Raw genomic sequence first — 57,344 nt, 5'->3', positions numbered from 1 at the left:
CAGCCCGCGAGGTGCCCCTCGGCCAGGGAGAGCGCGGCGCCGCCGATGCCGGTGGTCTCGCCCGCGGCCCAGACGCCGGGCACGTCGGTGCGCTGCTCCTCGTCCACGTCGACCTTCGATCCGTCGATACGGCAGCCGAGCGCTTCCGCGAGATCGGTGTGCGGGATCATCCCGTGCCCGACGGCGAGCGTGTCGCAGGGGATGCGGCGCTCGGTTCCGGGCCGCACCCGACCGTCGGGGTCGAGCGCCGCGACGGTGACCGCTTCGAGCCGCTCCTCACCATGCGCTTCGACGACAGTGTGCAGATGGATGAACGGCACGCGGTGGCGCAGGAGTTGGGCCGCGTACCGGGCTCCCTCGGCCACCTTGCCGGGCTGAGCCGCCAGCGTCCCCGCCCCGCGGAGCAGCCTTCTCGGATCGACGGACTCGACGAGTGCGGCGACCTCGACCCCGGCGGCCGCCAGTCCGGTCGCCACGGGCAGCAGCAGCGGTCCCGTACCCACGACGACGGCTGTGCGGCCCGGCACGACGAGACCGCCCTTGAGCATGGCCTGGGCCCCGCCCGCGGTCACGACTCCGGGCAGCGTCCAGCCGGGGAAGGGCAGCACCTTCTCGTATCCACCGGTGGCGAGGAGCACGGCGTCGGCGCGCACGGCGACGGAGCGCTCCTGAAGGGGCCCCAGGAGGGCGTGGACGGTGAATCCGGGGTCTCCTACGGGGACGGCGGGGACGGTGTGCGTGGCGGAGGCTCCATGACGGGTGGCTCCGTGACGGGTGGCTCCGGGCTCAGCCTCAGCCTCCTCACCGTCACCGTCACCGTCACCGTCACCGTCACCGTCACCGTCACCGTCACCGTCACCGTCACCAGCGTCGGCGCTGGCACCAGCGCCGACGCCGGCACCGGCGATCGTCGGTTCGGTCCGTTCGACCAGCCAGACATGATGGTCCGTCAAGTGTCTGATGGTGCCCGCTTCCAGGTGTTCGGCGAGCCCCCGCTCCAGCCGTTCCCATGTGCGCCACTGGTGGTGCAGTGCCCGGGGCCGCCGGGCGCCGAGACCGCTCGCGGGCCGGCGGTAGAACTGCCCGCCCGCCGCCGCGGCCGAGTCGATCAGCGTCACGTGAATGCCGCGCGCCGCCGCCGCGAGGGACGCGGCGAGACCGGCCGGGCCCGCGCCGATGACCGCGAGGTGGTGGCGTCCGTCAGTCATCGTGGCCGGTGCCTTCCTGTGTGCGGATCGTGTCGCCCGGCGCCAGAGGGACCAGACAGGCCCGCTGGTTGGGGCGGTCGTTGACGGTGACGAGACAGTCGAAGCACACGCCGATGCCGCAGAAGACCCCGCGGGGCCGGCCCGCGTCACGGGTGGTGCGCCAGGAGGTGACACCCTCGGCCCACAGTGCGGCGGCGACGGTCCGGCCGGGCAGTACTTCGATGTCCCGGCCGTCGAGGGTGACGGTGAAGGCGGGGCCGGGCTCGGCCCGTACGAGGTCCAGAGGGTTCACGCGGCCTCCTCGGAGAAGCGGTCGGGCCGGAACGGCGCGAGGTCGAGGTCGGGTGTCCGGCCCGCCAGGACCTGCGCAATGAGCTGTCCGGTGCCGGTGGACAGGCCGATGCCCGCACCCTCGTGCCCGCAGGCGTGGAAGAGACCGGGCGCCCGGGGGTCGGGGCCGATGGCGGGCAGATGGTCGGGCAGGTAGGGCCGGAACCCGAGATAGGTCCGCAGAGCGCGCACCTGCGACAGGAAGGGAAAGAGCCGCGTGGCGCCTTCGGCCAGTTCCCGTACGACGGGCAGCGAGAACGACCGGTCGAAACCCACCCGTTCCCGGCTCGCGCCGATCAGGATCGGGCCGGCCGCGGTCCCCTCCACCACCGGCGATGTCTGGAGAGCGGCCGAATCACTGGCCACGTCGGCCACATAGTCCGCGGCGTACACCTTGTGGCGCACCCGGCGCGGCAGGGGCTCGGTGACGAGGACGAATCCCCGGCGGGGCAGGACGGGAAGGGTGACACCCGCGAGGGAGGCCACCTCGGCGCCCCAGGTCCCGGCCGCGTTGACGACGGCGGGTGCGTACAGATCGCCCCGGTCGGTGCGCACACCGCGGACCGAGCCGTCCCTCGCTCGCAGCACTTCGGTCACGGTGCGTCCGGTCAGCAGCCGCGCCCCCGAGGCCCGTAGAAGATGCGCGGCGGCAAGGGCGGGCATCACCTGGGTATCTTGCGGATAGTGGACGGCCCCCGCGAGCCCCGGGGCCAAGTACGGTTCCAGATCGTGCAGTTGATCGGTGGCGACCGGTTCGGTCAGGACACCGGCCGTCCGCTGGCCCGCCGCGAAGGCCTCCAGCGCGGCCAGGCTCTCGGGCGTGGGGGCCACGACGACGCCACCCTTGGCCTCGTACTCGATCGCCTCCGCGCGCTCCTCGGCAAGGTCGGCCCACAGGCGCCCGGAGAGCAGGGCGAGGTCGAGTTCGGGTCCGGGTTCCTTGTCGGAGACGAGCAGATTTCCCTCACCCGCGCCGGTCGTGCCGCCGGCCACCGGGCCGCGGTCCACCACGGCGACGGCGAGGCCCGCGCGAGCCGCGTACAGGGCGCAGGCGGCGCCCACCATTCCGGCTCCGACGATCACGACATCGCAGACAAAGGGCTGACTCACGTCAGTACTATGTCACACATCACCTTCAGGGACTCGAAGACGCCGAAGACCGCCACGAGTGGCGGTCTTCGGCCCCGCGGTGGGCCACGAAGCGGGCACCGAGCATCCCCTTGCGACACACAGGGCAGCACGTGGCACCGGATGGCACCCTTTGGCGCCATCCGGTGCCACCCTGCGCCATTTCGTGCCCCCAGATTACGTACGGGCACCCATGGCACCACCGTGACTCAGGTTGAAGCACCTGCATTTCAGCAGGTCAGAGCCGCAATTCTCGAAACCGCCCCACATAAAGCACCATCCGGGCTTGCGAGTGGCGCCACATTGGTGCCACCATGTGGCCATGGACCTCACTCCGTATGTCGACACCCTGCGCCGCGAACTCGCAGTGGCCGCCGAAGCCGGCGGGGAAGAAGCCCGTGAGCTGGCCGAGCGGCTCACCGCCCCTCTGGAGTCGGCGACGCGTCTGACCATGCTCAACGTGCTCTCCGCCGCGATGGACGAGATCACCCGCGAACTCGCCCCCGGCTCGGTCGACGTACGGCTGCGCGGGCTGGATCCCGACTTCGTCGTGACACTGCCGCCCTCTTACGGCGGCCCCGCGGAAGCGACCGAGGCGCCCGTCGAACACTTCAGGGCGCAGGCGCCCGCGGACGGCGACGCGGGCGGCACCGCCCGTGTCAATCTGCGCCTGCCGGCCCACCTCAAGGCGCGCGCCGAGGAGGCCGCGAACCATGAAGGCCTGTCGGTCAACGCGTGGCTGGTGCGAGCCGTGTCGGCCGCGGTCGAGGGCGGCACGCGGCCGCGCGCGACGGAGAAGTCCCGCACGATCGGACAGAGCTTCACGGGCTGGGTGCGCTAGCCGCACCCGCACCGCACCCGCACCACTTCACCCACACCGAGCCCCACCTGCAGGGACGGCTCAAGGACTCACGAGGACGGTACAGCCATGCCTTCTTTCGACACTCCCGAACCGATCTCGGTCAGCGCCAACGTGACCGCCGGTTCCATCCGGTTCACCGCGGGCGACCGCCCCGACACGGTCGTCGAGGTGCAGCCCCTCGACCCGAAGAAGGACAGGGACGTACGGGCTGCCGAGCAGACCGAGGTCGTGTACGCGAGCGGCGTCCTGACGATCAGGACGAAGCAACGCCACCTGGTCGGCTCCAGCGGCGCCGTCGATGTGACGGTCGGCCTGCCCACGGGCTCACAGGTCGACATGTCCTGCTCCTGGACCCAGGTGCTCGCCGAGGGCCGGCTCGGCGAGGTCCGCCTGAAGACCTCGGCCGGCGACGTCCGCCTCGACACCACCGGCCCGCTGAAGCTGACCTCGTCGCACGGCTTGATCACCGTGGGCCGGATCGAGGGCATGGCCGAGATCACCAGCAGCACCGGCAACGTGCGCGTCGGCACGGTCGACGGGCCCGCCGTCCTGAAGAACTCGCACGGCGCCACGACCGTCGGCACCGTGACCGGCGAGCTGCGGATGAGCGGCGCCAACGGTGGCATCGACATCACGCGCGCCGAGGCATCGGTCACCGGCACCACGACCAACGGGCACCTTCGTGTCGCCGAAGTCATCGGCGGCGAGATCCAGTTGGAGACCTCCAACGGCTCCATCGAGGTCGGTATCCGCGAGGGCGTCGCCGCCTGGCTCGACGTCAGTTCCAACCGCGGGCAGGTACGCAACATGCTCGCCGCGTCCGAGGCCCCGGAGCGGACCGAGGGAACCGTCACGGTCCGCGCACGGAGCAACTGGGGGAACATCGACGTCCTCCGCGCCAAGCCCTGAGCCCTCCCGTCCCCGCGCCGTCACCGTTCCCGCCCCGCTCCCGCCTTCTCTTCCGGCCCCCTCCCCTTTCACTTCCGGCCCCTCATTCACTCAGCCTCCGAACGGGAGAGCTCCATGCCTTTTCCTGTCATGCTCATGTCTAGTCAAGGTGGGGATCCGATGCCGCCCGCCGCCGTCTCCACCATCGGTCTGCGCAAGTCGTACGGCGACAAGACCGTGCTCGACGGCATCGATCTGCGTATCCCGGCCGGTTCCGTGTTCGCGCTGCTCGGACCCAACGGCGCCGGCAAGACCACCACCGTGCAGATCCTGTCCACGCTCATCGCCGCCGACGGCGGGCAGGCCCAGGTCGCGGGCCACGACGTCGCCACCTCCCCGGACGGGGTACGCGCCGCGATCGGCGTCACCGGGCAGTTCTCCGCGCTCGACGACCTGCTCACCGCCGAGGAGAACCTGCTCCTCATGGCCGACCTGCTGCGCCTGGGCAAACGCGAAGGGCGGTCCCGTACCGAGGAGTTGCTTCACCGGTTCGACATCGCGGATGTCGCGGACAAGCGGGCCTCGACCTTCTCGGGCGGTATGCGGCGCCGGCTCGACCTCGCCATGACACTGGTCGGCGACCCCCAGGTGATCTTCCTCGACGAGCCGACGACCGGGCTCGACCCGCGCAGTCGCCGCACCATGTGGGAGACCGTGCGCTCGCTGGTCGCAGGCGGCACCACCGTCTTCCTCACCACGCAGTACCTCGACGAGGCCGACCAGTTGGCCGACCGGATCGCCGTGCTCGACGGCGGCCGGATCGTCGCCGAGGGGACCGCCGACGAGCTCAAGGCGCAGATTCCCGGCAGCCACGTGCGGCTGCGGTTCACCGAGCCCGCCGAGTACGAGAGCGCGGCCGACGCCTTCCCGGGCGCGGCCCGCGACGACGAGGACCTCGCGCTGCGCGTGGCGGGCGACGGCGGCCTCGACGCGCTGCGCGCCCTGATCGACCGGCTCGACGCCGCCGGCATCCGGGCCGCCGACTTCTCCGTGCACACCCCCGACCTCGACGACGTGTTCCTCGCCCTGACCGGCGACGGCGCCACCAGGACCGGCACCAGCACCCCGCTTCACGTCAAGGAGACCCTGCGATGAGCACCCTCACCTACGCCGTGCACGACTCGATGACGATGCTGCGGCGCAACCTCAAGCACGCGCTCCGCTATCCGAGCGTGTCACTCGGCGCCGCCATGATGCCGATCCTGATGCTGCTGCTGTTCGTGTACGCCTTCGGGGACTCGATCGGCGCCGGAATGGGCGGCGGCCGGGACGCCTACCTGGAGTATCTGACGCCCGGCATCATCATCATGGGGGTGGCGGCCGGGGCGATGTCGACCTCGATCGCGGTCTGCTCCGACATGACCGAGGGCATCATCAACCGCTTCCGCACCATGAACATCACCCGCTCGTCGTTCATGACGGGCCATGTGGTCGGCAGCGTCATCCAGACGATGGTGAGCATCGTCCTGGTCGTGGGGTTCGCACTCGCCGTCGGTTTCCGCTCGGACGCGAGCCCGCTCGAGTGGCTTGCCGCCGCGGGCCTGCTCACGGCCATCGCGTTCGCGGTGACCTGGCTGTCGGCGGCGCTCGGCCTGATCTCCAAGACCGTGGAGTCCGCGAGCAACAAGCCGCTGCTGGTCCAGTTCCTGCCGTTCCTCGGCTCCGCGTTCGTACCGGCCGACTCGATGTCTCCGGGCCTGCGCTGGTTCGCGGAGAACCAGCCCTTCACGCCGATGACCGAGACGCTGCGCGGCCTGCTCTCCGGCTCGGCGATCGGCGACAACGGCTGGATCTCGCTCGCCTGGTGCGCCGGTATCAGCCTGGTCGGCTACGTCTGGTCGCGCTCGCTGTTCAACAGCACCACCAAACGCTGAGAGCGCGCCGTTCAACCCGCCCGCGAGGGGCGGCCGGAGTCCGCGCGCGGCGGGTCCGGTCGCCCCTCACCGGCGTCAACCAGGAGCCCGGCGAGGGCAGTTCATCGGCGCGGTCAGATCCGGCTCTCGGTGGCCGTGTCCGCGGACAGCCGCTGCGCCGCGTAGATCGGGATCACCGAGAACAGGACGAGCACGGCGGCCACCACGTTCACGACCGGTGCCTGCTGGGGTCTGGTCATGTTGTTGAAGATCCAGATCGGCAGGGTCTCGATGCCGGGCCCGGCCGTGAACGTCGTCACGACGATCTCGTCGAAGGACAGCGCGAAGGCGAGCAGTCCGCCGGCCAGCAGCGCCGAGCGCACCAGTGGGAAGGTGACGTCGACGAAGGCCCGGAAGGTGTCCGCGCCCAGATCCATCGCGGCTTCCTCGTACGTGCCGGACGTACGGCGCAGTCGCGCGACCACGTTGTTGAAGACGACGACGATGCAGAAGGTCGCGTGGCCGACGATCACGGTGAACATGCCGAGTCCGACTCCGAGGGGTTCGAGCACCGTGCTGAACGCCGAGTTGAGCGCGATGCCCGTGACGATTCCGGGCAGCGCGATCGGCAGGACGACCACGAAGGAGATGGCGTCCCGGCCGAAGAACCGGTGGCGGGCGACCGCGAAGGCGATCAGCGTGCCCAGCACCAGTGCGATGGCCGTGGCGCCGAGGCCGGCCTTGACGGAGACCCACAGCGCCGCGCGGGCACCCTCGTTCTCCCAGGCGACCGACCACCAGTGGAAGGTGAGCCCGGACGGCGGCCAACTGGCGCTGCGGTCCCGGTTGAAGGAGTTGACCAGGACGAGCGCGAGCGGCACGTAGATGAACGCGAAGCCGAGCCCGGCGGCGGCGCGCAGCGCGATACGCGCGGAACGGGAGAGTTGCACAGCGGGGCTCCTCAGAGACTGCTCAGGGCGCCCGTGCGGCGCATCGCGAGGAGGTACACCACGATGACCACGACGGGGACCGTGCCGAGCGCGGCGGCCATGGGCAGGTTCAGTTCGATGTTGGAGTAGACGACGTTGCCGATGAGCTGGGTCTTGCCGCCGACGATCTGCACGGTGATGTAGTCGCCGAGGCTGAGCGAGAAGGTGAAGACCGAGCCGGCGGCCACGGACGGCAGGACCATCGGCAGCACGACCGATCGGAAGGTGCGGGCCGCCCCGGCGCCCAAGTCCGCCGACGCGTCGAGCAGGTTGGCGGGCAGCTGCTCCAGCGCCGCGTGGATCGGCAGGATCATGTACGGCAGCCAGAGATAGGTCAGCGCGATGATCGCCGCGACCAGCCCGTACCCGGGTCCGCTCAGCCCGAGGGGCTTCAACACCCAGTCGGCGAGGCCGCCTTGGGAGAGGATCAGCCGCCAGGCGTACACCTTGACGAGGTAACTCGCCCACAGCGGCGTGAGGATGGCGACAACGAGCAGCGGGCGCCGCTCGGGCCGGGCGATCCGGGCCGTGTAGAAGGCGATCGGGAAGGCGATCGCCGCGCACAGGACGGTCACCGCGAGGGCGACACCGATGCTGCGCAGGATCACCTGCCGGTACACGGGCAGGGTGAACAGCTGGTGGAAGTTGTCGGTCGACCAGACCTTCACGACCTCGGAGGTGAAGGAGTCCGTCGTCCAGAACGCCGAGACGAACAGCACGGCCAGCGAGCCGAGATAGAGCACCGCCAGCCAGAGCAGGGGTGCGGTAAGCAGCAGGGACAGCCGCAGCCGGGGACGCCGGTGCAGGGTCCCGGCGAGCCGCCGGACGGGGGAGCGTCCGGCGGCCTGCGCGGTGGTGGTCATCGTTCGATCAGCCCTTGATCTCGGTCCAGGCCTGGACCCACTTCGCGTACGGGACGCACTTGACGTCGGTGCGGCCGTCGAGGCACTGCTCGATAGGGGTGTTCCAGAACGCGATGTTCTTCCAGTAGCTCTCGTCCGCGGCGTGGAAGGTGTCGCAGAAGGACTTGTCGCTGGTGTACTGGCACGCCTGGGCGTTGGCGGGTGCCTCACCGAAGTACTCGGCCACCTGGGCGTTCACCTTCGGCGAGATGATCCAGTCCATCCACTTGTAGGCGCAGTTGGGGTGCTTGGCCTTGGCGGAGATCATCCAGGTGTCGGACCAGCCCGTGGAACCCTCCTCGGGTACGAACGCCTTCACCTTGGCGCCCTCGTCGGCCGTGAGGTTCGCGATGACCTGCCAGGTGGTGCCGACCACGGAGTCACCGCTCTTGAAGGCGGAGATCTCCTTGAGGTAGTCGCTCCAGTACTCCCCCACGTTCGCGTTCTGCTTCTTCAGCAGCGCGACGGCCGCGTCGAACTGCTTCTGGTCGAGCGCGTAGGGGTCCTTGATCTTCAGCTCGGGCCTGGCCGCCTTCAGATAGAGCGCCGCGTCGGCGATGTAGATCGGCGAGTCGTACGCGGTGACGTGGCCCTTGTTCGCCGAGGCGTCGTCGAAGACCGCGGACCAGGACGTGGGGGCGGGGGTGACCTTCTGGGTGTTGTACATCAGGAGGTTGGCGCCCCGGCCGTGCGGGATGCCGTACATCTGGCCGTCGACGGAGTTCCAGGCGCCCTTCTTCAGACCGCTGAAGACGTCCTTGTAGTTCGGTACGAGGCCGGTGTTGACCGGCGCCGCGTCGCCCGAGGCGATGAGGCGCAGGGAGGCGTCCCCGGAGGCGGAGACCGCGTCGTACTGGCCGGTCTTCATCAGCTTGACCATCTCGTCGGAGCTGGCGGCCACCTTGGAGTTGACCTGGCAGCCGGTCTGCTTCTCGAAGTCGCCGACCCAGTCGACCTTGGGGTCGTTGGAACCGTCCTCGACATAGCCGGCCCAGGCGATCAGGTTGACCTGTCCCTCGGTCTTGCCGAGCTTCGACTGCGCCTTGAGATCGGGCGGGTTGAAGCCGGTGGACGCGGAGGATCCGCTGCCGGACGAACCGCAGGCGGTGGCCGCGAGGAGCACCGCGACGGCAGCGGCGGCCTTGAGGGTTGGGGTGAGACGCACGGCGTACTCCAGACGTGACGGGGGGAGTGGGCGGGAGAGTCAGCGGGGGTCGGGGACCTGGAAGGTGTGGCGGCGGTGCCACTGGAGCCGGACCCGGGTGCCGCGGAGGGCGGCGACGTCCTCGGAGGAGGTCTCCAGGTTCTGCTGGAGCGCGGTGAGGCGACCGCCGACGTCGAGGTCCACCAGGAAGCGGGTGGCGTCGCCCAGATAGACGACCTCGGCGACGGTGCCGGTGACGGTGGAGTGCTCCGGCTCGGTGACTTCGGCAGAATCGGCGCACTCGGCGGACTCGGCGGACTCCTTGAGGACCCGGATCTTCTCGGGCCGGATGCTGTACGTACCCGGGGCGCCGACGACCTGCTGCGCCGACTGCCCGTCGAGCAGGTTGGAGGTGCCGACGAAGCCCGCGACGAACGGGGTGGCGGGGCGTTCGTAGATCTCGGCCGGGGTGCCGACCTGTTCGATGCGGCCCTGGTGGAAGACGGCGATGCGGTCGCTCATCGTCAGGGCCTCCTCCTGGTCGTGGGTGACGAACACGAAGGTGATGCCGACCTCGCGCTGGATCGCCTTGAGTTCGACCTGCATCTGCTCGCGCAGCTTGAGGTCGAGGGCGCCGAGAGGCTCGTCGAGCAGCAGGACGCGGGGGCGGCCGACCAGGGCCCTGGCGAGGGCCACTCGCTGGCGCTGACCTCCGGAGAGCTGACCGGGGCGGCGCCTGCCGAACCCTTCCAGGCGTACGTCGGCGAGCGCCTTGCGGGCCCGGACCAGCCGCTCGGCCTTCTTCACCTTGCGGACCTTGAGGCCGTAGGCGACGTTCTCCTCGACGGTCATGTGCGGGAACAGGGCGTAGTCCTGGAAGACGGTGTGGACGTCCCGTTCGAAGGGGGCGAGGCCGGTGACGTCCTGGCCGGCCAGTTCGATCCGGCCCGCGGTCGGGCTCTCGAATCCGGCGATCATCCGCAGCACGGTCGTCTTGCCCGAGCCGGACGGGCCGAGCATCGAGAAGAACTCGCCGTCGGCTATCTCCAGATCGACTCCGGACACGGCGGTCGTGTCACCGAACGACTTTCGCAGGCCCTGGAGCCGGATCGCCTTTGCCTCCATGGGCGGGGAACCTTTCTGGTGCAGAGGTACGTTTGCAACACTGACCGGAAAGATATGAAGTCATAGTTCAAACTTCAAGACCCCTTTAGAGTAAAGGTTGAGTCAACGCACAAGGTGGTGACCGTGAAGCAACACAGGGGCGACGGCGTCCGCAGAGCCGTCTTCACTCCCGTGGACAACCGCGCGCGCGTCGAGACGGTCGTACACCGGATCGGCGACGCCATCGAGCTGGGGCTGCTCGCCGACGGTGAGCAGCTGCCGGGAGAGATGGAGCTGGCCGGACAGCTCGGCGTGTCCACGGTCACCCTGCGCGAGGCCCTGATGGCCCTGCGGCAGCAGGGGCTGGTCACCACGCGGCGGGGGCGGGGCGGCGGCAGCTTCGTGTCGCTGCCCGAAGTGCCGGGCGAGGAACGGCTGTTGGCCCGGCTCTCCAGCTGGAGCACCGAAGAACTGCGCGACCTGGGCGACCATTGGGCGGCCCTGTCCGGAGCGGCCGCGCGACTCGCGGCCCAGCGCACGGAACCGGACGACCTCAAGGCGCTGCGGCGCACGCTGGACGACCTGGCGTCCGCCGAGGACGCCGCCGCCCGCAGCCGCGTCTACGGCCGCTTCCACGTCGAGCTCGCCGCGGCGGCGCAGTCCGCCCGGCTGACCCGTGAGCAGGTCGTGCTCCAGACGGAGGTGGGCGCCCTGATGTGCCTGGTGCTCGGGGACAACGAATATCGTGAAGAAGTCGCCGACCGTCACCGCTCCGTAATCTCGGCCGTGCAAGATGGTGCCCACGATTCGGCCAGAGCGCTGGCCGAGCGGTGCGTACAGGACTCGACGGCGCGGCTCATCACCCTCCGCCTCTCGATGCCACGCACCGTGTCAGGTCCGCGTCCACTGGAGGGCACCCATGGGCAGGAGCCCCGCTCCGGTCGGCGCGACGGCGACGCTTGACGCGACCCCGGGTGCGACCATCGCCGAGGCGGCCGTCGCGGCGCAGGTCCGCTGCGCGCTGGAGGCCGTCTTCGCCGCGGTCGCCGACACCCGGGCCGATACGACCGCGCTGCTCACCCGCGTCGCCGGGCAGGGCCGCCGCCCCGCGACGGTGGATCTGGCGGCACTGCGCCCGGGGCTCCACCTGCGGCTCACCCGCCAGGAGTTGGTGTCAGGCGCCGGCTTCGTGGCGGCACCGGGCCTGCTCGGTGACGTACCGGCGTGGCTGGAGTGGTGGCAGCAGGGCTCCGACGGGGGCGTACGACCGCTGCTGCTCGACCTCGATCCGGCGCAGTCCGCGTACTCGGACTACACGCACTGGGACTGGTTCGCCCTCCCCCGCGACACCGGGCAGCGCGCGGTCGCCGGGCCCTATGTCGACTACCTCTGCTCCGACGAGTACAGCCTGACCCTGTCCGCGCCGGTCCATGTGGAGGGCCGTTTCGTGGGGGTCGCCGCGGCCGACGTGTATCTGCGGCACTTCGAGGGCGCGGTCGTCCCGCTCCTCCAACGGCTGCCCGGAGCCTCCTACTTGGTGAACGCGCGGGGGCGGGTGGCCGCGTCCGCCGACCCGGCTCACCTGGCCGGCTCACTCACCAGGGGGCCGGACTTCGCAGCCGTGCTGGCGGCGGCCCGGAGCACGCGCCACGAGGACCTGCGGCTCGTCCCGTGCGACGGCGTGCCCCTCGTCCTCGTGACGCCGGCCGACTGAGTTCCACAGCCGCGCACGCGCCCGGCGTGAAGCGCGGCACCGCGGCCACCCGCGCGCGAGCCCGAAGCGCGCCGCCAAGGCCCGCACCACAGCGCCGACCTGCACCGGCCGGGCCGGACGGGTCACACCGCTCGCAGCTCCGCCGCGCCGTTGCGTGTCTTGCGGGCCTTGCGCGGTCCGCCCGTGACCGGCCTGACCGCCTCGCGCAGCACCAGGGTCATCCGCGTATAGCCCATGTCCTGAAGGGTCCTGGGAGTGTCGGCGACGATCCTGCAGTCCGTGCTGCCCCAGCGCGGATCGGGGTGCACCAGCGGGCGCACGGCGCCGTCGTGCTCGACCGCGCGCGGGCCGACCGCCTGGATCCAGTGCGGAAGGCCGTGCCGATAGGCGGCGTCCATGATCGGGTCCTGGGCGATGTCCCGGCGGATCGACTGGAGTCCGCGGTCCTGGCCGTTCCGCTCCACCGCCGCCGCGAAGTGCGCGAGCATCGGCAGACACCAACTCGACTCGTGCTCACCGAGGATCGACCCCGCGTCCGGATGGAACAGGACGAAGCGCAGGAAGTTGTCGCCCGGCATGGCGGTCGGGTGGGCGGCGACGCCGTCAAAAAGTGTCTCGAACGCGGCGTTGGACAGAACGACGTCCCAGCGGTGGTCGAAGACGACGGAGGGGAAGGGGACGGCCTCGAGCAGCGTGGCGTAGTCCTGGAGGTACGCCTGCGCTTCGAGACTCTCGGGGACAGGTCGCGGCTGGGACCGCTGCCTTCCTGCCTGGTACGCCATCGGGAGGTCACCCCTCTTGCCTCTGCGGCCTTCACGCGGCGCCCCGATCCTGCTGCTCCGGGACGGGCGTGTCAACTATCGTGGCATTTGGCGCCTGTTGACGGCTGAATCTCGCCACAGTTGTGGCGAGACCTGGATGTGAGTTCGAGCGAGGGGCTACGCTCCGGTTGGCTCCCCGGTCTTGCGGCCGGGATGGTTTCTGACCTTCGTGTCCACATGGTTCCCGAACTTCGTGAGAGCCACCTGAGAGAGACGTAGGAGATCTGTCGGTGACGGATGGCTTCGAGGTTCCGTGCGCCACGGCGACGGTTCTGCTGCAGGCCGTCGTGGCCAGGGTCACCGCACTCGCCGACCGGCTCGGCGTGCTGCACGCCGAAGTCTTCGACGTCCGGCGGCTGTCGGCCGAGTCCGGCGTCCCCGAACCCGTGGCGAGGGCCCTGCTCAACGGCCGCCCCGCAGGGGAACCCGACCTGCAGGCACGGTTCCTGCAGCGTCTGGACCTGCTGCGCCGCACCCGGCTCAAGCCCAACGGCCGCCGCTACACCCAGCAGGAGATCGCGGACGGCGCCGGCATGTCGCGCCAGCAGGCGGGCGCCCTCATCAACGGTGACCGGCGCCCCACCATGGAGCACTGCGACGCCATCCAGCGCTTCTTCCGGGTGCACGCCGGATTCCTCACGGCCGAGGACTCCGAAGCGCTCATAGGTGCCCTCCAGCGCTCGGAACAGGAACTCCTGCAACGGCTCGCCGACCGCGAACGCGCGGCGGCCTCCGTCGCCCACGATCCGCTGGAGCGGCTGCTCCTGGACCACGGCGTCCGCGGAATCGCCTGGCGGGCCGCACAGTTGCCCACCGACCAGCACCGGGACAAGGTCGCGGAATGGCTGGACATGCTCCTGGAGAGCGTCAAACGGCCAGAGTCGTGAGCCGGGGGAGATCAGTGGGCATCGGAAGGGAAATGCGCCGCCTGTGCGGCGAGCTGGTCTCGGAGCTCTCACTCCCCGCGCCGGCGGCACCCACCGACCTCTACGCGGCGCTGTGCTGCGCGATGAGCAGACGCCGCGGCCGTCCCGTCCAGTTCCGTACGGCCGCCTTCCCGCCCGGCACCGCCAGCGGCCTGTGGCTCGACATGGCCGAGCAGGACCTCGTCGTCATCGAGGAACGCACCGCGCCCGACCACCAGTTGGTCATCCTCGGCCACGAGCTGTGGCACATGAAGGCCGGGCACTGCAGCCATCACGTCGACGGCGCGGCCGTCGCGGCACGCTTACTCAGCGACCGCGCGGACCTTCAGGCCACCGTCCTGAAAGTGGCCGCGCGGACCCGCTTCGACCTCGCCGACGAGCAGGAGGCCGAGAGCTTCGGTCTCCTGCTCGCCAGCAAGTGCCGTACCTGGCTGGCCGGTTCCTCGCTGCGTGGCCCGGTGCAGCGGCACGGTCTGGCCGGCCGCATCGAAGCGTCCCTGGGCTGTCGCGGGCCGCGGGGCTGAAGGCCCTGGCGCCATGGACGGATCCAGTTACTACACCCCGGCCGTCGCCATGGGCGCCGCGATCGCCTTCAAAGGGCCCGCGCTGCTGCGCGGCTGGCGCGACCCGCTGCTGCGCTCCGTGGGCGTACTGCTCGCCCTCGCGGGCCTGGTGTTCCTCTTCGCGGCCCCGCCGACCATCGCCGCGGTCAACGACATCACCCGGATACCCAATGTCTCGGCCCCCCTGGTCTACTGCCTGTTGAGTGCCTACAGCGCTTCCTGTCTGGTCCTGATCATCAACTGGCGCGGCGGACCGCCCGAGGCGACCCGACGGCTGTCACGCCGCTGGATCCTCGGGTACACCGTGGTCGGGGTGGCGCTGATCGCCCTGTTCGCCCTCGGGGACGCCCCCGTCGAACGGCTGCGGGACCTCGACACCTACTACGCCAACACCCCCTTCATCCGCGAGATGATCGTGCTCTACCTCGCGTCGCTCACCGTCGCCGGTGTCGCGATGAACGTCATGTGCTGGCGCTGGGCGATCCAGGTGCGCGGCCGGCTGCGGGCCGGACTGGTCGTCATCGCCTTCGGCTCCCTGTGCAACATCCCCTACTCCGCCGCCAAGTTCACCGCCGTGGTGGCCCGTTGGAACGGCACGAACCTCGACGGTCTGAGCACCGATGTGGCACCCATGCTCGCCTCGGCCGGGGCTCAGATCACCGCCGTCGGTTTCTGTCTTCCGCTGGCCTGGAGGCGCATCGGGGACAGCTGGAACACCTGGTCGACCTACCGCAGACTCGGGCCGTTGTGGCGCGAACTGAAGCCGGTCTCCGTACCGGAGGACCGAGCGGTACGGATCTCGTGGTGGTCGCCCGCGGAACTCCAGGTCACCCAGCGGGAGTCCGACATCCACGACGGCATGCTGAGCCTCTACCCCTACTTCGACTCCGAGGTCCGCTTGCGGGCGTACGGCGCCGCGGTCGCGGCGGGCTCCTCCGCCACCGAGGCACATGCCGAGGCGGACGCCGCGATGGTGACGGTCGCGGTGCGGGCCAGGGCCGCCGACCCGGAGGGCCGCGTCATCAGCTCGGCGGAGGCGGCGTCCGCGCCGCCCGCGACCGGATCCCCGTTCGCGCACGCCGACGGCCCGCGCGACCTCGTGCGCATGTCCATCGCCCTGCGCCGGTCAGCCGTCGTCGCGGCCGCCCGAGGGCGGGTGACGACCAGATCGCAGAGCGAGGCCCGCGAGCCGGCGGGTTAGCCATGACGGGCGCCGCGTGCCCCTCAGGTCGCGCTGCGTTCGCTCGCCTCCCGCAGGTCCCTCTCCACCGCACGGTTCCGGGCGGTGTCCGGTTGCCCCACCGCCGTACCGGGGCGCCCGGCGCGCAGCAGCTCCCGCCAGGTCTCACGGCTCCAGTCGGCCGGACTGGTGGTGGTCGTGAACTCCTCGACCAGGGCGAGGAAGCGCGCCGGATCGCTGTGGAAGGGGAAGTGACCGGCCCCCTCGAAGATCTCCAGACGGCTGCCCGGCATGGCCTCGTGCGCCCCATGGGCGTGCCGCACCGGCACCACGCTGTCCCGGTCTCCCCAGAGCAGCATGGTGGGCATGCCCTCGGTGAGATAGCAGCGGTCGAGCATCGTGACCGCCTGGCCACGCCAGTCGACCACCGCCCGCAGAGTCCGGATGAACGCACTGCGGGAGGTCGCGTCGGGCAGCGCGTCCACCAGGTTCACCAACTCCGGCGCGTCCTGGGCCAGATCGGTGTCGAGCAGGCGCATCAGGCGTAAGAAGAGACCCACTTGAAAGCGCATGCCGGGCAGTCGCAGCGTGGAGAGCATCAGATGGGCGCCCGGCAGCGACACGGCGCGCAGGAAGGGGTTGACCTCACCCCCGACCCCGCCCGCGCTGACCAGGATCAACCGCTCGGTGCGCTCGGGGAACTGGTAGGCGAACTGCATCGCCACTCCCCCGCCCAGCGAGTGCCCGACCAGCGTCGCGGACTCGATGTCGAGCGTGGCCAGCAGATCGCGCACGCCGTTGGCGTAGGCGGCCACCGAGTAATCGGCACGCGGTTTGTCGGACGCGCCGTGGCCGAGCAGGTCGGGCGCGATCACGGTGTGGGTACGGGCGAGGTCGGGGATCAACTCCGCCCATGTCGCGGAGGAGTCGCCTATGCCATGGATCAGTACGAGCGCCGGGCCCTCGCCGGCCATCCGGTAGGCGCGTCGATAGCCGTGCACGACGCGGTGGTGCAGGCGCAGTTCTCCGTCACCGACCGAACGCAGCCGCGGTGTGCGCCGCGGCTGCCGAGGCTGTACGTCGACCACGGGCTGACCTCCCGTTCCCAGGCCGCCGCGAAGGCGGCTCGCGAGCCGCCGGAATGGCGGCTTCGGGGCCGTCCGGCAGGCGGCCCCGGCTCTCGTCTCCAGCGTAGGGCCCCTGTTCCACAAGGGATTTCCGTGAGGTTTCGCCTCCGCTAAGCGGGCGAACCTCCGCGGACCGAAACCGGATTGTCAGTGGCGGACGGCAAGCTGGGGTCAGGACCAGTGTCACGACAAGCCGACCCGGGAGAGCCGTCCGATGCCGACCGCCGTACTGACCGAACACGAGCGCGCCGCCGTGCAGGCCTACCTCCGCCTCCTGCAGACGGTGCGAGCAGCTTTCGACGGCCCGCCGGACGGAGGCCGACCACCCATGGTCCCGCCCGCCGTACTCGCCGAGGCGGAGCGGGCCCTGAAGGCGGCGGGCCTCGCGGGCAACGAGGAGGCGTTCTTCGACCTCCTGCACTTCTGGTACCCGGAACCGGACTGGACGTGAGACCGGAGGCCGGTGGACCGAGTCGCGTCTACGACCCGTTCGCCGGAGCGGGTGACGCGCGAGACACGGCGACGTCACCGAGGCTGCCGCCGGCCCCGGATGCCGGGGCCGTCCGGGCCGGTGTCCCGGGCATCCGGGCCCGTCCCGGCCGTCGGACGCGGGCTCCGGGGCGCGTGACGCCACTCAGGGGCGGCGGGACCCAGGTCATGGCGTCGCAGACTCGCTCATTCCCTGTACCAGACCCCGTGGCGGCGATCCCAGAGGCTGCCCAGCCGGCAGAAGAGGGCCCAGCCGGCGCCGAGGCAGGTCCAGATCAGGAAGTAGGCCTGTGGTCTCCGCCGAATGGAGCGGACCCCGTCAGGCGCCGCCCGGCGTCCAGACGTACGGCGTCGCGGTGGTCGCGGCCCGGAAGCCCAGGCGTTCGAGGGTCGGGGCGCTGTCCTCGGACGCGTCGACGTGCAGGTACTCGACTCCCCGCGCCACGGCGAGTCGGGCTCGGGCCGCGATCAGTGCCCGGTAGATTCCGCGGCCTCGCCAGGCCGGCACGGTCGTACCGCCCCGGAGCCCGGCGAAGACCGTTCCGGGGCTGAGGACCAGCCACGCGGCGGAGACGACCTCGCCGTCGGCCTCGGCGACCAGGACGGCGATGTCGTCAGGTGCCGCCGCGACCTGCCCTCCCAGGAAGCCGTGGAGCCGGCGCCAGTCCATGCCCCACACGGTGGCCTCCATCATCGCGATCCGGCGGATGTCGGCATCCTCCGCCACACGACGCAGCACGACGCCGGCCGGTACCACCGGCTCCGTCGCCGTGTCGGCCGCACGTCCGATCAGCACGGTCTCCGGGTCTCCGGGAACGAAGCCGGCGGCTCGGAGGCGGTCGGTGAGGTCCGTCGGCATGTCATGGCTGCGGGTCTTCCACACGACCGCCTCACCCCGTCCGGCGAAGTAGTCGCGCTGCCGGACGATCAGCCGGTCCAGGTCGGCGCCGCTCGGTCCGAGGTCGCGCGGGGCGATGATGAACCCGCAGAAGTGTCCGACGACACGCAGGAGCGGTCCGTCCTGTTCGCCTCTGACCCCGGCCGGGAGTGCCGGGAGCACTCCACGCATCTGTGCGTCGTACGCGGCCAGCACCATGTCGATGTCGTTCGTCCTGCTGTTCGTGATGTCTGCCGCGATGTCGTCCGTCACGGTGCCGAGCGTACGCAACCGACGGAATGGACCGTCAACGACCCGCAACCGTAGGACAGTTCAGCCGCCCGACCCGGACGCCGGACCGGAGTGTGCGCGCGGGACCGTGACCGCCGTCGCGACCAGACCGCCCTGGACGGTCCACCGGCCGTCGAAGGCCTGGACGGAAGCGCCGTCCACCACGGGCCCCGGGACCAGGAGCTGGGCGCGGAGGCTGCCCGAGAGGCTGCCGGTGGCGGACGCCTCGTCGAGGGAGATGTCGATGTCCGCCCCGGAGAAGTCCAGCCATTTGCCGGTGAGCGGGAACCACGCCTTGTAGACCGACTCCTTCGCACTGAACAACAGCCGGTCCCAGTGGACCGCGGGCGCTCGGGCGCCGAGGCGGTCCAGGCGGCCCGACTCGCCGGGCAGGGCGACGGCGTCCAGAACGTCCTCGGGGAGCGCCAGGTGAGGTTCGGCGTCGATGCCGAGCGAGGCCAGATCGGTGGCGCGGGCGAGTGCGGCGGCACCGTAGCCCTCGCAGTGCGTCATGCTGCCGATGACCCCTTCCGGCCACTGCGGGGCTCCGCGCTCGCCCGGCAGCACGGGACCCGGGGCCACGCCCAGCTTCTCCATGGCACGCCGGGCGCAGACACGCACGGTGGTGAACTCGCGGCGCCGCTTCCCCACGGCGCGCGTCAGAACCGCCAGCTCCTCGGGGTACAGGGTCGCACCCTCGGCCTCGTCGTCACCGTGGCTCTCCACGACCACGACCGACTCCGGAAGCAGTTCCTCCATCACCGGCGTTGACCTCCATCGGCAGAATGCGGCGCAGCGTGCCCGGCGGACCCGGGCGCGTACGCCATTCTCGCGGATAGCCCACCGACACCTCTTCGAAGCGGACACCGTCGTGCCAGGTGGTCCGCGGGATGTGCAGATGCCCGTAGACCATGGTCTCGACGCGGAACCTGCGGTGCCAGTCGGCGGTCGCCAGCGTGCCGCACCACATGGCGAACTCGGGGTGCCACAGGACGTCCATCGGATGACGGTCCAGCGGGTAGTGGTTCACCGGGATGACCAGCAGGTCGTCGGGGAGTTCGGCGAGTCTGCGCTCGGTCTCGGCGACCCGGGCCCGGCACCAGGCCTCGCGGCTCGGGTAGGGGTCGGGGTGGAGCAGGTACTCGTCGGTGCAGACGATGCCGGTCTCGTGGGCGTACGCCAGCCCCTCGGCCTTGGTGGCGCAGCCCTGCGGCAGGAGCGAGTAGTCGTAGAGCAGGAAGAGCGGCGCGACGACAGCGGGGCCGCCCGGGCCGTTCCAGACGGGGTAGGGGTCCTCGGGGGTCGTGACGCCCAACTCTCGGCACAGGGCCACCAGATGCTCGTAGCGGGCCACACCGCGCAGCTGGACGGGATCCTTGGGGTGGGTCCACAGCTCGTGGTTGCCGGGTACCCAGACGACCTTGCGGAAGCGGTTGCCGAGCGTCTCCAGGGTCCACCGGATGTCGTCGACGATCTCGCCGATGTCACCGGCCACCAGAAGCCAGTCCTCGTCGGACCCGGGGCGCATGTTCTCGACCAGGGCGCGGTTCTCGGCGTAGCCGATGTGCAGGTCGCTGATGGCCAGCAGGTTCCCGCCACCGCTGTCTGTCGGCCGCACGCGCCACCCCCTGGAAAGCGAATGCCAACACAAGAACACACGCGCCCGTCGCCGTACAAGGAGGCCCGGGCGGGCAGGCCGGTGAATCCGTAACATCCCCGTAGCAGCACCAGGGTCCCGCGCCCCTTATGATCGCCCCAACACCACCGCTCGAATCTGCCTTGGCGTGCGACGGCTCGGTGTACCTCCCCTACCCCTGGCCGGGCCCGGCCTGCTTCGCCGTGCCCGCGAACCGTGAAAGGTGGCTTGCATGGGCTCTCGCGTACGCGTCTGGCTCAACCGCACGTACGCGGAGAACGTGTTCTTCATGGATCAGCTGCGAAGCAATCCGCAGCACCGCGCGGTCGAGATCCATGCCACCCACGGCGACGCCGACTCTCCCGTACTGGCCGCCGCCGACACCGCCGAGCCGGAGCCCGAGGGCCTGTCGCCGCGCGCCTATGTCGAGTACGCCCTCGACATGTGCGCACGCCGTTCCATCGACGTGTTCGTGCCGGTCCTGCACCAGGACGCGATCGTGGCGCAGCGCGCCGAGTTCGCGGCGCTCGGTACGGCGCTGCTGGCGCCGCCGGCGGAGGCGGTCGCGGTCTTCCACGACAAGGCCACCGCGTACCAGGCCGTCGAGGCCGTGGGGATTCCGGTGCCGCCGTGGTGGCGGGTGCGCACGGAGGACGAGCTGGTCGAGGCTGTCGAGACACTGGAGGCCGCGGGTCAGCGGGCCTGCTTCAAGCCCGCTGCCGGAGCCGGCGGGGTGGGCTTCCGGGTGATCACCCGCACCCCCTTCTCGCTGATGCACCTCAACGGGTTCCCGAGCGCGTACGTGCCGATGGACCTGGTCGTGGAGGCGCTGCGCGCGGCGGACGAGCCCGTCGACTGGTTGGTGATGCCGCACCTCGGACAGCCGGAGGTGTCGGTGGACTGCCTAACCGGGCCGGACGGCCGGGTCCGCATGGCGATCGGGCGCACCAAGAACGGGCGGCGCCGCGGGTTCACCCTCGACGACGCGTGGATCGAGCCCGCCCGGCTGCTCGCCGAGGCGTTCGGGCTGCACTACCTGTCCAACATCCAGTTCCGCATGTACGGCGACGAGCCGGTCCTGATGGACGTGAACACCCGCCCGGCGGGCGGGCTGCACCAGCTCTCCCAGTGCGGGGTGAACGCCCCTTGGGCGGCTGTGCAGTTGGCGCTGGGCGAGGAGACGGGCGAGGTGGTCCCGCCGTTCCTCGGACAGGACTACACGGTGGTCTCGGGGCTGCGTCCGGTGCGTCCGGTGTCGCTGTCGCCGCAGCGGACCGACGCGCCCGTGCCGACACTGTCGGCGGTACCGGCGCCGATCACGGAGTCCGCGTCCGTGTTGTCGTCCGCCCCGGTCGAGGCGACCGCCTCCGCCGTATCCGCCCAGGCCACCACGGCCGCGACGGCGGCCGTCGCACCCGCCTAGGCCACCCCCACGCATTTACCGGTCTGGACCAATTCCCGCTCAGCGTCTTGACAGCGGGATTGGTCCATACCAACTTGGTTGCGCACCTCTCTGCACTCCCGAACACCCCCATATCTCCAGGGAGATCGCGTGCGCATCACCATGCTCAGACGTTCCAGACACCGCTTCCTCGCCCTGCTGGGCACGGCCGCGCTGGCACTCGCCGGGGCGGTCGCCCTGCCGGGTACGGCCCAGGCGGCCAACATCCTGTCCAACCCCGGCTTCGAGACGGGCAGCCTCTCCCCCTGGTCCTGCTCCGGCAACCTGGGTTCGATCGTCTCAAGCCCCGTGCACGGTGGCTCCAAAGCCCTTGCGGGGGCGGCGAGTTCGAGCGACAACGCACAGTGCACCCAGACCGTCTCCGTCCAGCCGAACACGACGTACAGCCTCTCGGGCTGGGTCCGCGGCAGTTACGTCTACCTCGGTGTGGACGGCGGTGCCTCGAACTGGACGACGTCCCCGTCGGCGTACAGCCAGCTCACCGTGTCCTTCACCACCGGTGCCTCGCAGACCAGCGCCAAGATCTACGTCCACGGCTGGTACGCGCAGGGCACCTACTACGCCGACGACATCAGCCTGGACGGTCCCGGCGGCGGTGGTGGCGGGTCCGACACCCAGGCGCCGACCGCGCCCACCGGCCTGACCTCCACCGGCAAGACCTCCTCCAGCGTGTCACTCTCGTGGGGCGCGTCGAGCGACAACGTCGGCGTGAGCGCGTACGACATCTACAGCGGTTCCAACCAGCTGCTCAGTGTGTCGGGCACGAGTGCCACGGTCAGCGGGCTGTCCTCGAGCACGGCCTACTCGTTCACCGTCAAGGCGCGGGACGCGGCCGGGAACACCTCCGCGGCATCCAACTCCGTGAGCGTCACCACGGACGCGGGCGGCGGGGGCGGCGGCACCGGCTTCAAGCAGGCCGCTCCCTATCTGTACGAGGGCTGGGGCGATCCCCCGAACCCGACCACGGTGATGAGCGCCACCGGCATCAAGTGGTTCACGATGGCGTTCGTGCTCGACTCCGGCGGCTGCACTCCGGCCTGGGACGGCAGCCGTGCGCTGACCGGTGGCGTCGACCAGACCGCCATCAACCAGATCCGTTCCGCGGGCGGTGACATCGTCCCGTCGTTCGGTGGCTGGCAGGGCAGCAAGCTCGGCGCCAACTGCTCCTCGGCGAGCGCGCTCGCCGGTGCTCTGCAGAAGGTGATCAGCGCCTACGGCCTCAAGGCGATCGACATGGACATCGAGAACACCGACGAGTTCGAGAACGAGGCGGTCCAGGCGAAGATCCTGACGGCGCTGAAGACCGTCAAGGCCAACAACCCCGGCCTGAGGACGATCGTCACGTTCGGCACCTCGACGACCGGTCCGACCTACTACGGCAACCGGCTCATCGAGCAGGCGCAGTCCCTGCACGCGGGCATCGACGTCTTCACCATCATGCCGTTCGACTTCGGCGGCGGCTCCGACATGTACGGCAACACGGTCAACGCCGCCGAGGGGCTGAAGACCAAGCTGAAGTCGACCTTCGGCTGGGACGACGCCACGGCCTACTCCCACATCGGTATCTCCGGCATGAACGGTCTGTCCGACCAGCAGGAGAACACCACCCCGGCGATCTGGACCTCGATCCGTGACTGGTCGAACAGTCACCACATCGCCCGGCTCGCCTACTGGGCGGTCAACCGCGACCGGTCCTGCCCCGGTGGCGGTGTGGTGAGCAACTGCTCCGGCATCAGCCAGAGCACCTGGCAGTTCACGTCGATCACGGCCGGCTTCACGGGCTGAGGACGACAGCGGGACAACGCGGTGGAACAACACGGTGGGCCGCCCGGGCGATCCGGGCGGCCCATCGCGTCACGCTCCTACGTCAGTCTCGGTCGCCCGTAGTCACAGGCCGGCCGTCGGCTGTCACCGACGTCCGTCATCCCTCAGCCGTCACCCGTCGGACTCCGACGACGGGAGGTAGGCGCCCGGCACGTCCTGTGGCGCGAAGATCTGGTGCTCACCGGGGTACGGCTTGGTCCACCCGTGCGTCTGGTACCACGTGAAATGGTTCATCTGCGCGGGGTTCGCGAAGTCGGGGATGGCGTTGGGTCCGGTCAGCCGCTGGTGCGACTTCCAGGTGTCCCACTTCGCCGCGAGTGCCTGCTTGTCCGCCGGCACCTTCGCCGACGGCACCGGCGCCGCGCTGGGGTCCTGCGGCGCGGGGGTGTCCAGGCCGCAGGAGGGCGGGGTCTTGAGACCGTCGGTCAGCGAGGTCCGGTTGGGCAGCGCGGTGAACGGCGTGAAGTCCGCGTGCTGGGTGAACACCGCACGCATCGGGCTGGCGGCGCTGTCCTTCTGGTTCATCGGGTGGATCCCGAGGATCTGCTCGATGGTCCGGATCAGCGTGATCTGCGAGTAGTAGTGGCTGTCGACGATGCCGCGCCGGGCCCAGGGGCTGATGATCTGGATCGGGGCACGGTGGCCGTCCACGTGGTCGAGGCCGGCCTGGGAGTCGTCCTCCACGACGAAGATCGCCGAGTCCTTCCAGTACGTGCTGTGCGAGATCTCGTCGACGATCCGGCCGGTCGCGAGGTCGTTGTCCGCGACCTGGGCGGCCGCGTTCGCCGGACCGCCGGTGTGGTCGCTGGAGAGCCAGAACATGTTCAGGTTCGCCGGCCCGTTCTTCTCGAAGTCACGCTTCCAGATCTCCTCCCGGTAGACGTCCGGGACGCTGGTGTCGAACTTCGCGAAGCCGTGCACGGACACGTCGTTGAGCGACGGAATCGGCGAGGACGAGTTCAGCGCGTACGCGGTGTCCTGCCCGGTCGACGCCATGTTCTTGGAGTCGCAGTACAGGTTCTGCCAGCTCGCGTCCGCCGGCTTGGTCAGGAACTGCTGGAACTCACCGAAGTCCCGTGCCGAGTTCCCCTTCGCCTGCGCGCCGGTCCAGAGGAAGCCGGTCCGCTGGTGGCCGAGGGCGTCGTCCTCGGTGTCGTAACTGCGCGCGTACTCACCGGCGGAGGACTCGGTGTACTCCGGATCGTCCGCCTGCATCAGCCAGTTGTGACCCTCGGCGGAGTTCGTGCCGATGTCGTACGTGTTGTCGTACAGCCCGAACTGCTCGGCCATCGCGTGCTGGTTCGGCGTCACGTTCTCGCCGAACTGCGCCAGCGACGGGTCGCCGTTGCCTTCCGGGACATCCCCGAAGATCTGGTCGTAGGTGCGGTTCTCCTTGACGAGCAGGAAGACGTGCTTGATCGTCGAGGGCTCGCCGAGCCGCAGCGGGACGGGCACCGGCTTCGCGTGGCCCCTGCCCTTGGACTGGGTGACCGAGCCGTGGGTCCAGCCGTTCTGCCGGAAGACCTTGGCCGTCTGCGCCCTGATGACGCTGTCGTCCGGCAGTGTGAACCGCTGCACGCTCGACGTCGTGTCGTGGGTGCCGTGCCCGGTGCCGCTGATGGTCCGACGGGCGTCGATACCGCGGGTGTTGGAGACCACTACCTCCTTGCCGACGGCGGCGATCTCCGCGGGGAAGTAGTCCGTCGGGAGCAGGCCGATGTAACGGACCGGATCCTGCGGGGCCCGGTACCGGTAGACGGCCACCGCGTTGGCGCGGCCGAGCGTCACCAGCAGACGACCGTCGTCGGTGAGCGTCACCCCGTCGGGCTCGTACCCCACCGACGCCTCCGGCCACGGCTGGGTCGCGATGGTCTGTACGACCTTGTTCTTGACGGTGTCGATGACCGACACGTCGTTGGTGGCGGTGTTGGTGACGAACAGCGCCTTGTTCTTGGCGTACAGGGCTGTGGGGTGCAGACCGACGGGGATGCTCGCGACGGCGGCGGCCGGGTCGGCCAGGTCGATGACGCTGACGGTGCCGGTGGTGGTGGCAGCGGTGATCGGATCGGCCGGCACCTGGGTGTTGTAGGAGTTGAGCGTGGTGTCGCCGGCCTGCGCCGGACGCCCGCCCTCGTTGCTCACGTAGAGCTTGGTGCCCACCTGGACCATGTCACGCGGGGCGTTGCCCACGGTCCAGCTCTGCCGGACGGTCCCGGTCGCCGCGTCGATGGCGACCACCCGGTTCTGTCCGTTGACCGCGGAGTACACGGTGGAGCCGTCGGGCGAGAACACCGCCTCGCCCACCAGCGCGTGCTTGGGCCCGTCCGCCGGGATCGGGACGAACGTCGGACTGCTGACACTGCCGTCCGGATTCACGGTCAGCCTGGTGTAACCGTCGGTCTGGCCCAGCCAGAGCTGCGAACCGTCGGGCGAGTACGTGGGACCTTCCTGCCCGACGCTGTTGCCGCTGAGGCGCGGGCTCGACGACGCGGCGGCGCTGACGAGTTGCTGCACCTTCCAGTTCTTCAGGTCGACGATGGCGAGCGCGCTCCCACCGTCGGTGACCGAGGCCGCGAGGTGCGTGCCGTCCGGGCTGACCGAGGACGACATGATCTTCCCGTTGTCGACGACGAGCCGGTCGCCGTACGGGGCGATGTACTGGTCGCTGGAAACGACCTGACCCCGGTCGGTGATCTGGCCGACCTGGTCGGTGCCGAACTGGTGCGTCTGGGCGAATGCGGCCCCGGCGGCGACGAGGGCGAGGACGGTGGTGCCCGCCGTCACCAGGGGTATCCGTCTGCCGGCGTGTCTGCCGAGAGGGCCCGAACGCCCCTTCTCGTCACTCCGGCGGCGGCGCGTTACCTGCATGGAGTCATCCCTTCGAGGTGGCGAGCAGGTCGACGTTGCCGTCGAACTGCCACAGCGGGTTCGGTGCGTCCCCGGTCGGTGTGCGGACAAGGAAGTAGCCGTTCACCTCCTTCGGTCCGTCGCCGTCGGCCATGAATCGGCCGTCCGGAGTGACATCGAGCTGGTAGACGGCCGTCCCCACGGCGTCGACGCCGGGAAGATGCCAGGAGACGACACAGCGCCAGTCGTTGCCCGGCCCCTCGGCCGCGACCTTGACGCTGCCCTTGTCGCAGGACGCCGTGACCTTCAGCTGCGCTTCCGTGACGGCGGGGCGGTTGAGCTGCCTGGTCTGGAGCCGGTAGAGGTGGGCGAACGCCGTTGCGGCCGAGCGCTGCACCTTGTCCTGTTCGATCCCGGAGCCCGTGGCCCCCGTAGCGGCAGCGACGACCGCGACCGTCACGGCGGCCAGTCCGACGAGCGGCAGGACTCCGGCGGTGACCGCGCTGCGGCCCGAGCCGTCGTGCGCCGCGTCGGTGAAGTCGCGCCGCATGAAGAGCACATAGGCCGACACGGTCGCGGTCACGGCCCACAGCAGGCTGACCCCGATGCCGATCAGGAGCGGACCGAGCTGTGCGGGGCTGGTGAACAGACCGCTCCAGGCGATGAAGGCGTAGCTGGGCAGGGCGAGGCGCACGGCGACGGGGAGCGGCATCATCTGGGCGAGCTGCATCGCCAGCGCGACGAGCGCGGGCAGCAGCAGGCCCATCGGGGACCGTCCCAGCGTGATGGACCCGAGCAGTCCGACCGCGGCGAGGGCCAGGGTCGGGGCGAGGACGCAGACCCAGGCGAGCAGGACCTTGCCGGCGGCGTCCGCCGGGGTCAGGAGGTGGCCGTCGAGGCCGACCAGCGGCTGGTCGCCGACCGCCACGGCGCCGCCCGCCGAGCTGGAGGCGACCAGTCCGGCCACGAGCAGCAGGATGACGGTGAGGCCCGCCAGGGCCTTCGCCGCGAAGATCCGGCGCGGCGACCGGACCGCCACGAGCAGATGGCGCCAGGTGCCGAGCCGGTCCTCGGAGGCGAACACGTCGCCGGCGACGACCGAGGTCAGCAGGGGGAGCGCCCAGGTACCCGCGAAACCGAGCATCACCAGCGCTCCGGCCCACCCGGTGGCGTGCATCCAGCGGCCGAAGAGGGTGTCGACGGGGAGCGTGCTCTGCCGGCTCACCGCGGCGACGAAGAGCGCCGGCACGATCCAGCAGGCGAGGACCAGCAGGCGGATCCGCCACTGCGAGACGAGTTTGACCAGCTCGAAGCGGTAGGCGCGGGCGACCGAGACACGGGGGGCGGCGACGGCTTCCTCCAGGCCCTGCGCTCCGAGGTCACCGTCCTCGGCGACGGTCACTGTCATCCGCCGGTCTCCTTCTGCTCGGTGAGGGCGAGGAACGCGGCTTCGAGAGGCGACACCACGGGGGCGAGCTCGCGCAGCGCGATGCCCGCGCGCACCAGCCGCACCACCAGTTCGTCCACGGCGGGCACCAGCGCGCGCACGACGAGCGCGTCGGCGTCGTGCCGTGGCGCCGCGTCGTCGACGACACGGATGCCGGCCGAGTCGAGGGCCAGCAGTCGGGCCGCCGCGGGGTCGGAGGTGAGTACCCGGTAGTCGAGTTCACGGTTCTCCGCGGCCAGCTTGCCCAGCGGACCGGAGAAGACGACCCGTCCGGTGGCGAGGATGGTGACCTCGGAGCACAGGGCCTGGAGGTCATCCATGCGGTGGCTGGAGAGGACGACCGCGGTTCCGTTCGCCGCGAGCCTGTTCAGGACACCGTGCACATGTCGTTTGCCGGCCGGGTCGAGGCCGTTGGACGGTTCGTCCAGCACGAGCAGCCGGGGCCTGGTGAGCAGGGCGGCGGCGAGGCCGAGCCGCTGACGCATGCCGAGGGAGTAGCCGCGGGCCGGGTCGTCGGCGACATCGGTGAGCCCGACCTGGTCGAGCACGTCGTCGACCCCGGCCGCCCGCGCGCCCTGGCCGCGGAGTGCGGCCAGGGCGGCGAGGTTCTGGCGGGCGGTGAGCGAGGGGTAGAGGCCGGGCCCGTCCACGAAACCGGCGACACCGTCGGGGGCGGCGAGCGCCCGTCTGAGCTGGGTGCCGAGGATCTCGAGGAGACCTTCGTCGGCGACGGCCAGGCCCAGCAGAAGACCCAGCAGGGTCGTCTTGCCGGCGCCGTTCGGTCCGGCCAGCCCGTGGATCTGACCCCGCGCCACATCCAGATCGACGCCGTCGAGTGCGACGACGTCGCCGAAGCACTTGGTGATCCCGCGAGCCCGGACGGCGAGGAGTCTGTCCATGAGTCCCTTCCTCGAAGCACTCGACGCACTCGAAGCACACAGGGACCTTAGGGACGGTACACAACGCGGGTACAGACGGCTGGTTGAACACGGCGGAAACGGATCGTCAAGGCGTCGGCAAGTCCGGTGCGCAAAACGGGCGTCAGGGTGGACGGACTCGGACAACACCTGCGGGCGCCGAGTCCGCACGGAGCCCGGGCGCCGCGGAGGTGCTCCTCGGCTCCGCGGCCGTACGTCGTCTTCTCCACGGCCGTATCCCGCACTGACCGGGCTCTACTTCAGGTAGGCCAGGCCAGGGTGTACGGCCGTATAGCCGTCGGCCAGTGCGCGGGCCACGTTCACGGAGTCGACGAGCGGGTGCAGGGCGAAGGCCTTCACGGCGGTCGTACGGGAACCCGACTCGGCGGCCGAAAGTACCTCCCGCTCCACCGCCTTGACCGCGCACACCAGTCCGGTGGCGTGGCCGGGCAACGGGTCGACGGCGACGGGGTGCGCGCCGTTGGCGTCGACCAGGCAGGGCACCTCGATGACGGCCTCGGTGTCGAGAACGCTCAGCGTGCCGCGGTTGCGGACGTTGAGGATCAGGGTGGTGCGTTCGTCACGGGCGATGGCCCGCATCAGGGCGAGCGCCACCTTCTCGTAGCCGCCGGAGAGGTCGTCGTCGTCGCGTTCTCCGGCGCCGGCCGCGTCCCGGTTCTCCGCCATGTAGGTGGCCTCGCGCTCGGCGCGGGTGCGGTCCCAGGCGGTCAGGGCCCCTGCGCCGGGTTGCCTCATCTCGTCGTAGAACCGGGCCTGTTGGTCGCGCAGGAAGGCGCCGCGTGTCCTCTCGGCCCGCTGGTAGGCGCGGACGGTCTCCCGGTTGAAGTAGTAGTAGTGCAGGTACTCGTTGGGGACGGCGCCGAGCGACCGGAGCCACTCGGGGCCGAAGAGCTTGCCCTCCTCGAAGGACCCGAGCAGCCCGGGGTCGGCGAGCAGTCGCGGGAGTTCGTCGCGGCCCGCGACGCGCAGTCCCCGTACCCAGCCGAGGTGGTTGAGCCCGACGTAGTCGATCCACGCCTCGCGCGGGTTCGCGCCGAGGACCTTGGCGATCCGGCGCCCGAGGCCGACCGGCGAGTCGCAGATGCCGATCACGCGGTCGCCGAGGTGACGGGACATGGCCTCGGTGACCAGTCCGGCCGGGTTGGTGAAGTTGATGACCCAGGCGTCGGGCGCGAGCCGGGCCACCCGCCGCGCGATGTCCACGGCGACGGGCACCGTGCGCAGGCCGTACGCGATGCCGCCGGCGCCGACCGTCTCCTGGCCGAGGACGTCCTGGCCTAGGGCGACGCGCTCGTCCGCCGCCCGCCCCTCCAGACCGCCGACCCGGATCGCGGAGAAGACGAAGTCGGCGCCGCGCAGGGCCTCGTCGAGGTCGGTGGTGACGGTCACCTCCGGCGCGTCCGGGTCCCCGGTCGCCTGCTCGGCCAGAACGCGGGCCACGGCGGAGAGCCGTCCCGCGTCCAGGTCGTGCAGCACGACCCGGGTGACACGGCCCTCGGCGCGGTCCCCGAGGAGCGCTCCGTACACGAGCGGGACGCGGAATCCGCCGCCGCCCAGAATGGTCAGCCTCACGCAAGTACCACCTTCGCAGTTCGTGCGGGGACGCAGGCCGCACGGCGAGGGAGCACGCCACGACCGCCTGTTTCACCCACGTCTTCCAGGGATCAGCGTGCCACCGCGTCCACGGGCTCGTCCGTCACCACCACGCCGAGTCCCCCGTCCCCGGGACTCTCGCCCTCGCCGCCTCGCACGCGACGGGCAGCGGCAACGGTGAGCCCGCCGAACACTGGGCGCCATCGAGTCGCCCCCGGGGCTTCAGGACGGTTTCATCCGGGGGTCCTGGGACCGCGCCATTCTCCAACGCGTGAACGACGGAAGATCGGCCGGGCACGGTGGCGCGGGACCGTACGACAACGCCGGCACGGCGCGGCCCCACCGCCGGACGTACGACGGCGACCGCGTGACGGATGCGGCGACCGCCGCCCTCGCATCGAACGCGCCTTCCCCGTCCGGTCGTTCATACCCCTCCGACCTAGGGACCACACGACCGTGACCGAGCAGCGACTGCCCGCCTGGGCCGATCCGTCCGTCTCCCCCGCCGCGCTGGATCCGCAGGGCCTGTCGCGGCGCGGGCTGCTGCGCGGCGCGGGCCTGTTCGGGGCGGCCTTCGCGGTCGGCTCGCTCGCCGCGCCCGCGGCGGCGTCCGGGAGAGGCCCCGGCGGCAGCGATCCGCGCCTCGCCTATCTCGTGGGCGACCATCACATCCACTCCGTCTACAGCCACGACGCGAAGTACACGTTCTCCCAACTCGCCCGTGCCGGGGCCGAGTACGGTCTCGACTGGATGGTCTTCAACGAGCACTCCAACTTCGGGCACGCCTCCTACGGCGCCCGGCTGGAGCACCAGGAGATCCTGAAGGCGCGCGCCGCGAACCCGCGCCAGCTGATCTTCCAGGGTCTGGAGTGGTACATCCCGGCCGCCGAGCACGCCACCGTCTTCGCCGCCCCCGGCCCGCACGAGGTGGACCTGCTCACTCAGTTCGAACTCGCCTACGACGGCAAGCTGTTGGGCTATACGGCGGGTTCGCCGACCAGCCCCGACACGGCCCGCAACGAGGCACACGCGGTCAAGGCCGTCCAGTGGCTGGCCGAGCGGCGCCGCACCGGATACGTCGACGACGTACTGGTACTCGCCAACCACCCGTCGCGCCTGGGGATCGACTCCCCGCACGAGATGCGCGACTGGCGCGACGCGGCCCCCGAGATCATGATCGGCATGGAGGGCGCGCCCGGTGCCCAGGGCGGCGGCATCCCCGGCTGGATCGGCTCGGGCCAACAGCGCGGCGAGTACGTCAACAAGCCCTCGGAGAACTCCTTCGCCGGGTACCCGGATGACGCGTACGTCCTGTACGGCGGCTTCGACTGGATGACGGCGACGGTCGGCGGCATGTGGGACGCGATGCTCGCCGAGGGCCGGCTGTTCACCATCACCACCAACTCCGATGTGCACCGCGTCGTCTTCGACACCTGGAAGAACGGCGACTGGGCGCCCGGACAGAACTTCGACGACACCGGGCACGTTCCCGACCCGGTGAACACCGGCACTCCGCAGCCGGGCGGCGACTTCTGGCCCGGCCAGTTCAGCCGCACCCATGTCGGCGTGACCCGCTACGGCTACCGCTCGGTGATGGCGGGCCTGCGCGCGGGCCGGGTCTGGCTGGACCACGGCCATCTGCTGGACGGACTCGACGTCCGCCTGAAGCGGGACCACGACCACGGGACGGGCGTCACCCTGGGCGGCCGGATCCGCGTCCGCAAGGGCGACCGGCTCACCCTGTCGGTCACCGTCGCAACAGCCTCACGTCCCAACGCTCGTGGAATCCTGCCGGAGTTGGCGCATGTCGACGTGATCCGCGGTGCGGTGCACGGCCCGGTGGCCGACCGCGATGTCTGGCGGGCCCCCGACACCAAGGTCGTCCGGACCGAGGATGTGGGCGGCCGCAAGGGGACGTACACCCTGCGCATCCCGCTGACCGCCGGGGACGAGTCCTTCTACATCCGGCTGCGCGGCAGCGACGGCAACAGGAACGGCGCCGGATACCTCGGTGCGGCGATCGACCCGCACGGCCCGATTCCGCACGCGCCCGGAAACGGTGACCCGTGGGTCGACACATGGTTCTATTCCAACCCCGTGTTCGTCGATGTGGAAGGCTGCTGATGAAGCGTCATTTACTGTCTCTTGCCTGCCTGTTGGGGGCCTTCACGGTCGGCATGAGTACGTCGTCCGCGATGGCCGGCGAGCCCGTGTGGACCGAGACCGGCACGTCGTACGTCGACTCGCTGAGCGGGGGTCAGGGGCTGGCGAGCCGTGCGGACGGCTCGCTGCTGCACCGCGGGCTCGCCTCCATTCCGCTCGTCCTGCGCATCAAGGGCTGGAACCATGTGGGCGACCCGGACATCGCCCAGGGCTCCGTGTTCGACGCCTACCAGGGGCCGGACACGGCGACCTCGAAGATGTTCGCCGTCACCACACCCGCGGGTAAGCGCTATGAGTACGTCCACCGGCTCGACCCGGGCGAGAAGCTGAACAACTCCTTCGCGACCGTGTCGCCCGACGGCCAGTGGCTGGTGTCCGGCGAGTGGGGCGACCAGAACCGGCTCCAGGTCTTCCCCGCCCCGCTGCTCAACCCGTCGACCCCGCCCACCGGCGGCGCCCTGCCGCAGGCCGGGCAGATCACCCTCGACAGGCCCGTCCGCGACATCCAGGGCTGCGACTTCGTCGACGGCACCCGGCTGCTCTGCGCCTCGGACGACAGCTCGCGCGCACTCTTCCCCGAGGACCGGCCGCTGCTCCAGGTCGACCTGGAGCGGAAGGTGGACGGCCGGCCGGTCACGGGACATGTCACCAGCCTCTTCGCCCTTCCGCAGCGCAGCCTGTGCACGGACGGGACGTACGAGGCGGAGGGCGTCGACTACGACACGGCGAGCGCGACGCTGCGCGCCGAGGTGGTCCAGCCCGGCGCGTGCAGCGTCGCGACCTCCGTGTACGCGTACCAGCTCAAGTAGGAGGCCGGTGTGGAGGGGACCCGGAGCACCGCCGGGGCCCCGAGCCTCAGACGTAGAACCGCGACAGGCTCTGCAGGACGGCGGCGGGCTTCCCGCCGCCGTCGATCTCCACCGTGCCGTCGATGGCGATCTGCACTCCGCCCGGCACGTCCTCGACCGAGGCGAGCCGCGCGACCAGCCGGATGCGCGAGCCGGCCTTCACGGGGGCGGGGAACCGCACCTTGTTCAGGCCGTAGTTGACCTTCGTGGTCACCCCCTCCACCTCGAGGAGTTCGGTGAAGAGCGGGATGAAGAGGGAGAGGGTCAGATAGCCGTGCGCGATGGGCGCACCGAACGGGCCCTCCGCCGCCCGCGCCGGGTCGACGTGGATCCACTGGTGGTCGCCCGTGGCGTCGGCGAAGGTGTCGATCCGCTCCTGGGTGACCTCGGTCCACTCACTGGTCCCGAGGTCGCCGCCCGCGAGCTTCCTGAGTTCGTCGAGGCCGTTCACGGTGATGGTCATGCGTTTCCCTGCCTGGTGCGGTAGCCGGTGCCGTAGCGCGTACGGACGCGGGATTTGAGGAGCTTTCCGGAGGCGGTGCGCGGCAGTTCGTCCGCGACGACCACCGACTTGGGGATCTTGTACTTGGCGAGGCGCCCGGAGAGCGAGGCGAGGACCTCGTCCGGATCCAGTTCGACGCCCTCACGGGCCACGACGACGGCGCGGGGGACCTCGCCCCACTTGTCGTCGGCGACACCGATCACGGCGCACTCGACGATGCCGGGGTGGGCGAGGAGCAGGTCCTCGATCTCGGCGGGATAAACGTTCTCGCCGCCGGAGATGATCATGTCCTTGATGCGGTCAACGATGAAGACGTAGCCGTCGTCGTCGACGCGGGCGGCGTCCCCGCTGCGGAACCAGCCGTCGGTGAGGACGGCGGCCGTCTCATCGGGGAGCCCCCAGTAGCCGGGCATGACGTGCGGTCCGCGGACGACGACCTCCCCCGCCTCTCCGGCGTCGGCCTGGGTGAAGTCCGGCCGGACCACCCGGACATCGCTGAAGAAGTGCGGAACGCCCGCCGAACCGGCCTTGGAGACCGCGTGTTCGGCGTCCAGGAAGAGGGTGCCGGGCGCGGCCTCGGTCATCCCGTACCCCTGGAGGAAGGTGAGCCCGCGTTCCTGGTAGGCGGCGATGAGCGGGGTCGGCACGGGCGCGCCGCCGCAGGTCAGGATGCGCAGGGAGGACAGGTCGGCGTCGGCCCAGCGGGGGTGCCGGGCCACCCGGTCGAACATGGTGGGCACGCCGAACATGAAGGTGATCCGGTGCCGTTCGATCAGGTCGAAGGTGGCCGCCGGGTCGAAGGACCGGGTCAGGACGCAGGTGCCGCCCTTGAGGAGCACGGGCAGGGTGAGCATGTTCAGGCCCGCCGTGTGGAACAACGGAGCGCAGACCAGGGCACGTTCGTCGGCGGTCAGGTCGTGGTCGACGAGGACGTTGACGGCGTTCCAGGTGAGGTTGCCGTGGGTGAGCATCGCGCCCTTGGGACGGCCTGTGGTGCCCGAGGTGTACATGATGAGGCAGAGGTCGTCGGCGGTGACGGGCCGGTCGATCGGCTCGTCGGAGGCGTCGGCGATCAACTCTTCGTACGGACGCCCCACTTCGATGGACGTACGGACATCGGTGCCGTCCGGCGGCCCGGCGTCCGGCCCGGTCGGGGCCGGCGCGTGGATCAGGACCCTGGCACCGGAATCGCCGAGCTGGTGGGCGATTTCGGGCCCGGCGAGGCGCGGGTTGAGCGGCACGAAGACGGCGCCGAGCAGGCCCGCGGCGAACAACGTCTACGAAGGGTGGTTGGGGCCCAGATAGGCGATCCGGTCCCCGCGCCGCAGACCCAGGGCCCGCAGGGCGTGCGCCAGTTTCGTGGTGCGGGTGTGCAGTTCTGCGTAGCAGACGGTGTCGTCGCCGTGGATCAGGGCGGTGCGGTGCGGGGTCTTGCGGGCCCGGCGTGCGGGCCATGACCCCAGTCCCTCGTTGCGCATCGTGGGCCCCTTACGGTGTGAGCCCCAGAAGGCGGGCGGCGTTCTCCTTGAGGATCTTCGGCCTGACCTCGTCCTTGATCGGAAGCTTCTCGAAGTCGGCGAGCCAGCGGTCCGGGGTGAGGACGGGGTAGTCGGAGCCGAACAGGACCTTGTCCTTGAGCAAGGTGTTCGCGTACTGCACCAGTTGGGGCGGGAAGTACTTCGGCGACCAGCCCGACAGGTCGATGTGCACGCCCGGCTTGTGGGTGGCCACGGCAAGGGCCTCGTCCTGCCAAGGGAAGGACGGATGCGCCAGGATGATCTTCAGATGCGGGAAGTCCGCGGCCACGTCGTCCACATGGAGCGGATTCGAGTACTTGAGCCGGATTCCGCCGCCGCCGGGCACCCCGGCGCCGATGCCGGTCTGCCCGGTGTGGAAGAGGGCGATGGTGCCGGTCTCCTCGATGACCTCGTAGAGGCCGTACGCCACCGAGCGGTCGTTCGGGAAGAAGCCCTGGATGCTCGGGTGGAACTTGAAGCCCTTCACCCCGTACTCCTCGACCAGCCGCCGGGCCCGGCGCACCCCCGCCTTCCCCCGGAAGGGGTCGATGGAGGCGAAGGGGATCAGCACGTCCGGGTTGGCGGCGGCGGCTTCGGCGACCTCCTCGTTCGGGACGGGCTCCGTGCCGGTGGCGGACTCGGCGTCCACCGTGAAGATCACGGCGGCCATCCTGCGCTCGCGGTAGTACGCCGCCGTCTCCTCCAGGGTCGGCTTCCGCCGGCCCTCGACCTTGAAGTAGGCGCTGGAGGCGTCGTGCAGACGGCCGTCGAGCGAGGAGTGGCCCTTGGCGGACACCTCGGCGTGGGTGTGGACGTCGATCGCGACGAGCTCGTCCGGGTTCACAGGAGGAGTCATCACGCTTCCGCCGCCTCCGGAACGGGAATCCCCGGGGCGGGAATCCGCGGGGCGGGAATCCCTACGGTCTGCGGCTCGGCGCCCAGGGAGGCGGCCCAGACGTCGGCGAGCGTCTCGGGGGTCCAACCGCCGTCCGCGTAGGCCGCCTTGATCTCCTGCGGATGCGACCACAGGGCCACCTTGTCCCCGCCGATGCCGATGGCCTGGCCCGTGATCCCGCGCGCGGCCTCGGAGGCGAGGAAGGGGACCAGGGCCGCGCAGTCCTCGGGGGTGCCGAAGCCCTCGCCCTTGCGGAGGAGGTCCGGAAGCGGCGTGCCGTCGCGCAGGGCCTCGACGTACGGGGCGAACGCCGGGATCGTCTCGGTCATCGCGGTGGCGGCGACGGGCACGATCGCGTTGACGGTGATGCCCGCGCGGCTCAGCTCCATCGACCAGGTGCGGGCCATGGCGGCGATGCCCGCCTTCGCGGCGGAGTAGTTCGTCTGCCCGAAGTTGCCGCGCTGTCCGGCGGGCGAACCGACCAGGATCAGGCTGCCGCCCTCGCCCTGCTCGCGCATCCGCACGGCGGCGGCGCGGGCGCAGGTGAAGGTGCCCCTCAGATGCGTGGTGATCACAGCGTCGAAGTCGTCGTCGGTCATCTTCCACAGGACCTTGTCGCGCAGGATCCCCGCGTTGGTGACCAGGATGTCGAGCCGGCCGAACTCCCGTACGGCGCGGGCGACGAGCCGGTCGGCGGCCGCGGCGGTGCCGACCGCGACGACCTCCGCGACGGCCTGTCCGCCGGCCTCGGTGATGGACTTCACGGCCCGCTCGGCGACGTCCTCGTCGATGTCGTTGACGACGACGCGGGCGCCGACGGCCGCGAGGGCATGGGCGTAGGCCAGGCCGAGACCACGGCCGCCGCCGGTGACGACGGCGGCCTTGCCGGTGAGATCGATGGGGGGCACGAGAGGTCCCTTCACATGGTGCGGACGCTCGCCCGGAGCGCGGCTGCCCGCAGGGGTCGGCTTCGCGTCCGAGGCGGGTACGGCTGCGACGCCGTGTCGGGTGGCCACGGGACGGAAGCGGTGCGGCTATGAGATCGAAGCTAAGAGCAATAATTGTCGACGTCAATAGTTGTTGCCGTCCGACCCATACGGCATGCTGGGTCCGTACGTCCGAACCGCCCCGGCCGGGGCCAGGCCCCAGGGAGCCCGTCATCGCAGGTCAGCAGCATGCCGCAGGACACCCCCGGGGCCCCGTCCGCATCGACGCCGAGGAGCCCTGGATGCGCGGCCTGCACGCGGACACGGGCTATCTGCTGTACCGGCTGGGCCTGCGCTCGGGCCAGTTGTTCAACGCGTTCCTCCAGGAGTCCGGACTGCGGCTGCGCCACTACGCGCTGCTGCGGTTCCTCGCCACCTCGAAGGGCGCGTTGCAGCGGGAGCTGAGTTCGCGGCTCGGCTACGACCCGAGCGCGATCGTCGGGCTCGTCGACGACCTGGAGAAGCTCGGCTTCGCGGAGCGCAGGCCCTCTCCCGACGACCGCCGCAGCCGGATCGTCGTGCTGACCGCGGACGGCCGCGCCTTCCTGCGCGACACGGACGAGGCCGGGCTGCGCGTGACGAACGACCTGCTCCAGCCCCTGGATCCCGCCGAGCGGGAGACCCTGCACACCCTGCTGCAACGGATCGCGGACACCGAACTGAACTCATGACCGCCCTGTCCGCTCCCGGCCGCCTCCTCGCCGTACTCGCCGCCTTCGACCACGAGCACACGGCGCTGTCCCTGACGGACATCAGCCGCCGGGCCGGCCTCAGCCTCACGACCGCCCACCGGCTGGTGGCCGCGCTCACCGAGTGGGGTGCGCTGGAGCGGGACGCGGGCGGCCTTTACCACGTCGGCCTGCGCCTTTGGGAGATCGCTGCGCTCGCTCCGCGCGGGCTCGCGCTGCGGCAGATCGCCCTGCCGTATCTGGAAGACCTGTACGAAGCGACGCACGAGAACGTCCAGTTGGCGGTCCGCGACGGCACCGAGGTCGTCTACATCGAGTGGATCGCCGGGCGTTCGTCGGTCGGTGTACGCATCCAGGTGGGTGCCCGCTGGCCGCTGCACGCGACGGGCGTCGGGCTCGCGCTGCTCGCGCACGCGCAGCCCGCGTTCCAGGACGCCTACTGTGCCGGACCGTTGGCCGCCTACACGCCGTACACCATCACCGATCCGGGCCGCCTGCGGCGCGCTCTGGCCGAAGTCCGGCGCACCGGCGTGGCGGTGAGCATCCGTCAGGTGACCGACGACGCCCTGTCGGTGGCCGCTCCGGTGCGCGGCGCGGACGGCGCCGTCGTCGCGGCTGTGTCACTCGTCGTGCCCCAGGCCGACGCGCAGGTACCGGCGTTGATCCCGGCGGTACGGCTGGCGGCCCGCGGAATCTCCCGGGCCCTCGGCTGGCGACCGACGGCCGGTGCCGAGCCACATCTCTGACACGACCGCAGGCACGGACACGGGCACGGACGCCGAAAGAGCCACGGACACGGGAACGAACGCGGGCACGGACGCCGGGAGAGGCACGGACACGGGCGGGCCCCGACCACCCCGTCCTCGTGACAGGAACGGAACCGAGGCGGTCCGGCACCCCTCGCCGAGGGAGGGTTCCGGCTCCGCCGTGAATTGCGCCGGAACTCGCTTCCCGCTTCGGCACGTTCGGTGCGGTCGACCTCATGCGACCACGTGACCGGCACCCCGCCGTCCCCGCCACGCGCCGCCCCCTCGATCCTCAATCAGGCAGCGCGGCCAGCAGGCGGCGGTCCCGCGGCGAATGGCCGCGGTCGAGGCGGGTGTCCAGGAGGCGGCGGGCCGCCTCGCAGCGGCCCGCCGCGACCAGGGCGTACAGCAGGGTCTCCTCGACGACCTCGCGCTGGGCCGCGCTGCCGCCGACCCGGCCGAGAACGGGGAGGAGCGCGTCCAGGCCCCGGGCGGCCTCGTGGAAGCGTTCCTCGACGAGGGCGGCGAAGGCCTCGCAGAGCGGGACGACGACCTCGCGCTGTACGCGGTCGGCCCCGGCCGCGTGGTCGCGCAGCCGGCGCAGTGCCGCGAGGTCACCGGCGGCGGTGAGGGCGACCGCCGCGTGCAGCGCGGTGAAGGCGGTCGCGGGCCGTTCCACGATCTCGCGGGCGACACTGTCGAGGACGTCCGCCGCCGGTATCCGCCCCTGCCAGCTGTCGCTGAGCCGGGCCCGCCACAGCAGCGACCCCGAGTCGACCAGGGCGCGTACGCCGGTCACCCGCCCCGGCGAGAGCTGGGCGAACCAGCGTCTGCGGACGGCGGCGGGGTCGTCCAGGGCCAGTTCGTGCAGGGCGATGTGCCAGGAGAAGTGCGCCCGGTGGACCACGCCCCTCCCGTGCCCCGACACCCAGGCGTCCAGCCAGTCGCGGCCCGTCTCGTGGGCTCCGGACTCGTAGTGGACGTGAGCGAGTGCGTGCACGGCGTGTCCGGAGGCCGGTTCGGCGGCCAGTGCGCGAGCGGCCAGCTCGGCGGCCTCGTCGTAGCGGCCCTGTTCCTGGCGCAGGAAGGCGAGGAGCGAGGCCGGGAACCAGTGGCCGTCGTAGGCGGGCGAGGTGCGCTCGACCAGGCTCAGCGCATAGGCCGTGTCGAGGTCGTTGATGCCGGAGAAGGCGATGGTGGGCACGGCGACGGCGAGCGCCAGCGCGTCGGCGGGGTGCGCTGCGAGATGCCCGAGCAGGGCACCGGCGCCTCCGTCCGGGGAGTCGCCGTGCACCCGCCGGGTCACCACGTCGACGAAGGAGCGCTCGCGTTCGTCGGCCCGTTCCCGCGCGCAGCGCTGCGCGTCGGCCAGCGCCCGCGGTACGTCGACGTCCGCGCCGCACTCATGGCCGAGCAGGGCGAGGGCCGCGTGGCCGAGGGCGAAGCCGGGGTCGAGGGCCACGGCGCGCGCGAAGGCGTCCTCGGCGCCGGCCCTGACCTTGAGGACCCGTTCGAGGCCGGTGCGGTGGGCGGCCGCGGCCTCGGCGTGGGTGGACAGCGGGAGCCCGTGCGCGTCGACGGGCCGGCGGCGCGCGGGGCGTCGCCGTCGAGTCAGTGGTGCCAGCAACTCCGCTGCCAGATCGGCGGCTTGGACGCGGATCTCGGGGACGGCGGTCGTCTCCCACAGTTCGCCGCGCCGGGGTGCCCCGAGGGTGAACACCGGCAGCGTGGCCCGGCCCTCGGCGTCCAGGAGGCGGCCGTCGCGGGTCGCGACGCCCAGGCCGAGCGGGCCGGTCACGGCGGCGCCCGTGTCGAACAGCGAGCGCCACAGGGGGTCTTCGGGGCGGGGGCCCGGTCCGGTGCAGTCGATCACCCAACCGGCCGTGATGTGCAGGCCGGTGGAGAGCGTGACCCGAACGGAGCCGTCGGGCCGCGCGACGGCGTCGGTGATCCTTCCGGTGTGGACGCGCAGCCGCCGGGCCGTGCGCGCGCGGGCCACCGACTCGGCCGTCGTCGGCGCCATCCGGTGCCGGTGGGTGTTCCACAGCGCGCCCTCGCACCGCAGGAACGCGGCACGTTCCTCGGGTGTGAGGCTGCGCCACAGGCGGGCGGTGTGCGGGCGCAGGCTGTCGAGCGCGGGGCGCCAGTCGCCGTGGGCGCGCACGGCGCGGCCGATGTGGCGGTAGACGGTCCGGCGCAGCGTGGACAGGGTCGGCGCGTCGAGCCCTTCGGGTGCGGCCATCGCCGGGGCGGGGCTCAACGCGTGCGGCTGCGGCAGCAGACCGGTGCGGGAGAGGGCGTGCACGGTGCGTCCGGGACGGTCGAGGCTGAGCGCGAGGTCGACCGCGGTGAGTCCGGTGCCCACCAGCAGGACATCGGCACGGGCGCCGTCCTTCGCGCCGCCCTCCGCACGGGCGGCCGGTTCGGCGAGCGGCCCGTCGAGGGCTCCCGGCGCCCAGGGGGACCCGATGAACCGTTCGGAGGTACGGAGTCCGGGCGGGGCCCAGCCGCCGGTCGTGGCCGCCGGTCCGGTGGCGAGGACCGCGCTGTCGGCCAGAAGGCTCTGCCCGTCCGCGAGTCGGAGCTCCAGTCCCCCGTCCGGGGTACGGGCGCAGGCCTCCGCCCTGGTCCGCAGCCGGCGCACGGCGACGGTGCCGTGGGCGTGGACGATCGCCTGGGCCAGGGTGTCGGCGAGGTAGGCGCCATAGCGGTACCGGGTGGCGAAGTCGGTTCCTCTGACGGTGGGTTCGCCGTGCCGGCACAGCCAGCGGGTGAAGTGGCCGGGGTCGTCGGGGTAGCAACTCATGCCGCCGGCGGGCACGTTCAGCCGGTGCCGGGGATCGGTGGTGGCGTAGGCGGTGCCGCGTCCGGCCTCGGGGGCGGGGTCGACCAGGACGAGGTCGAGGGGTGTGCGGCGGCGGGCCGCCGTCTCGCACAGTTGCACGGCGGTGAGCGTGCCGGCGGCACCCGCTCCGACGATGGCCACGGTGTGCCGTTCACGGGCTGGATTCACGGATACCTCCGGCGTGGTCTGTCGCGGGACCGGCAAGCGCAACTCCTCCTTCGTTCTGCGACCGAAGAGGCCGGAAAGGTCTCCCGGAAGGGGAATCTCACGGAAATCTCAGGGCTCGGGTAGGGCGCTTCATACTCTGTTCACAATCCAAGGCGGCCCGGCAACCGTGGATTCAGGCCGTCTCTCCGGGCGTCTTCACCGGAATCTCAGGTTGGAGCGGCCGGATTCAAAGAATCAACCCATGGAAGTCGCGCAGGATGCCCTCGCAGTGGTGGTGAGCGAAGAACCGAGGAAAGGCGTTCCGTGGGCGTCCCTGAGATATCGAATCGGCCCGAGTCCGCGCCAGAGGCCCCGGGACGGGCACGGCCTCGTCCGGGGCGTCCGGCCTGGTCACGACGGGGAGTCCTCGCGGCCTTCGGCGCCGCCGTACCGGCTCTCACGCTGAGCGGGTGCGGTGACTCGGCGGACGCCGCCGAGGGAAAGGGCGCGACGGCGACCGGCGGCGCCGGGGCCGGGACGACGGCAAAGGCCCAGGTGAGGACCCCGGCCGTCACCGTCTCCCCCGCCGACGGCACGAAGAAGGCGGACTTCACCAGCCCGGTCGAGGTCTCCGTGGCGGACGGCACGCTGTCGACGGTCGAGGTGTCCGGCAATGACGGTTCCCTTCTGGCCGGATCCTTCAACGACGACCGCACGCGGTGGACCTCCGCCAGGAATCCGTACTCGGGCACCAAATACACGGTCACGGCGAAAGCGGCGGGCGCCTCGGAGCACACCGCGTCCTTCGTCACGAAGTCCCCGGGCGAGACGTTCGCGGGCTATTTCACGCCCGAGGCCAATTCGACGTCCGGCGTGGGCATGCCCGTGTCGATCAACTTCACGAAGGCCGTGACGGACCGGGCTGCCGTCGAAAGGGCCATCACAGTGACGTCGGACCCCGCGGTCGAAGTGGTCGGTCACTGGTTCGGTGACACCCGGCTCGACTTCCGTCCCGCGCGCTACTGGGCCGCGGGCACGAAGATCACGCTGAGCCTGCGCCTCAAGGACGTCGAGGCAACGGACGGCGTCTACGGCGTCCAGTCCAAGGACGTCACCTTCCACATCGGCCGCCGCCAGGTGAGCACCATCGATCTCTCGAAGAAGACGATGACGGTCGAGCGGGACGGGGCGGCCCTCGCCCGCTACCCGGTCAGCGGCGGCGCAGCCGACCACACCACCTGGTCCGGGATCATGGTGATCAGCGAGCGGTTCAAGGAGACCCGGATGGAGTCCTCGACAGTCGGGCTCGGCGACGAGTACGACATCGCGGACGTGCCGCACGCCCAGCGCCTGACCACCTCCGGCACCTTCATCCACGGCAACTACTGGGCCTCGGCCTCGGTCTTCGGCAGCAGCAACACCAGCCACGGCTGCGTCGGCCTGCACGACACGAAGGGCGCGAACAACAGCTCCGTGCCGGGCTACAAGTTCTACGAGAGTTCGATGCTCGGTGACGTGGTGGTCGTCGAGAACTCGGGCGAGCGGACCGTCGAAGCGTCGAACGGCCTGAACGGCTGGAACCTGTCGTGGGCCGACTGGACGGCCGGAAGCGCCATTTGACAGCTGCGGCCGCGGAACGGACCCCAACTGGCCACGTTGGAACGCCCCTTGGAAGCACCCCCTTCTTTCACGGCGTGAACTCCCTTACAGCGAAAGGACTTTCTCGGCTTCACCTCTTGACGACCGGAGTGACAGAGAGCACATTGGCCGCGCAGCTGCTTTGAGAGCGCTCTCACATGGCCATGGGAGCGCTCTCACACCCCCACCCGCGCACCCCACACTCCGTACGCGAAGAGGCACCCATGAGTGAAACTTCCGGCACACCCGTCAGACGCGGCTCCGTCCGGCGCGTGCTCATCGCCGTGTTCAGCACACTGAGCCTGGCGGCGGCCGCCGCCACCGCGGCCACCCTCCCCGCGAACGCGTCCGCCCCCACACCCCCCACCGGCTGGTCCCAGGTCTTCCTCGACGACTTCAACGGGGCCGCGGGAAGTGGCGTCAACACCGCCAACTGGCAGTACACGACGGGCACCAGCTACCCGGGCGGACCCGCCAACTTCGGTACCGGCGAGGTCGAGACGATGACCTCCAGTACCAACAACGTCGCCCTGGACGGCAGCGGCAACCTGCTGATCACCCCGCGCCGCGATGCCTCGGGCAACTGGACCTCGGGCCGCATCGAGACCACGCGCACCGACTTCCAGCCGCCCGCCGGGGGCAAGCTCCGCATCGAGTCGCGGCTGCAGATGCCGAACGTGACCGGCGCCGCCGCCAAGGGCTACTGGCCCGCCTTCTGGGCGCTGGGCGCGCCCTACCGCGGCAACTACCAGAACTGGCCGGGCGTCGGCGAACTGGACATCATGGAGAACGTCCAGGGCCTCAACACCGAGTGGGCCACGATGCACTGCGGCACCAACCCGGGCGGCCCGTGCAACGAGACCAGCGGCATCGGCAACAACACCCCCTGCACCGGGACGACCTGCCAGGCCGGCTTCCACACGTACGCGATGGAGTGGGACAAGTCGACGAGCCCCGAGGAGATCCGCTTCTACCTCGACGGCGTCAACTTCCACACGGTGAAGGCGAACCAGGTCGACGCGACCACCTGGGCGAACGCCACCAACCACGGCTACTTCATGATCCTGAACGTCGCGATGGGCGGCGGCTTCCCGGGCGCCTTCGGCGGCGGCCCGGACAGCGGCACGGTACCCGGCCACCCGCTCGTCGTCGACTACGTGCAGGTGCTCCAGTCGGCCGGCAGCGGCGGTGGCGGCACCACTCCGCCGCCCACCGGCAACCGTGACGCGTACAGCGCCATCCAGGCGGAGTCGTACGACTCGCAGGCGGGCGTCGGCACCGAGACCACCACGGACACCGGGGGCGGCCAGAACATCGCCTCGCTCGCGAACGGCGACTACGCGCTCTACAAGGGCGTCAACTTCGGCTCCTCGGCGGCCACACAGTTCTACGGCCGGGTCGCGAGCGGCGCGGCGAGCGGGGTCAGCGGCCTCGTCGAGGTGCGCCTCGACAGCCGTACGAGCACTCCGGTCGGCAGCTTCGCGCTCGGCAACTCCGGTGGCTGGCAGTCCTGGAGGACCGTCCCCGCGAACATCAGCTCCGTCACCGGCACCCACGATGTCTATCTGACCTTCACCAGCGGCCAGCCCGCGGACTTCGTGAACGTCAACTGGTTCGACTTCGGACACTGAGGGTTCGAACCCCGTCGGCCCGGCGCCGGGCGGCGGTGATCCACGGCCCTACGGCCGACTGAGAGGGGCGGACCCACAAGGTCCGTCCCTCTCAGCGCAGTTCGGCCCGGAAGGCCACCGGGGTCGCCCCCGTGTGCTGGTGGAAGAACTTCGAGAAGTTGGCCGCGTCCGGGAAGCCGACGGCGACACCGATGCGTCCGATCGGCATGTCCGTGTGGGCGAGGAGCCGCTTGGCCTCCAGGACGACCCGCTTGTCGATGAACCCCTTGGGCGTCTCGCCGGTGGCGGCGCGCACCGCGCGGACCAGGGTGCGGCGCGAGTATCCGAGGGTGTCGGCGTAGGCGCTGACGCTGTGGTTGACGACGAAGTCCTTCTCGACCGCGTCCCGGAAGCGGGTGAAGGTGGTGTCCGTGTGCTCGCGGGCCGCCTCGGCGGAACTCACCGCGAGATGCGCGAGGCGCAGCAGGAACGCGGTGAGCGAGTGCCGCAGCACCGAGGTGTGCAGGCTGAGCGGCAGCGTGGTCGTGTCGACGTACTCGCGCTCCAACTGGGCGAGCGAGTGCTCGAGCGCGGCCAGCCGGCCCGCGTCGGGGCGCAGCAGCGGGGGCAGGTCGTAGCGGTAGAGGCCGGTCGCCTCGACGGTCGCGCGGGGAAGGAAGCCGGGCTGCATGGTCAGGACGGTGCCGCGGTAACGGTCGGTGCTGGAGAAACGGTGCACCTGGCCGGGCCGGATCCACAGGATGTCGCCCGCGCGGGCCTCGTACTCGGCGAAGTCGATCATGTGCCGTACGGGTCCCTCGTGGAAGAGCATCACGACGTGGAAGTCGATGCGGTGCACGCGTTCCAGCGGGGCGTCCGCGTGCCAGGTACGGCCGGTCCCCATCGCGCCGACCTGCATGCCCACGCCGGACAGACTCAGATCGGCCGGGAACGGGAACGTCCTGATCCCGTCCCGGCCTCCCGCGCTCCCGGCGCCGCCTTGGGTGGTTCTGTCTTTCATGTCCTTCTCGCGTCGGCTCGCCACGACCCTGCGTGTCCCACTTTCACCGAAGGCTGACACACGGGCACCTTCCCCGGCAAAAGTCTGACTTTTAGGTTTGAACGCAGAGACCTAATGGCAGCCCATCCCGTGAGGACTTCTTGAAGATGAGTACGCAGAGCTCCGACGGAGTCACCTGGACCGAGCTCGACCGCCGCGCCGTCGACACCGCCCGCATCCTGGCCGCCGACGCCGTGCAGAAGGTCGGCAACGGTCACCCCGGAACCGCGATGAGCCTGGCCCCGGCGGCGTACACGCTCTTTCAGAAGGTGATGCGTCACGACCCGGCGGACCCGGAGTGGACCGGCCGCGACCGCTTCGTCCTGTCCCCCGGCCACACCTCGCTGACCCTCTACACCCAGCTCTTCCTGTCAGGCTATGAACTCGGCCTCGACGATCTGAAGGCGTTCCGTACCCACGGGTCCAAGACGCCCGGTCACCCCGAGTACGGTCACACCGCGGGCGTGGAGACGACGACCGGTCCGCTCGGCCAGGGTGCCGCCAACGCGGTCGGCATGGCGATGGCCGCCCGCTACGAGCGCGGCCTCTTCGACCCCGAGGCTCCCGAGGGCGAGTCCCCCTTCGACCACACCATCTGGGCGATCGTCTCCGACGGCGACCTGGAGGAGGGCATCTCCGCCGAGGCCTCCTCGCTCGCCGGCCACCAGAGACTCGGCAACCTCGTCTTCCTCTACGACGACAACCACATCTCCATCGAGGGCGACACGGCGACGGCCTTCTCCGAGGACGTGCTGGGGCGCTACGAGGCGTACGGCTGGCACGTGCAGCGGATCGAGCCCGCGTCCGACGGCGACATCGACGTCCGCGCCCTGTACACGGCGCTCAAGGCGGCGCAGGCCGAGACCGGGCGTCCGTCCATCATCGCGATGCGCACGATCATCGCCTGGCCCGCCCCGAACGCGCGGAACACCGAGGCCTCGCACGGCTCGGCGCTGGGCGTCGACGAGATCGCCGCCACCAAGCGGATCCTGGGCTTCGACCCGGAACGGACCTTCCAGGTCGACGACGAGGTGCTGGCCCACGCCCGCCAGGCCCTCGACCGGGGCGCCGAGGCGCACACGGCCTGGGACAAGCGGATCGGCGCGTGGCGCACCGAGCGGCCCGAGAACGCGAAACTCTTCGACCGGATCGTCGCGGGCCAGCTTCCCGAGGGCTGGGAGACCGCGCTGCCGGTGTTCGATGAGGGCACGTCCGTCGCCACCCGCGCCGCCTCCGGCAAGGTCCTCCAGGCGCTCGGCGCCGTGCTCCCCGAACTGTGGGGCGGCTCCGCCGACCTGGCCGGCTCGAACAACACCACGATCGACAAGACGTCCTCCTTCCTCCCCGAGGGCAACCCGCTGCCGGAGGCCGACCCGTACGGCCGCACGATCCACTTCGGCATCCGCGAGCACTCCATGGCCGCGGAGATGAACGGCATCGCGCTGCACGGCAACACCCGCATCTACGGCGGCACCTTCCTGGTGTTCTCCGACTACATGCGCAACGCCGTCCGCCTCTCCGCGCTGATGCAGCTCCCGGTGACGTACGTCTGGACGCACGACTCGATCGGCCTCGGCGAGGACGGCCCCACCCACCAGCCGGTCGAGCACCTCGCCTCACTGCGCGCCATCCCCGGCCTGAACATCGTCCGCCCGGCCGACGCCAACGAGACGGCCATCGCCTGGGGCGAGATCCTCAAGCGGCACGCCACGAACCCGGCTCCGCACGGTCTGGCGCTCACCCGTCAGGGCGTGCCGACCTACCCGGCCAACTCCGATGCGGCGCGCGGCGGTTACGTGCTGCGGGACTCCTCCACCGGGACCCCGGACGTCCTCCTCATCGCGACCGGCTCCGAGGTGCGGCTCGCCGTCGCGGCACGCGAGCTGCTGGAGGCCGAGGGGGTGGGCACCCGTGTGGTGTCGATGCCGTCGGTCGAGTGGTTCGAGGAGCAGTCCTCCGAGTACCGGGCCAGTGTCCTCCCGCCGTCCGTGAAGGCCCGCGTGGCGGTCGAGGCCGGCATCGGTCTGACCTGGTACCGGTACGTCGGTGACGCGGGACGCATCGTCTCGCTGGAGCACTTCGGCGCCTCGGCAGACGCCGGAACGCTGTTCGCCGAATTCGGCTTCACCGCCGAGAACGTGGCCGCCACCGCGCGCGCCGCACTCGATTCAACGACTGGCACAGCCGCCCTGCGCGGTTGATCCGTCCGCACGAAGGAAGATGATCACTGTGACCGAAGCAACCGCGACCGCGGCACCTCTTGAGCGCCTCTCCGGCGAAGGCGTCTCCATCTGGCTCGACGACCTCTCCCGCAAGCGGATCGAGTCCGGCAACCTGGCCGAACTCGTCGCCACGCGGAACGTGGTGGGCGTGACCACCAACCCGTCCATCTTCCAGGCCGCCATCGGCTCCGGCGAGGGGTACGAGCAGCAGCTGGCCGACCTCGCCGTACGCGGGGTGACCGTCGACGAGGCCGTCCGCATGATGACGACCGCGGACGTGCGCGCCGCCGCCGACATCCTGCGCCCGGTGTTCGAGGCGACCGGCGGCCGTGACGGCCGGGTCTCCATCGAGGTCGACCCCCGGCTGGCCCACCACACGGCCGCGACGATCGCCGAGGCCAGGCAGCTCTCCTGGCTGGTCGACCGCCCGAACGTGATGATCAAGATCCCCGCGACGAAGGCGGGCCTCCCGGCGATCACCGAGGTCATCGGCCTCGGCATCAGCGTCAACGTCACGCTGATCTTCTCCCTGGAGCGCTACCGCGAGGTCATGGACGCCTACCTCGCGGGCCTGGAGCGGGCGCACGCCGCGGGCATCGACCTCGCCGGCGTCCACTCCGTCGCCTCCTTCTTCGTCTCCCGGGTCGACAGCGAGATCGACAAGCGGCTCGCGAAGGCCGGCACGGACGAGGCCCTCGCGCTCAAGGGCAGGGCGGCGCTCGCCAACGCGCGGCTCGCCTACGAGGCGTACGAGGCGGTGTTCGGCTCCGCGGACGGCTCGGCGGAAGGCGGCGCCCGCTGGACGGCCCTCGCCTCGTCCGGCGCCCGGAAGCAGCGCCCGCTGTGGGCCTCCACCGGCGTCAAGGACCCCGCGTACAAGGACACCCTGTACGTCGACGAGCTGGTCGCGCCGGGCACGGTCAACACCATGCCGGAGGGAACGCTGAACGCCACCGCCGACCACGGCGACATCCACGGCGACACGGTGACCGGCGGCTACGACCGGGCGCGCGCCGACCTGGCCGCGGTCGAAGGGCTCGGGATCTCCTACGACGAGGTCGTCGGGCAGCTGGAGGACGAGGGCGTCTCGAAGTTCGAGGCGGCCTGGGAGGATCTTCTCGACGCGGTGGCGACCTCGCTGCGCGGCAAGGGAGTTGAGGGGGAATGACCAAGGGTGAGGCGCTTTCCGACGGCAACCCGCAGGGTGCGGCCACCGCGCCGCAGGGATCTGGTGACACGGCCGTGGAACCGGGTGGCCTGACCCCCGAGGCCCTCGCCGAGGCGCTCGGCGTCCCGGCGGCCGACTGGGACAACCCGCTGCGCGACCCGCGCGACCGCCGGCTGCCCCGGATCGCGGGCCCCTCCGGTCTGGTCATCTTCGGCGTCACCGGCGACCTGTCCCGCAAGAAGCTCATGCCGGCCGTGTACGACCTCGCCAACCGCGGTCTGCTGCCGCCCGGCTTCTCGCTCCTCGGGTTCGCCCGCCGTGAGTGGGAGGACCAGGACTTCGCGCAGGTGGTGCACGACTCGGTGCGCGAGCACGCGCGGACCGAGTTCCGCGAGGAGGTCTGGCAGCAGCTCGCCGACGGCATGCGGTTCATCCCGGGCGACTTCGACGACGACGCGGCGTTCAAGCAACTGCGTTCCTCCGTCGATGAGCTGGATGCCTCCCGGGGCACCAGCGGCAACTACGCCTTCTACCTCTCCGTACCGCCGAAGTTCTTCCCGAAGGTCGTCCAGCAGCTCAAGAAGCACGGCCTTGCCGACGCTCCGGAGGGTTCCTGGCGGCGCGCGGTCATCGAGAAGCCGTTCGGCCACGACCTGGCGAGCGCTCGAGAGCTCAACCGGATCGTGCACGACGTGTTCGACCCGGACCAGGTGTTCCGTATCGACCACTACCTCGGCAAGGAGACCGTCCAGAACATCCTGGCGCTCCGCTTCGCCAACCAGATGTACGAGCCCGTCTGGAACCGGTCGTACGTCGACCACGTCCAGATCACGATGGCCGAGGACATCGGCATCGGCGGCCGGGCCGGTTACTACGACGGCATCGGCTCCGCCCGGGACGTGATCCAGAATCACCTCCTCCAGCTGATGGCGCTGACCGCCATGGAGGAACCGGCCGCGTTCGACGCCGAGTCGCTGCTCGCCGAGAAGCTCAAGGTCCTCAAGGCGGTGAAGCTGCCGGAGAACCTGGGCGAGCACACCGTGCGCGGCCAGTACGCCGCGAGCTGGCAGGGCGGCGAGAAGGTGCGCGGCTACCTGCAGGAGGACGGCATCGACCCCCGGTCGACGACCGACACCTACGCGGCCGTCAAACTCCAGGTGGACAACCGCCGTTGGGCGGGCGTCCCGTTCTATCTCAGGACCGGCAAGCGCCTCGGCCGACGGGTCACGGAGATCGCGGTGGTCTTCCAGCGCGCCCCGCACTCCCCCTTCGACTCCACGGCCACCGCGGAGCTCGGCGCCAACGCGATCGTCATCCGCGTCCAGCCCGACGAGGGCATGACGGTGCGCTTCGGATCGAAGGTGCCGGGTACCTCGATGGAGATCCGGGACGTCACCATGGACTTCGCGTACGGCGAGTCGTTCACCGAGTCCAGCCCGGAGGCGTACGAGCGGCTGATCCTGGATGTCCTGCTCGGCGACGCCAATCTCTTCCCCCGTCACCAGGAGGTGGAAGAGTCCTGGAAGATCCTCGACCCGATCGAGGGGTACTGGGATGCCCACGGCACACCCGCGCAGTACCCCTCGGGCGGTTGGGGCCCGAAGGAAGCCGACGAGATGCTCGCACGAGACGGACGGAGCTGGCGCAGGCCATGAAGATCGACCTGACCGACACCACGGCAAGCAAGATCAACAAGGCACTCGTACGGGGGCGCCGCGCCATCGGCACCCCCGCCGTGGGCATGGTCCTGACGATGGTCATCGTCACCGACGAGGAGAACGCGTACGACGCGATCAAGGCGGCCGAGGAGGCCTCCCGCGAACACCCCTCGCGCACCCTGGTGGTCATCAGGCGCGTCGCCCGAACCCCGCGCGACCGCACCAACTCCCGCCTGGACGCCGAGGTGCGCGTCGGTTCCGACGCGGGCACCGGCGAGACGGTCGTGCTGCGGACGTACGGCGACGTCTCCGACCACGCCGACTCGGTGGTCCTGCCGCTGCTGCTGCCGGACGCCCCGGTCGTCGTCTGGTGGCCGGTGGACGCGCCCGACACCCCGGTCAAGGACCCGCTGGGCGCCCTCGCGCAGCGCCGCATCACCGACATGTACGCCGTCGAGACCCCGCTCCAGGCGCTGGACGCCCGCGCCGCCTCCTACGCTCCGGGCGACACCGACCTGGCGTGGACCCGGCTGACACCGTGGCGCTCGATGCTGGCGGCGGCCCTCGACCAGGCCCGTACGAAGGTGATCTCGGCGACCGTCGAGAGCGAGGCGCAGAACCCGAGCGCCGAACTGCTGGCCCGCTGGCTGGAGGCCCGCCTCCAGGTCAAGGCCGAGCGCGTCGTCACCGCGGGCCCCGTGGTGACCGCCGTCCGGCTCGGCACCGACAACGGCGAGATCGTGATCGACCGCCCCGAAGGCCCGCTCGCGACCCTGACCCTGCCCGGTCAGCCGTCCCGCACCCTCGCGCTGAAGGTGCGCTCCACCTCCGAACTGATCGCCGAGGAGCTGCGCCGCCTCGACGCGGACGAGATGTACGCCATCGCCCTGCGCGGCGAGGCCACCGAGGAGACCCCCCGTCATGTCTGACTACCCCAAGCCCACCCGGCGTCCGGAGTGGGTGGCCCTGGAGGACCACCGCGCGACCGCGCTGCTCCACCCACGGCTGCGTGAGCTGTTCGCCGCCGACCCCGCCCGCGCCGAGCGCTATGTCGTACAGGTCGGCGACCTGCGGATCGACTACTCCAAGCACTTGATCACCGACGAGACGCTGGCCCTGCTCCAGGAACTGGCCACCGCCACCGACGTCTTCGGGCTGCGGGACGCGATGTTCCGGGGCGAGAAGATCAATACGACCGAGGACCGGGCGGTGCTGCACACCGCGCTGCGGGCGCCGCGGGACGCGGTCGTCGAGGTCGACGGGGAGAACGTCGTACCGGCTGTGCACGCGGTCCTCGACAAGATGGCGGGCTTCGCCGAGCGGGTCCGTTCGGGCGAGTGGACCGGTTACACCGGCAAGCGCATCAAGAACGTCGTCAACATCGGCATCGGCGGCTCCGACCTCGGTCCGGCGATGGCGTACGAGGTGCTGCGCTCGTTCACCGACCGTTCGCTGACCATGCGGTTCGTGTCGAACGTGGACGGTGCGGACCTGCACGAGGCCGTGCGGGACCTGGACCCGGCGGAGACGCTGTTCATCATCGCCTCGAAGACGTTCACCACGATCGAGACGATCACCAACGCCACCTCGGCGCGCGACTGGCTGCTGACCGGACTCGGCGAGGAGAAGGCGGTGGCGCGGCACTTCGTGGCGCTGTCGACGAACGCCGAGAAGGTCTCCGACTTCGGGATCGACACGGCCAACATGTTCGAGTTCTGGGACTGGGTCGGCGGCCGCTACTCCTACGACTCGGCGATCGGCCTCTCGCTGATGATCGCGATCGGCCCGGACCGCTTCCGCGAGATGCTCAACGGTTTCCACCTGGTCGACGAGCACTTCCGCACCGCGCCCGCCGATGCCAACGTCCCTTTGCTGCTCGGCCTGTTGGGTGTCTGGTACGGCAACTTCCACGACGCGCAGTCGCACGCGGTGCTGCCGTACTCGCACTATCTGTCCAAGTTCACCGCCTACTTGCAGCAGCTGGACATGGAGTCCAACGGCAAGTCCGTGGACCGTGACGGACATCCGGTCGAGTGGCAGACCGGCCCGGTGGTGTGGGGCACACCCGGCACCAACGGGCAGCACGCGTACTACCAGTTGATCCACCAGGGCACGAAGCTGATCCCCGCCGACTTCATCGGCTTCGTCAACCCGGTCGACGAGCTGAGCGACGAACTGGCGGCGCAGCACGACCTGTTGATGGCGAACTTCTTCGCACAGACGCAGGCGCTGGCCTTCGGCAAGACCCCGGACGAGGTACGTGCCGAGGGGGTGCCCGAGGAACTGGTTCCGCACAAGACGTTCGGGGGCAACCACCCCACGACCACCATCCTCGCGGCCGAACTCACCCCTTCGGTCCTCGGCCAGCTGATCGCCCTCTACGAGCACAAGGTGTTCGTCCAGGGCGCGATCTGGAACATCGACTCCTTCGACCAGTGGGGCGTCGAACTCGGCAAGGTACTCGCCAAGCGTGTCGAGCCCGCCCTCACCGAGGGCGCCGACGTACCCGGTCTCGATCCCTCCACGGCCGCCCTGGTGGCCACTTACCGCTCCCTCCGAAAGAAGTGAACTGACAATGCAGCTCGGACTCATCGGTCTCGGCAAGATGGGTGGCAACATGCGCGAGCGGATACGCCGCGCGGGGCACACCGTCATCGGCTACGACCGCAATCCGGACCTCGCCGACGTGCACAGCCTCGCCGAACTCGTGAGCAAGCTCGAAGGCCCGCGCGTGGTCTGGGTGATGGTGCCGGCCGGCGCCCCCACCCAGTCCGTCATCGACGAACTCGGCGACCTGCTGGAGGCCGGCGACACGGTCGTGGACGGCGGCAACTCCCGCTGGACGGACGACGAGAAGCACGCCGGGGAGCTGGCGGCCAAGGGCATCGGCTTCGTCGACGCCGGCGTCTCGGGCGGCGTGTGGGGCCTGGAGAACGGCTACGCGCTGATGGTCGGCGGCGACGCCGAGACCGTCGAGAAGGTGCGGCCCGTCTTCGACGCGCTCAAGCCCGAGGGCGACTTCGGCTTCGTGCACGCCGGCAAGGTCGGCGCGGGCCACTTCTCCAAGATGGTCCACAACGGCATCGAGTACGCCATGATGCAGGCCTACGCCGAGGGCTGGGAGCTCCTGGAGAAGGTCGACTCGGTCACCGACGTACGTGAGGTGTTCCGCTCCTGGCAGGAGGGCACCGTCATCCGCTCCTGGCTGCTCGACCTCGCGGTCAACGCCCTGGAGGGCGACGAGCACCTGGACAAGCTGCGCGGCCACGCGGAGGACTCCGGCGAGGGCCGCTGGACCGTCGAGGCCGCCATCGACAACGCCGTTCCGCTGCCCGCCATCACGGCGTCCCTCTTCGCGCGCTTCGCGTCCCGCCAGGACGACTCGCCGCAGATGAAGATGATCGCGGCCCTGCGCAACCAGTTCGGCGGCCACGCCGTCGAGTCGGCGAAGTAGGCCGGACCATGGGCGATCTCATCCTGGTCCGCCACGGAGAGACCGAGTGGACCCTGACGGGACAGCACACCAGCTGGACCGATCTTCCGCTCACCGGGCACGGCGAGGAACAGGCCAAGTCCCTCGCGCCGTTCTTCGCCGGGCACTCCTTCGCCCAGGTCCTCACCAGTCCCCTCGACCGCGCGGTACGGACGGCCGAGCTCGCGGGTCTGTCCGGCGCGCGGATCGATCCCGATCTGCACGAGTGGGACTACGGCGGCTACGAGGGGATCACCACCATCGCCATCCACCGGGCCCGGCCCGACTGGGTGCTGTGGAACGACGGGGTGCCGCCCGGCCCGGACGGCCACCCCGGCGAGTCGCCCCGCGAAGTGGGGGTGCGCGCCGACCGGGTGCTCTCCCGCGTGGACGCCGCGCTCTGCAACCACCCCGGTGACGTGGTGCTGGTGGCGCACGCGCACTTCCTGCGGGTCCTCACGGCCCGCCGGCTGGGGCTGCCGCCCGAGTCGGGGCGGCTGTTCCAGCTCTCGACCGGGACCGTCAGCCGGCTCTCCACCGAGCACGGCGATCCGGTGATCGCCACGTGGAACGAGCCGGGAACTTCCGTCACGGTCCACTAGTTTCCACGGTGCCGCAGAAGCCGAAGAGGTTTCCGGTCCGTGGAAACCGAAGAGGTTTCCGGTCCGCCCGCTCGGGCGGACCGGACTCGCTCTCCTCTTCGACGAGAACCTGAACAACCAGGTCTCCGACCCGCACACCATCACCGGTGGGCGAATGTGTTGACTTGGGCACCGGGGCCCCGGCGCGTCCGAAGACTCCCGCCCTCGCTCCTGAAAGCCCAAGCTTGTCAGCGCCCCGGTCGTCCCGCCGCGCGCTGCGCCGCGAGGCGGACCGGGGCATTCCGTGCTCCGTACCCCCGGTACCCGCCGTCGCGCTGGACGAGTTCGAAGAAGACGCGGCCGACGGTCTGTGTGTAGCAGTGCCGGAACTCCCCGTTCTGGTCGCGGTCGTAGAGGATGCCGAGCTCGCGGTACGTCGCCAGCTCCTCGTCGCCGAGTCCGTACCGGGCGGCCAGGTCGTCGTAGTAGTTCGCGGGTATCGCCAGCAGCCGGCCGCCCACCGCGCGAAAGCGCCGGGCGGCCTCGGTCACGTCGTCGGTGGCGAGGGCGATGTGCTGGGCGCGGGCGCCGTCGTCCGAGGGCGCGGGGCCGACGCCCAGGGCGATCCGGACGCTTCCGTCGGCGTTGGTGACCGCACGGCTGCGATGCAGTCCGTACGGGTCGGCGACGTCGACGCTCTCCTGGCCGCTCAGCCCGAGCACCGTTCGATGGAAAAGAGCGGCCTCGTCGAACTGGTGCCAGGGCTGGGTGAGCGCCAGATGGTCGATCCGGGTCACGGCGCCGACGCCTGGCGCCTTGTCGACAGGCCCAATCCTCTCGACGTGCCCGACCCGCCCGACCCGCTCGACGTGCTCTACGTGCTCTACGTGCTCTACGTGCTCGACCTGCGGTGCCCGTTCCACGCGCTCGAAGTCACCGGTCCAGTGGGGGAGTTCGGGACGGCCGGAGAAACCTCCCCGCTCGGACGGCCCCGAGGGCCCGAGGGAAGCGCAGAAGAAGAGTTCGGTGCCGTCGGGCGCTGCGACCGCGTCGAGAGGCGCGTCCCCGAGGGCGCGGCGGCGCGGCAGGACGGGGGCGAGAAGTGCTTCGGCGCGCCGGGCCGCGGCGGCGGGGTCGGGCGACTCCAGGCCGATCGCGGCCAGGGCGGTGCCGTCGCGCCGGGCGGCCGGTCCGGTGTTGACGAGGACGCGGGCCTCGCCCTGCTGCCAGAGGTCGACGGGCTTGCCGCGGTGCCGGGCCGTACGGGTGAAGCCGAGGGCGCCGAGGACCGTGGCGACGGGGACGACGTCCGGTGTGACGAGTTCGGCGAAGGCGACGCCGGTCGGCACGACGGGGGCGGGCGGTGCCGCGAGCCCGGCGGCCTGGCGCAGGAGGGGTCGGGTCGCCTCTTGGAGGACGAGGAGGGAGCGGCGGGCGTCGACGGCGGTGGGGCCGGCCTCGGCCTGCCGGAAGACGTCGTTGAAGACTTCGAGGGAGAGGGGGCCGCGGTAGCCGGCGCGCAGGACATGCGCCAGCAGTCCGGAGAGGTCGAAGCCGCCCTGGCCGGGGAAGCAGCGGTAGTGACGGCTCCACTGGAGCACGTCCATCGCCATCAGCGGAGCGTCGGCCAGTTGCAGGAAGAAGATCTTCTCCCCGGGGATGTCCTCGATCCGCTTGGGGTCCGATCCACGCGCGAGGATGTGGAAGCTGTCCAGGCAGGTGCCGAGGGCGGGATGACCGGCCGCCTCGACGATGCTCCAGGCGTGGTCGTACGTACTCACGTGCCGCCCCCAGGCGAGCGCCTCGTACGCCACCCGGACGCCGAAGTCCTCGGCGAGGACGGCCAGTCGGCGCAGTTGCTCCGCGGCGAGCGCGTCGTCGTCCACGGCGAGCGGCGAGACGCTCGAGCACACCAGCACGGTGTCGGCGCCGAGGCGGCGCATGAGCTCGAACTTGTGGCGCGCCCGCCGCAGACCGCGCGCGAACTCCTCCTCCGCGACGGCCTCGATGTCACGCATCGGCTGGTAGAGGTCGATGCTCAGGCCGAGGTCGGCGGTGCGGGCCCGGATCTCCTCGGGGGTGAGGGGACTCGCGAGCAGATCGTTCTCGAAAAGCTCCACTCCGTCGAAACCGGCCCGGGCCGCGGCGGTGAGCTTCTCGGTCAGGGAACCGCTGAGGGACACGGTGGCGATGGACGTACGCATGGCGATGCTCCTTCGGTGTCGCTTCGCTTCACTGCCAGGCCCGACCCATGTCACGGCCCGGCCCGGCCCGGGTCGGTCGGCCCGGGTAGGTCGGGCCGGGTAGGTCGGGCCGGGTAGGTCGGGCCGGGTCGGTCGGGCCTGGCGGGCCTGGCCGGCCGTGTCGGGTCGGGTCGGGCCTGGCCGGCCGTGT

General features: G+C 70.8%; 47 protein-coding genes and 1 pseudogene (1 of these 48 running past the window's edge). 25 read left to right on the top strand and 23 right to left on the bottom strand.

The window, feature by feature from the left end; translation table 11 throughout:
- The 3 genes in view from N4G66_RS32780 to N4G66_RS32770 are tightly spaced (each overlapping or abutting the next) and all read right to left on the bottom strand, a layout consistent with a single transcriptional unit that may run on beyond the window.
- On the bottom strand, positions 1 to 1,208 hold the 5' portion of the coding sequence (locus tag N4G66_RS32780) for an NAD(P)/FAD-dependent oxidoreductase (protein ID WP_261707903.1). 433 nt of this gene lie to the left of the window's left edge; the window shows 1,208 of its 1,641 coding nt (coding positions 1–1,208); the start codon lies at positions 1,206 to 1,208; the stop codon falls past the left edge of the window.
- Positions 1,201 to 1,500 carry a (2Fe-2S)-binding protein gene (locus N4G66_RS32775; RefSeq protein WP_261707902.1) on the bottom strand — a complete coding sequence of 100 codons (300 nt, stop codon included), beginning with the start codon at positions 1,498 to 1,500 and terminating at the stop codon, positions 1,201 to 1,203. Before N4G66_RS32775 ends, N4G66_RS32780 begins: the two co-directional genes overlap by 8 nt.
- Positions 1,497 to 2,648 carry an NAD(P)/FAD-dependent oxidoreductase gene (locus N4G66_RS32770; protein ID WP_261707901.1) on the bottom strand — a complete coding sequence of 384 codons (1,152 nt, stop codon included), beginning with the start codon at positions 2,646 to 2,648 and terminating at the stop codon, positions 1,497 to 1,499. The genes N4G66_RS32775 and N4G66_RS32770 overlap by 4 nt, the downstream gene beginning before the upstream one ends.
- A 340-nt stretch (positions 2,649 to 2,988) precedes the next feature.
- On the opposite strand from N4G66_RS32770, the gene N4G66_RS32765 reads away from it, so the two are divergent.
- The 4 genes from N4G66_RS32765 (at position 2,989) to N4G66_RS32750 (ending at position 6,350) form a co-directional block, all read left to right on the top strand.
- The gene (locus N4G66_RS32765; protein ID WP_261707900.1) at positions 2,989 to 3,507 is read left to right on the top strand and encodes a type II toxin-antitoxin system HicB family antitoxin; all 519 of its coding nucleotides are present in this window, start codon (positions 2,989 to 2,991) and stop codon (positions 3,505 to 3,507) included.
- Between the two features lie 87 nt (positions 3,508 to 3,594).
- The gene (locus tag N4G66_RS32760; protein WP_261707899.1) at positions 3,595 to 4,437 is read left to right on the top strand and encodes a DUF4097 family beta strand repeat-containing protein; all 843 of its coding nucleotides are present in this window, start codon (positions 3,595 to 3,597) and stop codon (positions 4,435 to 4,437) included.
- 129 nt (positions 4,438 to 4,566) lie between these two features.
- Positions 4,567 to 5,571 carry an ATP-binding cassette domain-containing protein gene (locus N4G66_RS32755; RefSeq protein ID WP_391858925.1) on the top strand — a complete coding sequence of 335 codons (1,005 nt, stop codon included), beginning with the start codon at positions 4,567 to 4,569 and terminating at the stop codon, positions 5,569 to 5,571.
- Entirely contained in the window at positions 5,568 to 6,350 is a 783-nt protein-coding gene (locus N4G66_RS32750; RefSeq protein WP_261707897.1) for an ABC transporter permease, read from the top strand. The genes N4G66_RS32755 and N4G66_RS32750 overlap by 4 nt, the downstream gene beginning before the upstream one ends.
- Positions 6,351 to 6,463: 113 nt before the next feature.
- Here N4G66_RS32750 and N4G66_RS32745 read toward each other — a convergent pair whose 3' ends face one another.
- From N4G66_RS32745 to N4G66_RS32730, 4 genes are read right to left on the bottom strand one after another with little or no spacing between them, the layout of a single operon-like run.
- Positions 6,464 to 7,279 carry an ABC transporter permease gene (locus tag N4G66_RS32745; RefSeq protein WP_261707896.1) on the bottom strand — a complete coding sequence of 272 codons (816 nt, stop codon included), beginning with the start codon at positions 7,277 to 7,279 and terminating at the stop codon, positions 6,464 to 6,466.
- A gap of 11 nt (positions 7,280 to 7,290) precedes the next feature.
- Positions 7,291 to 8,181 (bottom strand): ABC transporter permease, encoded by an 891-nt coding sequence (locus N4G66_RS32740; RefSeq protein WP_261707895.1) that lies wholly within the window; start codon positions 8,179 to 8,181, stop codon positions 7,291 to 7,293.
- 7 nt (positions 8,182 to 8,188) lie between these two features.
- Positions 8,189 to 9,385 (bottom strand): ABC transporter substrate-binding protein, encoded by a 1,197-nt coding sequence (locus N4G66_RS32735; protein WP_261707894.1) that lies wholly within the window; start codon positions 9,383 to 9,385, stop codon positions 8,189 to 8,191.
- A gap of 39 nt (positions 9,386 to 9,424) precedes the next feature.
- Positions 9,425 to 10,489 carry an ABC transporter ATP-binding protein gene (locus N4G66_RS32730; protein WP_261707893.1) on the bottom strand — a complete coding sequence of 355 codons (1,065 nt, stop codon included), beginning with the start codon at positions 10,487 to 10,489 and terminating at the stop codon, positions 9,425 to 9,427.
- A 123-nt stretch (positions 10,490 to 10,612) separates the two neighbouring features.
- Between N4G66_RS32730 and N4G66_RS32725 the strand changes: the two genes are divergently transcribed.
- Positions 10,613 to 11,431: a FadR/GntR family transcriptional regulator gene (locus N4G66_RS32725; RefSeq protein ID WP_261707892.1), complete on the top strand. Its 819-nt coding sequence runs from the start codon at positions 10,613 to 10,615 to the stop codon at positions 11,429 to 11,431.
- Positions 11,388 to 12,182, top strand: coding sequence for a PDC sensor domain-containing protein (locus tag N4G66_RS32720; protein WP_261707891.1), 795 nt, complete (start codon positions 11,388 to 11,390; stop codon positions 12,180 to 12,182). The genes N4G66_RS32725 and N4G66_RS32720 overlap by 44 nt, the downstream gene beginning before the upstream one ends.
- A 122-nt stretch (positions 12,183 to 12,304) precedes the next feature.
- On the opposite strand, the gene N4G66_RS32715 is transcribed toward N4G66_RS32720, so the two are convergent.
- Positions 12,305 to 12,964, bottom strand: a complete 660-nt coding sequence (locus tag N4G66_RS32715) for an MmyB family transcriptional regulator (RefSeq protein ID WP_261707890.1) — start codon at positions 12,962 to 12,964, stop codon at positions 12,305 to 12,307.
- A gap of 269 nt (positions 12,965 to 13,233) precedes the next feature.
- Here N4G66_RS32715 and N4G66_RS32710 point away from each other — a divergent pair, with 269 nt between their 5' ends.
- From N4G66_RS32710 to N4G66_RS32700, 3 genes are read left to right on the top strand one after another with little or no spacing between them, the layout of a single operon-like run.
- Positions 13,234 to 13,890 (top strand): helix-turn-helix domain-containing protein, encoded by a 657-nt coding sequence (locus tag N4G66_RS32710; RefSeq protein WP_261707889.1) that lies wholly within the window; start codon positions 13,234 to 13,236, stop codon positions 13,888 to 13,890.
- A gap of 32 nt (positions 13,891 to 13,922) precedes the next feature.
- A complete protein-coding gene (locus N4G66_RS32705) occupies positions 13,923 to 14,453 on the top strand; it encodes a toxin-antitoxin system, toxin component (RefSeq protein ID WP_261707931.1) in 531 nt (176 codons plus the stop codon).
- 13 nt (positions 14,454 to 14,466) lie between these two features.
- A complete protein-coding gene (locus N4G66_RS32700) occupies positions 14,467 to 15,693 on the top strand; it encodes an MAB_1171c family putative transporter (RefSeq protein WP_261707888.1) in 1,227 nt (408 codons plus the stop codon).
- Between the two features lie 23 nt (positions 15,694 to 15,716).
- On the opposite strand, the gene N4G66_RS32695 is transcribed toward N4G66_RS32700, so the two are convergent.
- Positions 15,717 to 16,760, bottom strand: coding sequence for an alpha/beta fold hydrolase (locus tag N4G66_RS32695; protein ID WP_261707887.1), 1,044 nt, complete (start codon positions 16,758 to 16,760; stop codon positions 15,717 to 15,719).
- Between the two features lie 253 nt (positions 16,761 to 17,013).
- Between N4G66_RS32695 and N4G66_RS32690 the strand changes: the two genes are divergently transcribed.
- On the top strand, positions 17,014 to 17,250 hold the full coding sequence (locus N4G66_RS32690; protein ID WP_261707886.1) for a hypothetical protein: 237 nt from the start codon (positions 17,014 to 17,016) through the stop codon (positions 17,248 to 17,250).
- Between the two features lie 357 nt (positions 17,251 to 17,607).
- On the opposite strand, the gene N4G66_RS32685 is transcribed toward N4G66_RS32690, so the two are convergent.
- From N4G66_RS32685 to N4G66_RS32675, 3 genes are all read right to left on the bottom strand, one after another.
- Positions 17,608 to 18,384 carry a GNAT family N-acetyltransferase gene (locus N4G66_RS32685; protein ID WP_261707930.1) on the bottom strand — a complete coding sequence of 259 codons (777 nt, stop codon included), beginning with the start codon at positions 18,382 to 18,384 and terminating at the stop codon, positions 17,608 to 17,610.
- Between the two features lie 114 nt (positions 18,385 to 18,498).
- The gene (locus N4G66_RS32680) at positions 18,499 to 19,218 is read right to left on the bottom strand and encodes a 4'-phosphopantetheinyl transferase family protein (protein ID WP_261707885.1); all 720 of its coding nucleotides are present in this window, start codon (positions 19,216 to 19,218) and stop codon (positions 18,499 to 18,501) included.
- Entirely contained in the window at positions 19,166 to 20,074 is a 909-nt protein-coding gene (locus N4G66_RS32675; protein WP_261707884.1) for a metallophosphoesterase family protein, read from the bottom strand. Before N4G66_RS32675 ends, N4G66_RS32680 begins: the two co-directional genes overlap by 53 nt.
- A 250-nt stretch (positions 20,075 to 20,324) precedes the next feature.
- On the opposite strand from N4G66_RS32675, the gene N4G66_RS32670 reads away from it, so the two are divergent.
- Positions 20,325 to 21,515, top strand: a complete 1,191-nt coding sequence (locus N4G66_RS32670) for an ATP-grasp domain-containing protein (protein ID WP_261707883.1) — start codon at positions 20,325 to 20,327, stop codon at positions 21,513 to 21,515.
- Between the two features lie 141 nt (positions 21,516 to 21,656).
- The gene (locus N4G66_RS32665; protein WP_391858927.1) at positions 21,657 to 23,339 is read left to right on the top strand and encodes a carbohydrate binding domain-containing protein; all 1,683 of its coding nucleotides are present in this window, start codon (positions 21,657 to 21,659) and stop codon (positions 23,337 to 23,339) included.
- 150 nt (positions 23,340 to 23,489) lie between these two features.
- Here N4G66_RS32665 and N4G66_RS32660 read toward each other — a convergent pair whose 3' ends face one another.
- From N4G66_RS32660 to N4G66_RS32645, 4 genes are all read right to left on the bottom strand, one after another.
- Positions 23,490 to 26,246 (bottom strand): phosphoesterase, encoded by a 2,757-nt coding sequence (locus tag N4G66_RS32660; protein WP_261707881.1) that lies wholly within the window; start codon positions 26,244 to 26,246, stop codon positions 23,490 to 23,492.
- Between the two features lie 4 nt (positions 26,247 to 26,250).
- A complete protein-coding gene (locus tag N4G66_RS32655; RefSeq protein ID WP_261707880.1) occupies positions 26,251 to 27,633 on the bottom strand; it encodes an ABC transporter permease in 1,383 nt (460 codons plus the stop codon).
- Positions 27,630 to 28,571 (bottom strand): ABC transporter ATP-binding protein, encoded by a 942-nt coding sequence (locus N4G66_RS32650; protein WP_261707879.1) that lies wholly within the window; start codon positions 28,569 to 28,571, stop codon positions 27,630 to 27,632. Before N4G66_RS32650 ends, N4G66_RS32655 begins: the two co-directional genes overlap by 4 nt.
- Before the next feature lie 273 nt (positions 28,572 to 28,844).
- Complete coding sequence (locus tag N4G66_RS32645; protein ID WP_261707878.1) at positions 28,845 to 30,182, bottom strand: 6-phospho-beta-glucosidase; 1,338 nt, start codon at positions 30,180 to 30,182, stop codon at positions 28,845 to 28,847.
- Between the two features lie 477 nt (positions 30,183 to 30,659).
- Here N4G66_RS32645 and N4G66_RS32640 point away from each other — a divergent pair, with 477 nt between their 5' ends.
- Complete coding sequence (locus N4G66_RS32640; RefSeq protein WP_261707877.1) at positions 30,660 to 32,327, top strand: histidinol-phosphatase; 1,668 nt, start codon at positions 30,660 to 30,662, stop codon at positions 32,325 to 32,327.
- On the top strand, positions 32,327 to 33,175 hold the full coding sequence (locus N4G66_RS32635; RefSeq protein WP_261707876.1) for a hypothetical protein: 849 nt from the start codon (positions 32,327 to 32,329) through the stop codon (positions 33,173 to 33,175). Before N4G66_RS32640 ends, N4G66_RS32635 begins: the two co-directional genes overlap by 1 nt.
- Before the next feature lie 46 nt (positions 33,176 to 33,221).
- Here the strand turns inward: N4G66_RS32635 and N4G66_RS32630 are convergent, their stop codons facing one another.
- From N4G66_RS32630 to N4G66_RS32615, 4 genes and pseudogenes are all read right to left on the bottom strand, one after another.
- Positions 33,222 to 33,677, bottom strand: coding sequence for a MaoC family dehydratase (locus N4G66_RS32630; RefSeq protein WP_261707875.1), 456 nt, complete (start codon positions 33,675 to 33,677; stop codon positions 33,222 to 33,224).
- Positions 33,674 to 35,194: pseudogene (locus N4G66_RS32625) on the bottom strand (acyl-CoA synthetase). The gene N4G66_RS32630 and the pseudogene N4G66_RS32625 overlap by 4 nt, the downstream one beginning before the upstream one ends.
- Before the next feature lie 10 nt (positions 35,195 to 35,204).
- A complete protein-coding gene (locus N4G66_RS32620; RefSeq protein WP_261707874.1) occupies positions 35,205 to 36,089 on the bottom strand; it encodes an amidohydrolase family protein in 885 nt (294 codons plus the stop codon).
- On the bottom strand, positions 36,089 to 37,036 hold the full coding sequence (locus N4G66_RS32615) for an SDR family NAD(P)-dependent oxidoreductase (protein WP_315903727.1): 948 nt from the start codon (positions 37,034 to 37,036) through the stop codon (positions 36,089 to 36,091). The genes N4G66_RS32620 and N4G66_RS32615 overlap by 1 nt, the downstream gene beginning before the upstream one ends.
- 320 nt (positions 37,037 to 37,356) lie before the next feature.
- Here N4G66_RS32615 and N4G66_RS32610 point away from each other — a divergent pair, with 320 nt between their 5' ends.
- On the top strand, positions 37,357 to 37,785 hold the full coding sequence (locus N4G66_RS32610; protein WP_261707873.1) for a MarR family winged helix-turn-helix transcriptional regulator: 429 nt from the start codon (positions 37,357 to 37,359) through the stop codon (positions 37,783 to 37,785).
- Positions 37,782 to 38,549 (top strand): IclR family transcriptional regulator, encoded by a 768-nt coding sequence (locus N4G66_RS32605; protein WP_261707872.1) that lies wholly within the window; start codon positions 37,782 to 37,784, stop codon positions 38,547 to 38,549. The genes N4G66_RS32610 and N4G66_RS32605 overlap by 4 nt, the downstream gene beginning before the upstream one ends.
- A 292-nt stretch (positions 38,550 to 38,841) precedes the next feature.
- Here the strand turns inward: N4G66_RS32605 and N4G66_RS32600 are convergent, their stop codons facing one another.
- Positions 38,842 to 41,562, bottom strand: coding sequence for an FAD/NAD(P)-binding protein (locus tag N4G66_RS32600; protein WP_261707871.1), 2,721 nt, complete (start codon positions 41,560 to 41,562; stop codon positions 38,842 to 38,844).
- A gap of 303 nt (positions 41,563 to 41,865) precedes the next feature.
- Here N4G66_RS32600 and N4G66_RS32595 point away from each other — a divergent pair, with 303 nt between their 5' ends.
- Complete coding sequence (locus tag N4G66_RS32595; RefSeq protein ID WP_261707870.1) at positions 41,866 to 43,161, top strand: L,D-transpeptidase; 1,296 nt, start codon at positions 41,866 to 41,868, stop codon at positions 43,159 to 43,161.
- Positions 43,162 to 43,403: 242 nt separating this feature from the next.
- Positions 43,404 to 44,810 carry a glycoside hydrolase family 16 protein gene (locus tag N4G66_RS32590; protein WP_261707869.1) on the top strand — a complete coding sequence of 469 codons (1,407 nt, stop codon included), beginning with the start codon at positions 43,404 to 43,406 and terminating at the stop codon, positions 44,808 to 44,810.
- A 91-nt stretch (positions 44,811 to 44,901) separates the two neighbouring features.
- On the opposite strand, the gene N4G66_RS32585 is transcribed toward N4G66_RS32590, so the two are convergent.
- A complete protein-coding gene (locus N4G66_RS32585; protein ID WP_261707868.1) occupies positions 44,902 to 45,810 on the bottom strand; it encodes a helix-turn-helix domain-containing protein in 909 nt (302 codons plus the stop codon).
- Between the two features lie 146 nt (positions 45,811 to 45,956).
- Here N4G66_RS32585 and tkt point away from each other — a divergent pair, with 146 nt between their 5' ends.
- The 7 genes from tkt to N4G66_RS32550 are packed head-to-tail and all read left to right on the top strand — an operon-like array spanning position 45,957 to position 54,971.
- On the top strand, positions 45,957 to 48,050 hold the full coding sequence (gene tkt / locus N4G66_RS32580) for a transketolase (RefSeq protein ID WP_261707867.1): 2,094 nt from the start codon (positions 45,957 to 45,959) through the stop codon (positions 48,048 to 48,050).
- A 19-nt stretch (positions 48,051 to 48,069) separates the two neighbouring features.
- Positions 48,070 to 49,239 (top strand): transaldolase, encoded by a 1,170-nt coding sequence (tal, locus tag N4G66_RS32575; protein ID WP_261707866.1) that lies wholly within the window; start codon positions 48,070 to 48,072, stop codon positions 49,237 to 49,239.
- Positions 49,236 to 50,894 (top strand): glucose-6-phosphate dehydrogenase, encoded by a 1,659-nt coding sequence (gene zwf / locus N4G66_RS32570; RefSeq protein WP_261707865.1) that lies wholly within the window; start codon positions 49,236 to 49,238, stop codon positions 50,892 to 50,894. The genes tal and zwf overlap by 4 nt, the downstream gene beginning before the upstream one ends.
- Positions 50,891 to 51,826, top strand: coding sequence for a glucose-6-phosphate dehydrogenase assembly protein OpcA (gene opcA, locus N4G66_RS32565; protein WP_261707864.1), 936 nt, complete (start codon positions 50,891 to 50,893; stop codon positions 51,824 to 51,826). Before zwf ends, opcA begins: the two co-directional genes overlap by 4 nt.
- Entirely contained in the window at positions 51,819 to 53,465 is a 1,647-nt protein-coding gene (gene pgi / locus N4G66_RS32560; RefSeq protein WP_261707863.1) for a glucose-6-phosphate isomerase, read from the top strand. Before opcA ends, pgi begins: the two co-directional genes overlap by 8 nt.
- A gap of 7 nt (positions 53,466 to 53,472) precedes the next feature.
- Positions 53,473 to 54,351: a phosphogluconate dehydrogenase (NAD(+)-dependent, decarboxylating) gene (gene gnd / locus N4G66_RS32555; protein ID WP_261707862.1), complete on the top strand. Its 879-nt coding sequence runs from the start codon at positions 53,473 to 53,475 to the stop codon at positions 54,349 to 54,351.
- Positions 54,352 to 54,359: 8 nt separating this feature from the next.
- Complete coding sequence (locus N4G66_RS32550; RefSeq protein ID WP_261707861.1) at positions 54,360 to 54,971, top strand: histidine phosphatase family protein; 612 nt, start codon at positions 54,360 to 54,362, stop codon at positions 54,969 to 54,971.
- A 227-nt stretch (positions 54,972 to 55,198) separates the two neighbouring features.
- Here N4G66_RS32550 and N4G66_RS32545 read toward each other — a convergent pair whose 3' ends face one another.
- Positions 55,199 to 57,154: a bifunctional sugar phosphate isomerase/epimerase/4-hydroxyphenylpyruvate dioxygenase family protein gene (locus tag N4G66_RS32545; RefSeq protein WP_261707860.1), complete on the bottom strand. Its 1,956-nt coding sequence runs from the start codon at positions 57,152 to 57,154 to the stop codon at positions 55,199 to 55,201.
- Positions 57,155 to 57,344: the final 190 nt, after the last annotated feature.

This window comes from Streptomyces rhizosphaerihabitans, assembly GCF_025399795.1.
In the GTDB taxonomy this organism is placed as follows: Bacteria; Actinomycetota; Actinomycetes; order Streptomycetales; family Streptomycetaceae; genus Streptomyces; species Streptomyces rhizosphaerihabitans.
This window is presented reverse-complemented; position numbering and strand designations above follow the sequence as displayed.

What these genes read in the sequence shown, in the direction of transcription:
- N4G66_RS32765 (WP_261707900.1), top strand. Translation starts at nt 2,989, where the DNA reads ATGGACCTCACTCCGTATGTCGACACCCTGCGCCGCGAACTCGCAGTG.
- N4G66_RS32760 (WP_261707899.1), top strand. Translation starts at nt 3,595, where the DNA reads ATGCCTTCTTTCGACACTCCCGAACCGATCTCGGTCAGCGCCAACGTG.
- N4G66_RS32755 (WP_391858925.1), top strand. Translation starts at nt 4,567, where the DNA reads ATGCTCATGTCTAGTCAAGGTGGGGATCCGATGCCGCCCGCCGCCGTC.
- N4G66_RS32750 (WP_261707897.1), top strand. Translation starts at nt 5,568, where the DNA reads ATGAGCACCCTCACCTACGCCGTGCACGACTCGATGACGATGCTGCGG.
- N4G66_RS32740 (WP_261707895.1), bottom strand. Translation starts at nt 8,181, where the DNA reads ATGACCACCACCGCGCAGGCCGCCGGACGCTCCCCCGTCCGGCGGCTC.
- N4G66_RS32730 (WP_261707893.1), bottom strand. Translation starts at nt 10,489, where the DNA reads ATGGAGGCAAAGGCGATCCGGCTCCAGGGCCTGCGAAAGTCGTTCGGT.
- N4G66_RS32720 (WP_261707891.1), top strand. Translation starts at nt 11,388, where the DNA reads ATGGGCAGGAGCCCCGCTCCGGTCGGCGCGACGGCGACGCTTGACGCG.
- N4G66_RS32715 (WP_261707890.1), bottom strand. Translation starts at nt 12,964, where the DNA reads ATGGCGTACCAGGCAGGAAGGCAGCGGTCCCAGCCGCGACCTGTCCCC.
- N4G66_RS32705 (WP_261707931.1), top strand. Translation starts at nt 13,923, where the DNA reads ATGCGCCGCCTGTGCGGCGAGCTGGTCTCGGAGCTCTCACTCCCCGCG.
- N4G66_RS32700 (WP_261707888.1), top strand. Translation starts at nt 14,467, where the DNA reads ATGGACGGATCCAGTTACTACACCCCGGCCGTCGCCATGGGCGCCGCG.
- N4G66_RS32690 (WP_261707886.1), top strand. Translation starts at nt 17,014, where the DNA reads ATGCCGACCGCCGTACTGACCGAACACGAGCGCGCCGCCGTGCAGGCC.
- N4G66_RS32685 (WP_261707930.1), bottom strand. Translation starts at nt 18,384, where the DNA reads ATGGTGCTGGCCGCGTACGACGCACAGATGCGTGGAGTGCTCCCGGCA.
- N4G66_RS32670 (WP_261707883.1), top strand. Translation starts at nt 20,325, where the DNA reads ATGGGCTCTCGCGTACGCGTCTGGCTCAACCGCACGTACGCGGAGAAC.
- N4G66_RS32665 (WP_391858927.1), top strand. Translation starts at nt 21,657, where the DNA reads ATGCTCAGACGTTCCAGACACCGCTTCCTCGCCCTGCTGGGCACGGCC.
- N4G66_RS32660 (WP_261707881.1), bottom strand. Translation starts at nt 26,246, where the DNA reads ATGCAGGTAACGCGCCGCCGCCGGAGTGACGAGAAGGGGCGTTCGGGC.
- N4G66_RS32655 (WP_261707880.1), bottom strand. Translation starts at nt 27,633, where the DNA reads ATGACAGTGACCGTCGCCGAGGACGGTGACCTCGGAGCGCAGGGCCTG.
- N4G66_RS32650 (WP_261707879.1), bottom strand. Translation starts at nt 28,571, where the DNA reads ATGGACAGACTCCTCGCCGTCCGGGCTCGCGGGATCACCAAGTGCTTC.
- N4G66_RS32635 (WP_261707876.1), top strand. Translation starts at nt 32,327, where the DNA reads ATGAAGCGTCATTTACTGTCTCTTGCCTGCCTGTTGGGGGCCTTCACG.
- N4G66_RS32630 (WP_261707875.1), bottom strand. Translation starts at nt 33,677, where the DNA reads ATGACCATCACCGTGAACGGCCTCGACGAACTCAGGAAGCTCGCGGGC.
- N4G66_RS32620 (WP_261707874.1), bottom strand. Translation starts at nt 36,089, where the DNA reads ATGACTCCTCCTGTGAACCCGGACGAGCTCGTCGCGATCGACGTCCAC.
- N4G66_RS32610 (WP_261707873.1), top strand. Translation starts at nt 37,357, where the DNA reads ATGCGCGGCCTGCACGCGGACACGGGCTATCTGCTGTACCGGCTGGGC.
- N4G66_RS32605 (WP_261707872.1), top strand. Translation starts at nt 37,782, where the DNA reads ATGACCGCCCTGTCCGCTCCCGGCCGCCTCCTCGCCGTACTCGCCGCC.
- N4G66_RS32590 (WP_261707869.1), top strand. Translation starts at nt 43,404, where the DNA reads ATGAGTGAAACTTCCGGCACACCCGTCAGACGCGGCTCCGTCCGGCGC.
- N4G66_RS32585 (WP_261707868.1), bottom strand. Translation starts at nt 45,810, where the DNA reads ATGAAAGACAGAACCACCCAAGGCGGCGCCGGGAGCGCGGGAGGCCGG.
- tkt (WP_261707867.1), top strand. Translation starts at nt 45,957, where the DNA reads ATGAGTACGCAGAGCTCCGACGGAGTCACCTGGACCGAGCTCGACCGC.
- tal (WP_261707866.1), top strand. Translation starts at nt 48,070, where the DNA reads ATGATCACTGTGACCGAAGCAACCGCGACCGCGGCACCTCTTGAGCGC.
- zwf (WP_261707865.1), top strand. Translation starts at nt 49,236, where the DNA reads ATGACCAAGGGTGAGGCGCTTTCCGACGGCAACCCGCAGGGTGCGGCC.
- opcA (WP_261707864.1), top strand. Translation starts at nt 50,891, where the DNA reads ATGAAGATCGACCTGACCGACACCACGGCAAGCAAGATCAACAAGGCA.
- pgi (WP_261707863.1), top strand. Translation starts at nt 51,819, where the DNA reads ATGTCTGACTACCCCAAGCCCACCCGGCGTCCGGAGTGGGTGGCCCTG.
- gnd (WP_261707862.1), top strand. Translation starts at nt 53,473, where the DNA reads ATGCAGCTCGGACTCATCGGTCTCGGCAAGATGGGTGGCAACATGCGC.
- N4G66_RS32550 (WP_261707861.1), top strand. Translation starts at nt 54,360, where the DNA reads ATGGGCGATCTCATCCTGGTCCGCCACGGAGAGACCGAGTGGACCCTG.
- N4G66_RS32545 (WP_261707860.1), bottom strand. Translation starts at nt 57,154, where the DNA reads ATGCGTACGTCCATCGCCACCGTGTCCCTCAGCGGTTCCCTGACCGAG.